Annotated in this window: 56 protein-coding genes and 1 riboswitch (2 of these 57 running past the window's edge); of the genes, 39 read left to right on the forward strand and 17 right to left on the reverse strand. The window is 52.9% G+C overall.

Annotation, left to right across the window (positions count from 1 at the left end; genetic code table 11):
* The 3 genes from ACFO4L_RS05125 to ACFO4L_RS05135 form a co-directional block, all read left to right on the forward strand.
* Positions 1-237: the final stretch of an endo-1,4-beta-xylanase gene (locus ACFO4L_RS05125; protein ID WP_377908626.1), read on the forward strand. Its footprint begins 972 nt before the window's first position; only the last 237 of its 1,209 coding nucleotides appear in the window; the start codon falls outside the window, past its left edge; its stop codon occupies positions 235-237.
* Between the two features lie 360 nt (positions 238-597).
* Positions 598-1,272: a thiaminase II gene (tenA, locus tag ACFO4L_RS05130; protein ID WP_377908627.1), complete on the forward strand. Its 675-nt coding sequence runs from the start codon at positions 598-600 to the stop codon at positions 1,270-1,272.
* Positions 1,273-1,350: 78 nt separating this feature from the next.
* On the forward strand, positions 1,351-1,545 hold the full coding sequence (locus ACFO4L_RS05135; protein WP_377908628.1) for a hypothetical protein: 195 nt from the start codon (positions 1,351-1,353) through the stop codon (positions 1,543-1,545).
* 124 nt (positions 1,546-1,669) lie between these two features.
* On the opposite strand, the gene ACFO4L_RS05140 is transcribed toward ACFO4L_RS05135, so the two are convergent.
* Positions 1,670-3,652, reverse strand: a complete 1,983-nt coding sequence (locus tag ACFO4L_RS05140) for a copper-translocating P-type ATPase (RefSeq protein WP_377908629.1) — start codon at positions 3,650-3,652, stop codon at positions 1,670-1,672.
* A 239-nt stretch (positions 3,653-3,891) separates the two neighbouring features.
* The gene (locus tag ACFO4L_RS05145) at positions 3,892-4,449 is read right to left on the reverse strand and encodes a hypothetical protein (protein ID WP_377908630.1); all 558 of its coding nucleotides are present in this window, start codon (positions 4,447-4,449) and stop codon (positions 3,892-3,894) included.
* A gap of 177 nt (positions 4,450-4,626) precedes the next feature.
* On the opposite strand from ACFO4L_RS05145, the gene ACFO4L_RS05150 reads away from it, so the two are divergent.
* Positions 4,627-6,225 (forward strand): aspartate:alanine exchanger family transporter, encoded by a 1,599-nt coding sequence (locus tag ACFO4L_RS05150; RefSeq protein ID WP_377908631.1) that lies wholly within the window; start codon positions 4,627-4,629, stop codon positions 6,223-6,225.
* A 60-nt stretch (positions 6,226-6,285) separates the two neighbouring features.
* Here the strand turns inward: ACFO4L_RS05150 and ACFO4L_RS05155 are convergent, their stop codons facing one another.
* Positions 6,286-9,426, reverse strand: a complete 3,141-nt coding sequence (locus tag ACFO4L_RS05155; protein WP_377908632.1) for a M14 family metallopeptidase — start codon at positions 9,424-9,426, stop codon at positions 6,286-6,288.
* A gap of 302 nt (positions 9,427-9,728) precedes the next feature.
* Between ACFO4L_RS05155 and ACFO4L_RS05160 the strand changes: the two genes are divergently transcribed.
* Positions 9,729-10,370 (forward strand): uracil-DNA glycosylase, encoded by a 642-nt coding sequence (locus tag ACFO4L_RS05160; protein ID WP_377908633.1) that lies wholly within the window; start codon positions 9,729-9,731, stop codon positions 10,368-10,370.
* 267 nt (positions 10,371-10,637) lie between these two features.
* Positions 10,638-11,762, forward strand: coding sequence for a S8 family peptidase (locus tag ACFO4L_RS05165; protein WP_377908634.1), 1,125 nt, complete (start codon positions 10,638-10,640; stop codon positions 11,760-11,762).
* Positions 11,763-12,358: 596 nt separating this feature from the next.
* Here the strand turns inward: ACFO4L_RS05165 and ACFO4L_RS05170 are convergent.
* A complete protein-coding gene (locus ACFO4L_RS05170) occupies positions 12,359-12,637 on the reverse strand; it encodes a hypothetical protein (RefSeq protein WP_377908635.1) in 279 nt (92 codons plus the stop codon).
* A 437-nt stretch (positions 12,638-13,074) separates the two neighbouring features.
* Complete coding sequence (gene metE / locus ACFO4L_RS05175; RefSeq protein WP_377908636.1) at positions 13,075-15,336, reverse strand: 5-methyltetrahydropteroyltriglutamate--homocysteine S-methyltransferase; 2,262 nt, start codon at positions 15,334-15,336, stop codon at positions 13,075-13,077.
* A 187-nt stretch (positions 15,337-15,523) separates the two neighbouring features.
* Positions 15,524-15,703, reverse strand: a riboswitch (cobalamin riboswitch).
* Positions 15,704-15,815: 112 nt separating this feature from the next.
* On the opposite strand from metE, the gene ACFO4L_RS05180 reads away from it, so the two are divergent.
* On the forward strand, positions 15,816-16,592 hold the full coding sequence (locus tag ACFO4L_RS05180) for a class I SAM-dependent methyltransferase (RefSeq protein WP_377908637.1): 777 nt from the start codon (positions 15,816-15,818) through the stop codon (positions 16,590-16,592).
* Here ACFO4L_RS05180 and ACFO4L_RS05185 read toward each other — a convergent pair.
* Complete coding sequence (locus ACFO4L_RS05185) at positions 16,585-17,805, reverse strand: Glu/Leu/Phe/Val family dehydrogenase (RefSeq protein WP_377908638.1); 1,221 nt, start codon at positions 17,803-17,805, stop codon at positions 16,585-16,587. The genes ACFO4L_RS05180 and ACFO4L_RS05185 overlap by 8 nt on opposite strands.
* Before the next feature lie 349 nt (positions 17,806-18,154).
* On the opposite strand from ACFO4L_RS05185, the gene ACFO4L_RS05190 reads away from it, so the two are divergent.
* The 3 genes from ACFO4L_RS05190 to ACFO4L_RS05200 are packed head-to-tail and all read left to right on the forward strand — an operon-like array spanning position 18,155 to position 19,779.
* Positions 18,155-18,724, forward strand: a complete 570-nt coding sequence (locus ACFO4L_RS05190) for a nitroreductase family protein (RefSeq protein ID WP_377908639.1) — start codon at positions 18,155-18,157, stop codon at positions 18,722-18,724.
* A 28-nt stretch (positions 18,725-18,752) separates the two neighbouring features.
* A complete protein-coding gene (locus ACFO4L_RS05195) occupies positions 18,753-19,274 on the forward strand; it encodes a hypothetical protein (protein WP_377908640.1) in 522 nt (173 codons plus the stop codon).
* Between the two features lies 1 nt (position 19,275).
* A complete protein-coding gene (locus tag ACFO4L_RS05200) occupies positions 19,276-19,779 on the forward strand; it encodes a ferritin (protein ID WP_377908641.1) in 504 nt (167 codons plus the stop codon).
* 812 nt (positions 19,780-20,591) lie between these two features.
* Here the strand turns inward: ACFO4L_RS05200 and ACFO4L_RS05205 are convergent.
* A complete protein-coding gene (locus ACFO4L_RS05205; protein WP_377908642.1) occupies positions 20,592-21,416 on the reverse strand; it encodes an ABC transporter ATP-binding protein in 825 nt (274 codons plus the stop codon).
* Between the two features lie 257 nt (positions 21,417-21,673).
* Between ACFO4L_RS05205 and ACFO4L_RS05210 the strand changes: the two genes are divergently transcribed.
* From ACFO4L_RS05210 to ACFO4L_RS05265, 12 genes are all read left to right on the forward strand, one after another.
* Entirely contained in the window at positions 21,674-22,090 is a 417-nt protein-coding gene (locus tag ACFO4L_RS05210) for a YhjD family protein (RefSeq protein WP_377908643.1), read from the forward strand.
* A gap of 403 nt (positions 22,091-22,493) precedes the next feature.
* Positions 22,494-23,564 (forward strand): LacI family DNA-binding transcriptional regulator, encoded by a 1,071-nt coding sequence (locus tag ACFO4L_RS05215; RefSeq protein WP_377908644.1) that lies wholly within the window; start codon positions 22,494-22,496, stop codon positions 23,562-23,564.
* Positions 23,561-24,784 carry an ABC transporter substrate-binding protein gene (locus tag ACFO4L_RS05220; protein ID WP_377908645.1) on the forward strand — a complete coding sequence of 408 codons (1,224 nt, stop codon included), beginning with the start codon at positions 23,561-23,563 and terminating at the stop codon, positions 24,782-24,784. Before ACFO4L_RS05215 ends, ACFO4L_RS05220 begins: the two co-directional genes overlap by 4 nt.
* Positions 24,785-24,830: 46 nt before the next feature.
* The gene (locus ACFO4L_RS05225; protein WP_377908857.1) at positions 24,831-25,691 is read left to right on the forward strand and encodes a carbohydrate ABC transporter permease; all 861 of its coding nucleotides are present in this window, start codon (positions 24,831-24,833) and stop codon (positions 25,689-25,691) included.
* Positions 25,691-26,515, forward strand: coding sequence for a carbohydrate ABC transporter permease (locus ACFO4L_RS05230; protein WP_377908646.1), 825 nt, complete (start codon positions 25,691-25,693; stop codon positions 26,513-26,515). The genes ACFO4L_RS05225 and ACFO4L_RS05230 overlap by 1 nt, the downstream gene beginning before the upstream one ends.
* Positions 26,515-28,731 (forward strand): alpha-galactosidase, encoded by a 2,217-nt coding sequence (locus ACFO4L_RS05235; protein WP_377908647.1) that lies wholly within the window; start codon positions 26,515-26,517, stop codon positions 28,729-28,731. The genes ACFO4L_RS05230 and ACFO4L_RS05235 overlap by 1 nt, the downstream gene beginning before the upstream one ends.
* 116 nt (positions 28,732-28,847) lie before the next feature.
* Positions 28,848-29,225 carry a potassium channel family protein gene (locus ACFO4L_RS05240; protein WP_377908648.1) on the forward strand — a complete coding sequence of 126 codons (378 nt, stop codon included), beginning with the start codon at positions 28,848-28,850 and terminating at the stop codon, positions 29,223-29,225.
* The gene (locus ACFO4L_RS05245) at positions 29,218-29,610 is read left to right on the forward strand and encodes a DUF3052 family protein (protein ID WP_377908649.1); all 393 of its coding nucleotides are present in this window, start codon (positions 29,218-29,220) and stop codon (positions 29,608-29,610) included. The genes ACFO4L_RS05240 and ACFO4L_RS05245 overlap by 8 nt, the downstream gene beginning before the upstream one ends.
* 51 nt (positions 29,611-29,661) lie before the next feature.
* Complete coding sequence (locus ACFO4L_RS05250; RefSeq protein ID WP_377908650.1) at positions 29,662-30,093, forward strand: RDD family protein; 432 nt, start codon at positions 29,662-29,664, stop codon at positions 30,091-30,093.
* 41 nt (positions 30,094-30,134) lie between these two features.
* A complete protein-coding gene (locus ACFO4L_RS05255; protein ID WP_377908651.1) occupies positions 30,135-32,330 on the forward strand; it encodes an EAL domain-containing protein in 2,196 nt (731 codons plus the stop codon).
* 110 nt (positions 32,331-32,440) lie between these two features.
* On the forward strand, positions 32,441-33,961 hold the full coding sequence (locus ACFO4L_RS05260) for an NAD(P)H-hydrate dehydratase (protein ID WP_377908652.1): 1,521 nt from the start codon (positions 32,441-32,443) through the stop codon (positions 33,959-33,961).
* A gap of 13 nt (positions 33,962-33,974) precedes the next feature.
* A complete protein-coding gene (locus tag ACFO4L_RS05265; RefSeq protein ID WP_377908653.1) occupies positions 33,975-34,640 on the forward strand; it encodes an SOS response-associated peptidase in 666 nt (221 codons plus the stop codon).
* Between the two features lie 4 nt (positions 34,641-34,644).
* On the opposite strand, the gene ACFO4L_RS05270 is transcribed toward ACFO4L_RS05265, so the two are convergent.
* Positions 34,645-35,823 carry a processed acidic surface protein gene (locus tag ACFO4L_RS05270; protein WP_377908654.1) on the reverse strand — a complete coding sequence of 393 codons (1,179 nt, stop codon included), beginning with the start codon at positions 35,821-35,823 and terminating at the stop codon, positions 34,645-34,647.
* Positions 35,824-35,975: 152 nt separating this feature from the next.
* On the opposite strand from ACFO4L_RS05270, the gene ACFO4L_RS05275 reads away from it, so the two are divergent.
* Genes ACFO4L_RS05275 through ACFO4L_RS05295 form a run of 5 tightly spaced genes read left to right on the forward strand, consistent with a single transcriptional unit; the run spans position 35,976 to position 39,720 of the window.
* Complete coding sequence (locus tag ACFO4L_RS05275) at positions 35,976-36,485, forward strand: DinB family protein (protein ID WP_377908655.1); 510 nt, start codon at positions 35,976-35,978, stop codon at positions 36,483-36,485.
* A gap of 18 nt (positions 36,486-36,503) precedes the next feature.
* Positions 36,504-37,427 carry a S16 family serine protease gene (locus ACFO4L_RS05280; RefSeq protein WP_377908656.1) on the forward strand — a complete coding sequence of 308 codons (924 nt, stop codon included), beginning with the start codon at positions 36,504-36,506 and terminating at the stop codon, positions 37,425-37,427.
* Positions 37,387-37,950, forward strand: a complete 564-nt coding sequence (locus ACFO4L_RS05285; protein WP_377908657.1) for a GNAT family N-acetyltransferase — start codon at positions 37,387-37,389, stop codon at positions 37,948-37,950. Before ACFO4L_RS05280 ends, ACFO4L_RS05285 begins: the two co-directional genes overlap by 41 nt.
* A gap of 19 nt (positions 37,951-37,969) precedes the next feature.
* Positions 37,970-38,908 carry a dimethylarginine dimethylaminohydrolase family protein gene (locus ACFO4L_RS05290; protein WP_377908658.1) on the forward strand — a complete coding sequence of 313 codons (939 nt, stop codon included), beginning with the start codon at positions 37,970-37,972 and terminating at the stop codon, positions 38,906-38,908.
* The gene (locus ACFO4L_RS05295) at positions 38,905-39,720 is read left to right on the forward strand and encodes a nucleotidyltransferase domain-containing protein (protein ID WP_377908659.1); all 816 of its coding nucleotides are present in this window, start codon (positions 38,905-38,907) and stop codon (positions 39,718-39,720) included. The genes ACFO4L_RS05290 and ACFO4L_RS05295 overlap by 4 nt, the downstream gene beginning before the upstream one ends.
* 268 nt (positions 39,721-39,988) lie before the next feature.
* Here ACFO4L_RS05295 and ACFO4L_RS05300 read toward each other — a convergent pair whose 3' ends face one another.
* The 3 genes from ACFO4L_RS05300 to ACFO4L_RS05310 form a co-directional block, all read right to left on the reverse strand.
* A complete protein-coding gene (locus tag ACFO4L_RS05300) occupies positions 39,989-40,210 on the reverse strand; it encodes a hypothetical protein (protein WP_377908660.1) in 222 nt (73 codons plus the stop codon).
* A gap of 90 nt (positions 40,211-40,300) precedes the next feature.
* Positions 40,301-41,245 (reverse strand): ABC transporter ATP-binding protein, encoded by a 945-nt coding sequence (locus tag ACFO4L_RS05305; RefSeq protein ID WP_377908661.1) that lies wholly within the window; start codon positions 41,243-41,245, stop codon positions 40,301-40,303.
* On the reverse strand, positions 41,242-41,925 hold the full coding sequence (locus tag ACFO4L_RS05310) for an ABC transporter permease subunit (protein ID WP_377908662.1): 684 nt from the start codon (positions 41,923-41,925) through the stop codon (positions 41,242-41,244). The genes ACFO4L_RS05305 and ACFO4L_RS05310 overlap by 4 nt, the downstream gene beginning before the upstream one ends.
* Positions 41,926-42,121: 196 nt before the next feature.
* On the opposite strand from ACFO4L_RS05310, the gene ACFO4L_RS05315 reads away from it, so the two are divergent.
* The gene (locus ACFO4L_RS05315) at positions 42,122-42,904 is read left to right on the forward strand and encodes a hypothetical protein (protein ID WP_377908663.1); all 783 of its coding nucleotides are present in this window, start codon (positions 42,122-42,124) and stop codon (positions 42,902-42,904) included.
* A 148-nt stretch (positions 42,905-43,052) separates the two neighbouring features.
* A complete protein-coding gene (locus ACFO4L_RS05320; RefSeq protein ID WP_377908664.1) occupies positions 43,053-43,793 on the forward strand; it encodes a class I SAM-dependent methyltransferase in 741 nt (246 codons plus the stop codon).
* Positions 43,794-43,940: 147 nt separating this feature from the next.
* Here ACFO4L_RS05320 and ACFO4L_RS05325 read toward each other — a convergent pair whose 3' ends face one another.
* The 4 genes from ACFO4L_RS05325 to ACFO4L_RS05340 form a co-directional block, all read right to left on the reverse strand.
* Positions 43,941-45,161: an MFS transporter gene (locus tag ACFO4L_RS05325; protein WP_377908665.1), complete on the reverse strand. Its 1,221-nt coding sequence runs from the start codon at positions 45,159-45,161 to the stop codon at positions 43,941-43,943.
* 12 nt (positions 45,162-45,173) lie between these two features.
* On the reverse strand, positions 45,174-45,611 hold the full coding sequence (locus ACFO4L_RS05330) for an Rrf2 family transcriptional regulator (RefSeq protein ID WP_377908666.1): 438 nt from the start codon (positions 45,609-45,611) through the stop codon (positions 45,174-45,176).
* Between the two features lie 113 nt (positions 45,612-45,724).
* Positions 45,725-46,468, reverse strand: coding sequence for an amidohydrolase family protein (locus tag ACFO4L_RS05335; protein WP_377908667.1), 744 nt, complete (start codon positions 46,466-46,468; stop codon positions 45,725-45,727).
* Between the two features lie 23 nt (positions 46,469-46,491).
* The gene (locus ACFO4L_RS05340; protein WP_377908668.1) at positions 46,492-47,034 is read right to left on the reverse strand and encodes a flavin reductase family protein; all 543 of its coding nucleotides are present in this window, start codon (positions 47,032-47,034) and stop codon (positions 46,492-46,494) included.
* A 120-nt stretch (positions 47,035-47,154) separates the two neighbouring features.
* On the opposite strand from ACFO4L_RS05340, the gene ACFO4L_RS05345 reads away from it, so the two are divergent.
* The 4 genes from ACFO4L_RS05345 to ACFO4L_RS05360 all read left to right on the forward strand — a co-directional run bounded on the left by ACFO4L_RS05345 (position 47,155) and on the right by ACFO4L_RS05360 (position 51,749).
* A complete protein-coding gene (locus ACFO4L_RS05345) occupies positions 47,155-47,766 on the forward strand; it encodes a histidine phosphatase family protein (RefSeq protein ID WP_377908669.1) in 612 nt (203 codons plus the stop codon).
* 21 nt (positions 47,767-47,787) lie between these two features.
* Positions 47,788-50,304 carry a penicillin acylase family protein gene (locus ACFO4L_RS05350; RefSeq protein ID WP_377908670.1) on the forward strand — a complete coding sequence of 839 codons (2,517 nt, stop codon included), beginning with the start codon at positions 47,788-47,790 and terminating at the stop codon, positions 50,302-50,304.
* Positions 50,301-50,927, forward strand: coding sequence for a pyridoxamine 5'-phosphate oxidase family protein (locus ACFO4L_RS05355; protein WP_377908671.1), 627 nt, complete (start codon positions 50,301-50,303; stop codon positions 50,925-50,927). Before ACFO4L_RS05350 ends, ACFO4L_RS05355 begins: the two co-directional genes overlap by 4 nt.
* 72 nt (positions 50,928-50,999) lie before the next feature.
* Complete coding sequence (locus ACFO4L_RS05360; RefSeq protein WP_377908672.1) at positions 51,000-51,749, forward strand: SDR family oxidoreductase; 750 nt, start codon at positions 51,000-51,002, stop codon at positions 51,747-51,749.
* A gap of 171 nt (positions 51,750-51,920) precedes the next feature.
* Here the strand turns inward: ACFO4L_RS05360 and hpt are convergent, their stop codons facing one another.
* Entirely contained in the window at positions 51,921-52,460 is a 540-nt protein-coding gene (gene hpt, locus ACFO4L_RS05365) for a hypoxanthine phosphoribosyltransferase (RefSeq protein ID WP_168006615.1), read from the reverse strand.
* Positions 52,461-52,602: 142 nt separating this feature from the next.
* Here hpt and ACFO4L_RS05370 point away from each other — a divergent pair, with 142 nt between their 5' ends.
* Together ACFO4L_RS05370 and ACFO4L_RS05375 are read left to right on the forward strand one after the other, a co-directional pair.
* A complete protein-coding gene (locus ACFO4L_RS05370; protein ID WP_377908673.1) occupies positions 52,603-53,025 on the forward strand; it encodes a VOC family protein in 423 nt (140 codons plus the stop codon).
* Positions 53,026-53,039: 14 nt separating this feature from the next.
* Positions 53,040-53,801, forward strand: coding sequence for a 3-oxoacyl-ACP reductase (locus ACFO4L_RS05375; RefSeq protein WP_377908674.1), 762 nt, complete (start codon positions 53,040-53,042; stop codon positions 53,799-53,801).
* Positions 53,802-53,819: 18 nt separating this feature from the next.
* On the opposite strand, the gene ACFO4L_RS05380 is transcribed toward ACFO4L_RS05375, so the two are convergent.
* Positions 53,820-53,981 (reverse strand): hypothetical protein, encoded by a 162-nt coding sequence (locus ACFO4L_RS05380; protein ID WP_377908675.1) that lies wholly within the window; start codon positions 53,979-53,981, stop codon positions 53,820-53,822.
* Positions 53,982-54,065: 84 nt separating this feature from the next.
* Here ACFO4L_RS05380 and ACFO4L_RS05385 point away from each other — a divergent pair, with 84 nt between their 5' ends.
* The 4 genes in view from ACFO4L_RS05385 to ACFO4L_RS05400 are tightly spaced (at most 2 nt apart) and all read left to right on the forward strand, a layout consistent with a single transcriptional unit that may run on beyond the window.
* Complete coding sequence (locus tag ACFO4L_RS05385) at positions 54,066-54,953, forward strand: phosphotransferase family protein (protein WP_377908676.1); 888 nt, start codon at positions 54,066-54,068, stop codon at positions 54,951-54,953.
* Entirely contained in the window at positions 54,941-55,543 is a 603-nt protein-coding gene (locus ACFO4L_RS05390; RefSeq protein ID WP_377908677.1) for an NUDIX hydrolase, read from the forward strand. Before ACFO4L_RS05385 ends, ACFO4L_RS05390 begins: the two co-directional genes overlap by 13 nt.
* A 2-nt stretch (positions 55,544-55,545) precedes the next feature.
* Positions 55,546-56,109 (forward strand): GNAT family N-acetyltransferase, encoded by a 564-nt coding sequence (locus tag ACFO4L_RS05395; RefSeq protein ID WP_377908678.1) that lies wholly within the window; start codon positions 55,546-55,548, stop codon positions 56,107-56,109.
* Positions 56,106-56,364 carry the 5' portion of a GNAT family N-acetyltransferase gene (locus tag ACFO4L_RS05400; RefSeq protein ID WP_377908679.1) on the forward strand. It continues 254 nt past the right edge of the window, so the window shows 259 of its 513 coding nt (coding positions 1-259); it begins with the start codon at positions 56,106-56,108; its stop codon lies off the right edge, out of view. Before ACFO4L_RS05395 ends, ACFO4L_RS05400 begins: the two co-directional genes overlap by 4 nt.

Here is a 56,364-nt window from a genome sequence, read left to right on the forward strand (position 1 = left end):
GAGATTCCGGACAGCCTTTACGACGAGCAGGCTGAACGCTTCGGAGAAATATTCTCCCTCTATGAAGAGCTCGACGCTGACATCAGCAGCGTGACATTCTGGGGCATCGCCGATAACCACACATGGCTCGATGATCGTGCCGAGCAGTACAGCGGCACCGGCGTCGACGCTCCATTCGTATTTGATGAAAACTACCGCGTTAAACCCGCCTTCTGGCGCATGATGGACGAACGGTAAACAACCAGCTCTCTCCAGGCTGCTTCACCCCCCCCCCTTTTGAGGCAGCCGGAGGGCTGTTTTTTTGTAGATCGGACCAGTTGCAAATGAGCATCCGCTATGGTAAAAAGAAGGAAATACGTAACGCACCGCTCTGGGGGAGCTGAACGCCGGCTGAGAGAGACGAGGTCTCGACCCTTAATTACCTGATCTAGTTCGTACTAGCGGAGGGAAGACGCGGCGTATAGAGAGAGTTCATTCTTCTCTTTTCATATGCTGAAACGCGCTTCTTTCCTGTTGGGAAGAAGTTTTTTTGTGCACCGGATCAGGTTCATAAAGCTCTCGGCAGCTGGTGATAAACGAATAAGGAGAGTGGTTGACATGAGATTCAGTGAAAGATTACACGAAAAGCTGCAGCCGATTTGGCGGGAAAACCACCAGCATCCGTTCGTGACAGAGATGGGAGAAGGGACGCTCGATCCAGAGAAATTCCGCTTTTTCATGGTACAGGACTATCTGTACTTAATTGAGTATGCCAAGCTGTTCGCGATTGGGGCGTCCAAGGCAACGAACGTGGAGACGATGGGACGATTTGCAAAGCTGCTCGATGTCACGATGAATGATGAAATGGAACTGCACCGCGAATACGCCAAGAAGTTCGGCATCACCGAGCAGGAGTTGGAGGAAGCATCGCCTTCACCGACGACGCTCGCCTATACGCACTATATGCTGCACGTCGGTCAAAACGGCTCGCTTAGTGATCTTGTCGCCGCCCTGCTTCCGTGCGCGTGGAGCTATTGGGAAATAGGGCGCGAACTGGCGGTTATACCAGGCGCTGCCGATCATCCGCTCTATGGAGAATGGATCCGTATGTACAGCTCAGAGGAGTTTGCACAAACCGCACAGTGGTGTATCGATCTTTTGGACGAGTTAACAGCGGACAGCTCCGAAGCCGAACTTCAGAAGCTGGAAACGATCTTTCTGAACACGACCCGGTTTGAGTATATGTTCTGGGATATGGCGTATCATCAGACGATGTGGCCGATGAAAGCCTGACGAACGAATGGTTATCCGGCGTGAGATGGACAGTCAATGGGGCGCGCGTGTATGATGTCTTCTGAAAGGAGGAATTTGATGCACCGTGTTCTCATTGCATTTATCGTGCTGCTTTTAATGGCGGTAATGATCAACGTCATTATCCCTCACACGGCGCTGCTGTTTTACAGTCCGGGCTTTTTTAACGGCATCGTGGAAGTGACGAAGCTGCTCATTCTGCTGTACATGTTGAAAATTGCCCTCGACGTCCGGGAACAGACGAGACATTCGTAAAAGGAGTACAACATACATACTGCTAGCCGCGGGATTGATCGTAGTCAAAAGCAGATGAAAAAGACCGGCTTGTTGAACTTATTCAACCGCCGGTTTCTTTATAGTAGAGGTGCACAGAGATCAATTATTCGGATTTTAACAGTTTGGCATTAATTGCAACGATTATAGTGCTGACTGACATTAACACAGCCCCCACCGCTGGAGTTAACAATATACCTGCTTGATAAAGTATGCCGGCAGCGAGAGGCAGGGCGATGATATTATATCCGGCTGCCCACCAAAGATTCTGAATCATTTTTCGGTAAGTAGAGCGGGAGAGTCTGATCAGCGCTGCAACGTCTAAAGGGTTGCTGCGGACAAGTACCACATCTGCTGATTCAACCGCGACATCTGTGCCTGCTCCAATGGCGATACCTAAATCAGCAACGGCTAGCGCAGGAGCATCGTTCACCCCGTCGCCTGTCATCGCGGTTTTCTTACCAGCTCTTTGAACTTGTTCCACAATTTCTGCTTTCTCATGAGGGAGAACTTCTGCATAGATCTGATCTAGTCCAAGTTCCTTGCCGACCCATTGAGCGACGGTTCGATTATCGCCTGTAACCATCATGGCTTCGATTCCCATTTGATGCAAGATCCGGACTGCTTCTTTGGAATCCTCGCGCACTTGATCAGCAAGTGCGATCATCCCGTATAACACATCATCAACAATGAGAAAAATGACCGTTTTCCCTTCAGAGGATAATTGCTGAAAAGTAGCCTCATGGAAAGAGACCTTATTTTCACGCATATAACCGGGGCTGACTGCAAGAACTTGTTTATCTTGAATCCGGCCGCTCAATCCTTTTCCCGTTAATGAATCGAACTCTGCAGGAGGGGAGTAATTGATTCCTTCTTCCTCCGCAGAACGCACAATTCCCTGGGCAATTGGATGAGCAGAGGAGGATTCCAGTGAGGCTGCGTAATACAAAATAGTTTTTCTGTCCGCATGTTCTTCTATGACATCCGTAATTCCAAATTCACCTTTTGTTAACGTGCCGGTTTTATCAAATAGCACGGCATTCAGATATCTTGCTTCTTCAAAGCTGGTCCGATTGCGAATCAAAAGTCCTTTTTTAGCAGAGAGGGAGGTAGAAACCGCCGTTACAAGCGGGGCAGCAAGTCCCAATGCGTGCGGACATGCAATAACCATAACGGTTACCATTCGTTCTATCGCAAAGTTAGTCGAAAACCCGGCAGCAAGCCATCCAGACAAGGTTAGTACTCCGGCGATAACGGCGACATAAAAAAGAAATTTAGCCGCTCTGTTTGCCAGATCCTGTGTCCGGGACTTCGATTCCTGTGCTTCCTGGACTAATTTAATTACCTGGGACAAATAGCTTTCCTGGCCGGTTTTTTCAACGACCACAGTTAACGCACCTTCACTGTTAATCGAGCCTCCGATTAAAGAATCCCCAGCCTCTTTGTAAACAGGAACCGATTCACCAGTGACTGCTGATTCATCCACGTCAGATCTGCCTTGTGCAACGGTTCCATCTACCGGAACTTTTTCTCCAGGTTTTACAAGGACACGCTGACCCGGAGTGAGAGTAGAAGCTTTCACTTCGACGGTTGTCCCGTCTTCTTGTAATAAATGGGCGCTGGAAGGCATGAAACGGACGAGTTCCTCTAAATCGCTGGAGGCGCCGGCAATCGATTTCATTTCAATCCAATGGCCAAGCAGCATGATTACGATTAAGGTAGAGAGTTCCCAGTACATTTCATGTCCCGGAACGCCAAATACAACGGCTGTGCTGTAAAAATAGGCGACAGAAATGGCCAGGGAAATCAGCGTCATCATTCCTGGATTCCGATCACGCATTTCACTTACTATTCCTTTTAAGAACGGCCAGCCCCCGTAGAAGTACACAAAACTAGATAGAAGAAAAAGAATATACATATCAAACGGGAAGCGCCAGTTTTGCCCTAAAAACTCCTGAATCATTGGAGAAAGGGCAAGGATTGGTACCATAACTGCAGCTGAGACATAAAATCGATGTTTAAAATCGTTCAGATGATTTGCGTGATTTGCTGGCTGGTGGTTATGCTCGTGTTCCTGATGATGCTCCATCTGGATCCCTCCCTCTTTTCGTTCCATAATAAGATGAAAATGTGAGGAAAGTGTGTATATTCAGAAAGTTTAGTGTTGATCGTTTTATGGAAAATAAAAATAAGAATAAAGTAATTCGCTGACTCATATAAGGAGTTTCGATCCTTGTTAACAGTAAAATCGGAATGAGAGCGATCGTGTTTAATCTGTAACCAGTAAAAAACCGCCTTCCTGAAAAATCCGGAAGGCGGTTCATTTTTTTATTCAGTGGCTGTCGTGCGGCGTCTCATGAGCATCATGCCGCCGGCACCTGCTGCAAGCAGCGCCATCAGCGCGATGGTTGGGTAGGAAGTAGCCGTTGCAGGCATTTCGTTTCCTTCATCGTCGTGATTGTTGTCATTATGGTTTGCGTTGTTATCCGCGTCGTTGTGGTCGTTGTTGTTGTTGTCATTGTTATGGTTTTCTTCGGCTTCTTCATTGTTGCCGTTGTTGTTCGTTTCTTCAGTTTCTTCGCCTTCGCCATTTCCATTTTCACCATTCTCGCCTGTCATAGCGGCGTCATGGTCAAGAAATGTTTGTTCGAGGCCGGCATCAAGCGTCAGGCTTTCACATGGAACGCCGTCACTGTCGCCGTCAAGGCCTTCCGGGTCATTCTCAGAGCTGTAGTCATGCGACTCCCAGAACTCCCAGACCTCTTGACCTGTTTCAAAATCCCCGCAGTTTACTGTACCTTCTTCGTGATCGGCGTGAGCCGCAGACATACCTCCAAAACCGATGAGAGCAGCGCTGGTGAACGTTACGAACCATTTCTTCATCACACATTCATCCTCCTTGTTTAGAAATATGTACCATAGTACAAGGTTCATTATGGCATAATCGACCTAAATTAGCAATAATATTCTAAAAATTCAAGTTAAGTTCCAGTACGATCCTACCGCTTGAAAGATGGTGCGAACGGGTACAGCACTGACAAACGGGAGTGGGAGGATGCGCTTATGACAGTCATTCAACATTTGCTGGAAGAACCGCTCGTTCTTCTGTTTACGATCTTATTTATCGGCTCTGTGCTCGGGAAAGCACATATAAAAGGAATCAGCCTGGGACTGAGCGCCGTTCTCTTTACGGCAATGTTTTTCGGTCACTATGGCTATCAAGTATCGGAAACCGTCCAAAACCTTGGGCTGACGTTGTTTATCGCAGCGGTCGGACTGGAGGCAGGCCCTCGCTTTTTCCGTATGATGCGAACATCCGGGATGCAGTACGGACTGATCGGGATGCTGATTATCGTAGTTGCGGCCACTGTAACGATTGCGGTAGCGGCGCTGTTTGATCTGCCGGAAGCGCTGGCTGTCGGCATGATGAGCGGAGCGCTCACGAGTACGCCGGGACTTGCTGCAGCGATCGACGCCACGGGTGATGGGGCAGCTTCGGTCGGCTACGGGATTGCGTACCCGGTAGGGGTGCTGGCGGTTGTCCTGTTCGTGCAGCTGTTTCCGAAGCTGTTTCGCATCAATTTGATGCAGGAGCTGGAGCAAAAGTCTGGCCCAAAACGGAGCAGACAGTCACCGGAAGTGATGATGATTGAGGTGACGAGTGATGCGGCGCACCGCAGAACGCTGAAGGAATTAAAAGCAGGGCGCGGTACGTCGGCCGTTGTCAGCCGGGTCATCCGCGGCACCCGGAACATTATCAGTCTGAGCGACACGGTGATTATGAAGGGAGACAGGCTCGTGACGGTTGGTCTGAAGGAAGATTTGGAGCAGGTAAGGGATGAACTCGGAAAAGAAAGCGATGATTCCTTTATCAGTGCCGACCGGGTTGAGCTGAGAAAAGTGACGGTCGGAGCGGAAGATTTAATCGGCAAAAGCCTGCGTGAGCTCGGTCTTCGCAGCCGCTACGGCGTGACCGTTACCCGCGTGGAACGGGGCGGCTTTGAATTCAATCAGCATCCGGGCTGGCGGTTGGAAGCAGGGGACGTGCTGACGGTTGTCAGCAGTGAGGACCGCGTGGAAGAAGTAGAAAAACTTTTCAGCAGGCGGAAGCTGCCGGTCACAAACGTGCACCTGCTTTCGCTCAGCTTAATTTTGTTGTTAGGCGTGCTGGCAGGCATGATCGAACTGCCGCTTCCGGGAGATCAGTCCGTGTCGTTCGGAGCAGCCGGCGGTCCGCTTCTCATTGCGCTTATCATCGGGCATTTTGGACGCCTCGGGCCGATAAGAGCCCGCTTCTTTCAGCCGTCTAATCAGGTTATCCGGGATTTAGGACTCGTTCTGTTTCTTGCAGGAGCAGGAACAACAGCAGGAGAAGGACTCGTCGCAACCGTTGCAGATCAAGGGCCCATCGTTATAGCGGCAGGCGCCCTGATCACGCTCGTTCCAATGCTGCTCGGCTTTTTCGCAGCTTGGCAGCTTTTCCGAATGAGTTCCGTGCATGCCCTCGGCACCTTGTGCGGCGGCATGACGAGCACTCCCGGTCTTGGCGTGCTGAATAAACTTGTCTCAACCGATGATGCCGCGGTCGCCTACGCGGCAGCCTATCCGTTTGCGCTCGTTTTCGTCACGCTGACGTCCCAGCTGCTGCCGTTGTTTTTATAAATTGCATATGTCTCCCGCAAATAAAGAGCGCCTCCCGCAATGGAAGGCGCTTTTCATTCTTTATTCGTCTGTGGAAAGAACCGGGTAGGAAAGGATATCCTCGTCGTCGGCTGAGACGGTAACCGTCGTAACGGTTTCGATTCGGTCCTCTTCTTCACGCTGGCTGATGGTTTCTGTTTCCACCGTCAGGTCAATCGTAATCGTGCCGGCACTGTCCAACTCTTCAAGCGGCAGCTCCTGAACTGATACAGCGTGGGACACGCCTTCTGCAGTCACGTCCAGCACGGCATCCGGGTTTGCATCTGCAAGCGCCTGAACGCCGGCTGTATCAAATGTGACAGAAGCCCCTTCTGAACCGAGACGTGTTTCTGCGGCTAGTCTGGAAACCGCAGATCCTTCAGCGGCCCGTTCAAGCGCCTGAGCAGATACATTGCCTTGAGGTTTGTTGGACTGAATCGCTGCGTCTGCTCCTTCCACCTCAACCTGAGCCGATTGTCCGCGTCCTGGATGCGTTCGCTCGGATTCCGTTGTACCTGACTGATAAATGCTGTTCGCAAGCATGCGGTAGCTATGCTCCGTATGAGCGCGGAAAGCAAGTGAATTGGCAAACAGGGTAAAGGATGTGTCATCCGTTTCAGCAGTGAAGGACATATATTGTCCCTGTGCACGGTCGTTCCCCGGCCACCATCCTGCCTGATAGAAGTCATCTGAGTCAGCGAAGGTAGCAAGCACGTCCGCTTCCTCCGGCACATCTGTAATCCAGCTACCTGTCGTCGTGTACATCAGCTCTTCTGATTCATATCCTGCGTTGACCGGGTGATCCGCAAGCTCTGCCTCAAACAAGCCTTCATGGTTGGCCTGCGTGAAGTCAAAGTTGAAGCCAGGGAGTCCTGCGTTGCTGCGGACGGAGTTCAGGGCGTTTACACCAATTCCGATAAAGGATTTCCCGGCGGCAAGTTCCGGATCGAAGCTGCCGGAATCACTTACAATGACATCTGCATTATCGGCATCCGTCAGCTCAAAGCCAAGCTGGCGGAGCGAGAAGTCAAGCTGATCGGAGCCCGTTGCCGCGACCTGCTGCTGGGAAAGCTCGATCATGCCAGCGTTGCGGCCGTTTCCGTAAGGTTCTGTGTTGAAATAATACTCATCTGCAAATTCCCGCAGATCCGCTGTTTCAACAAGGTAATCTCCTTCAGAAGCATTGCCGCGGGAGTCTGTAAACATTTCAACTGTTTTTCCGTCTGCAAGCAGTTCGTTCACGATGCGCACCGCGTCATTCGTATTGTTGTGCAGGATCTGACGAGGCGGGTTGCCGGTGATGCTTCCGTTTGGTACGGCTACTTCTTCCACTTGTTCCGTCAGGCCGTCCAGTGCCCCTTCATCACGGACTTCCGTCATATCAAAGCCGCGCAGTGCCGGGAAGTTAATCACAATCGGATCGTACATCGCATTCCAGTCCGATACGTTGTCGCCTTCATAGAGCATGGCGTTGGCAAGGCCGCGCTTTGCCTGATTCATCGGTACGACAAACGAGCCTTCCGGATACGTCACGCCATCAATCTCGGTATCCGCTGTAAGCTGTTCCACCTCAATGCTGTTACGGATCAAGTAGTCGGCCATGTTGTAAGCTTCCAGTACATTTTTCTGGGCACTTTCATCTGCCGGAATGACGTAGTAATCCGGGAAAAAGTTGTCGTTTCCATCACGTACACGTCCGATCGATTCACCGGCGGCGTTTACGAAATGTTCATCAACGGAGCGGTCATCTTCATTGTTCACTCCGCGCTCAAAGATAGAGAGCTGATCGGTATAGAGCTCATCCTTATTCTCCAGCACGTAATCGATAGCGCCAAGGCTGCTTCCGACCATCGCCCGGTAGGAATCCTGGCTCAGCGTCGGCGCTTCTACCGTATGGCTGTAGGCACCGTGCAGCATCCCGTACATCGCCGTGTAGGAAGGCGTCATATCATCCCAGCCATCCTCCCAGTCCAGCTTCGGGATGAAGTACGAGTCGAGATTGGAATTGCTGATTCCGCCGCGCCCAAGTGCATGCGCCTGCTCCAGCATGTTGTCGATTAAAAGGTCATATTCAAAGTTCGGATTGTGAGGCGGTGTCGCCGGCTCAATTAAAAATCCGTTAACATAGCCGTGAATATCAATAAAGGAAAGCGGAGTCCACTCGGAAACGAGCTCATTGACCGCTTGTGTTTCCACCTGTGTCTGATAGGCGTTGTCCCGGTTTAAGTCAAAGCCTTCCGCATTGCCACGGGTGTTATAGGCGCGGCCGTCCGGGTTGCTCGTAAACATATACAGCATAATGACGTCATCAAGCGCTTCGTCGACATTCATTGTCACTTCGAACTCTTCCGTGTCGTCCGTGTTCATAAATGTGATGTCTTCTTCGAGCGCAAAATCGCGAAACAGCTCAATCTGCGCATCGACGCCCTCTACTTCATCCGGATGAATATTATTGAACCAGACTGGAACCTGGTAATCGCCGGCTTCTCCGGATGCGATCGCGTCCTTCAGCGCAGCCGGATCGTTCAGCGCCTGCGGCAAGGTTTCGTCGAAATAGCGGTCCACCGCTGCTTCGTCTCTCGCTACAACCGCAAAGTGAATGTCACGGCCTTCTACAGATTCTCCGACCTTTTCATACTGTACGTAGCGGCCGGAATCTGACGCCTGATTCAGTACATCATCAATGGCTGGCTTCAGCTCATCATAGAACAAGAACTCATCATAGACGTTGTAACGAAGCGTCGTTTCCGCGGAAGCGCCGCTCTGTGTGTCGGTCATCGTCAGTTCATAATCGTTTATGAACTGCTGATACTGCGTGCGGATGTTACGGGGTGCCAGGTTGTCTGTGCCGTAAAGCAGCCCGAACTCAATTTCAGCACGTACGAGTCCGTCCTCATCCAGATACGGCCCTTCTGTCACCTGGATAAACGAGCTGCCGTTATAAGACGTGCCGCCCGTATGCTGACGCCATTCCTCGAGCGCCCGTCCGCCGAACGTAAATTCCACGTTTTCGAGGTCAACGTCGCTGCCCAAATCAGCGCTGACTTCCACCGTTCTCTCTTCGGTCAGTGACACGGTATCGATGTTCGTCTGCAGTTCTGTATCGGCACTGGCCTCATCCTGCTGGGCAAAAAAGATAGAGCCAAGCAATAGAACAGAAAGCAGTCCTGCTGTTTTCCTCATTATGTATTCCTCCCCATTTTCAGTTGAAAAACGTCTTTTTACCTTATCAAATATCGTTAGTCATTAGACTGAATAATCAAAAAAACGTTTTAATTCCTAGAACGAGATATATTTCGACAGGCGAAAAGTACCTGAGACCTATGTAAGAACCAGGATGAAAGTATGTATCCTGTCAGATGATCTTCTAAGACCTGTTAGCAAAACGAATCATAAAGGGAAGTTGGGTCACCATAGGAAAACGTCTGCAGGACTGTTTTTACTTCTCAAAAAGCGGGGATACTCAGAGCAGGAGGGATGCCCTTATGCGAATACCGAAATCGCTTGCTGAAGAAGTGATTGCTGCCAGCCGTGACTTTCCGCTGGAAGGCTTCGTCTATGGAAATGGACCTGTAAAGCCGGCGATGATGCTCGTCGGGGAAGCACCCGGCGAAACGGAAATTCATAACGGTGTTCCGTTCAGCGGACGAGCAGGCAAAGAGCTGATGGCCTTTCTGGAAGGCCTCGGACTTTCACGTGAAGAAGTATATATCACCAGTGCGGTCCGCAGCCGGCCGTATCGATGGGGGAAGAGGAACAACCGAGACGGAACGGTGACCGAGCGAAAGTACAATCGTCCACCGACCCAAAAAGAAATAACAGCTCATGCACCGATTCTCGATTATGAGCTCAGCCACGTTCAGGCTCCAGTGATTGTGACACTCGGCAACATTGGCCTGCGACGGCTGGCAGGAACGGACTATAAAGTAGGCGACTGCCACGGCCGGTTTATCCGAACGCCGGTACGCCGCCTTCAAGACGGTGCGTTTGTCTGGTCGGATCGCGATTACCTGCTGTTTCCGACCTTTCACCCGGCTGCCATCTTTTACAACCGCAGCCTGCAGGAGAAAATCGCCGAAGACCAAGAAAAGCTGCGTCATTTTCTGAAAACCGGAGTATCATCGTGAAGCCGCAGGAGGGCTGCCTGCGGCTTTTTTTGCGGTGTGAAGCGGATGTGCAGCACCGCTTTAAAGCCTAAGATTTAACATCCATTTATTGGATGTGTGCAGGTGCTTTCTTAGCTGCGTCATACGTCATCTTTACAAATACTTACAAACAAGCTTGTCTTTTTTCGAGTGGCGAATAATATAAAGAGGAGCCGACTTTTCGGAAAATTATGTGAAATGACGGCCGCTCACCGCCGCGGTGAAAAAAACTGCATAAGGAGTGTTTGGATGAAGCGTTTTATCTGGTTGTTTGCTGCTTTAATGATGATCACGGGGGGACTGTTTGCTTCCGCTGTATCAGCAGGGGAGCAGGACAAAGAAGACTATCTGGTCATGTTTTCCGGCAATGCTGAAAAAGGACTGCTGAACGCATTCGGCGTAGAGGATGAAGATGTTCTCCACGAATTCGAGCTGCTGCCGGTTTATCAGCTTTCCTTAACAGAAGGTCAGGCAAAAGGATTGTCTAACCATCCGCATGTAGAATATGTAGAAGAAGATGCAGAAGTGCAGGCAATGCAGACCGTTCCTTATGGCGTATCCCAAGTACAAGCTCCGGACGTACACCGTTTTGGCTATTTTGGACAGGGAGTTCGCGTGGCGATCCTCGATACTGGTATTGATGCAAACCATCAGGATTTGAACGTGTACGGCGGTCATTCCGTATTCTCAAGCTGGCCCGACAGCAATCCTTACATTGATAACGACGGCCACGGCACGCACGTAGCTGGTACAGTGGCAGCACTGAATAACAGCGTCGGTGTTCTCGGCGTAGCACCTCAGGCACGACTCTACGCGGTCAAAGTTCTTGACCAGAACGGAAGCGGCTCCAATGCCGGAATCGCGCAAGGCATTGAGTGGTCCATTTTGAACAATATGGACATTGTGAATATGTCTCTCGGCGGTCCGACAGATTCCTCTATTCTGCGCGCATACTCGGACTATGCCTACAATCAGGGACTGCTGCTCATCGCTGCGGCAGGTAACAGCGGCAATGCATCCGGCACAGGCGACTCTGTCGGTTACCCGGCTAAATATGATTCTGTCATGGCGGTCGGCGCTGTTGATGCAAACAATAACCGTGCGTCTTTCTCCAGCACAGGTCCGGCTGTTGAAATCGCAGCACCTGGCGTCAGCATTCAGAGCACGTATCCAAACAACGGCTACCGCAGCCTCAACGGAACGTCGATGGCAGCTCCGCACGTAGCCGGCGTTGCAGCCCTTCTGATGCACTACCGTCCAAACTATTCGGCTCAGCAAGTACGAAGCGTGCTGAATAACTCTGCACAGCCGCTCGGCAACTCCAACCACTTTGGAAACGGACTTGTCGGCGCCTACCGCGCATTTGTTTATTAGAATAAAAGAAAAGCTCCCGGAATGTTTAAGCATCCGGGAGCTTTTGATTTTCGACAACGCATTTATTGGTGAATCACCATGCATCGGCCCGTCTCTTTGGACACTCGCTTTCCGGAGGGAACGGGCTCAGCTAACCGCTTCCTTCTAGCGTCGGAATCGGTGGATCTTCGCCTCGTTCTGATCCTCCTGGAGTCGAGGTCCTCCGATTTGGCAGCTGGCAGTCCGGTTGAAACACTTTGTTACGGTGGGAACGAGTTTGGTCAATATGGATAAGTCCATTTTTTACGCGATATTTCTATAACGAGTAGGGGGTGCCAGTACTTCAACGTATTCATTATGAGAGCAAAAGAGCAGTCGCATATACTTATCGTGACGTCTTTCTCCATTAAGCAGCTCCGTTGCACCGAGGTATTCGGCATGGACGCCAGTGAACTCAGCGCAGTTTGAAGATTCCATGCCGTTCGATCTTGAACGGCATGACCACTGCAGGCTCGGTAAGCAGAGAGGAAATACAACCAAACGAATAAACGTGTAAGTAAATTGATTTTGTCAACAGCCTAAGCATCCGGGAGCTTATTGTTGTTTTATTGAAAGGATTACAGTCCGGTAAGAAACGGAACACATATAAGCAGCGGAAGTAGCAAGAACAGGCAGGCAAAGACCGTTCTTCCTTCATACGGGCTCTGCTTTTTCAATAACAGTATGATCGTAGTTAAAAAGAATGCTGGATAAACGATCGTAATCGTAAACAATAGCAGCAGCACAGTGCTTCTCGCGTCAAGAGGGCTTACTGCTGCAAGAGGAAATAAAAGCATCTGCACTGCCAGAAATCCTGTCAGGCTGCACCAGAACCAGCGTGGGAATGTGATGTTCATCGTCCATCTCCTTCTATCAGGGATTCTACGTCCTAGCATATAATGGAGGCAGAAATCTGGTAAACCTTTTTCTGTAAATTGAATGTTTGTTGAGTGTGGTAATTAGTTGTATTTAGATGAAAGAGAAGCTCCCGGGATCAGTATCCGGGAGCTTTTCTTTGTTCTGCTGGAGGAGAGGATGCTGAATAGGGTCTGAACGGCACGGTACATGCACGAACGTTTCATTTGACGTGCGCAACTTATCAACCGCTGCTCCAATCTTTTCATCATGCAGCCTAAACTTATCAAGCTCGCGCGTCAACTTATTATTGTTATTACCATGCGTTCGACATAACGAAAAAGTTTTCATTTCGCCTATGAAAGTTTTCATTCTGCACCCGCAACTTGTCAAACGCTGCCACCAATCAAAGAAGCCCCCGGCCGCAATCGTCTCCCACTTACACGCCGCTGGTCCGGCTTGTAAGAGCTTCCCGGACGGTTTCTGCCGCCTGCTGCATATTGCGAAGGGCAGCTTCTGTTTCCGATTCATTGCGGGTTTTTAAGCCACAGTCCGGATTCACCCAAAACTGGGAGGCCGGCAGAACGCTCAGGCAGCGCTCGATCATGTCGGTCATTTCTCGAACCGGGGGAATACGGGGGCTGTGAATGTCATAAACGCCGAGTCCGATGCCCTTGTCGTACGTGCTGTCCTCGAACGCCTGAATCAGGCCGCCGTGGCTTCTCGATGTTTCAATGGAAATGACGTCGGCGTCCATGGCACTGATCGCGTCGATCATATCGTGAAAGTCGCTGTAGCACATGTGCGTATGGATCTGAGTTTCCGGCTGCGCAACAGCGGACGCGGCACGAAACGAGTTGACAGCCCAGTCCAAGTAATGGGCGCGTTTCTCCCGTTTCAGTGGAAAGCCTTCCCGAAGAGCCGGTTCATCTATCTGGATCATACCAATGCCTGCTTCTTCAAGGGCTTCAACTTCTTGCTGCAACGCTTCCGCAAGCTGATAGGCCGTCACCGATTTAGGCACATCGCTCCGTTCAAATGACCACTTTAAAATAGTTACGGGCCCGGTGAGCATGCCTTTTACCGGGCGATCCGTCAGAGATTGAGCATAAGCGGTTTCAGAGACGGTCATCGAACCTGGAGCAGATACCGCGCCGTAAATGAGCGGCGGCTTGACGCAGCGGGAGCCGTACGACTGGACCCAGCCATTTTGTGTGACGGCCATACCGTCCAGCTTTTCCCCGAAAAATTCTACCATGTCGTTGCGTTCAAATTCACCGTGCACGAGGACATCGAGCCCGATATCTTCCTGAAGCTTAATCCAGCGCTGCATTTTTTCTTCCACCATTGCACGGTAGCGTTTAGCGGATAGTTCCCCGCGCCGATAGGCGGTTCTTGCTTTTCGCATATCGGTCGTCTGAGGCAGGCTGCCGATAGTCGTTGTCGGCAGGAGCGGCAGCTGCCACCTGGCCTGCTGCAGTTCAGCGCGGCGTGAGAAAACAGGCTCTCTCATAGCGAGCTTCTCGCTGCTGCTGTCTCCTGCTGCCGGATAGCTTTTTCGGAACCTGGAAAGAGACGCCTGATGACCGTCCAGCGTGTTCTCCGGAGAGCCCGTGCAGACCTGCTTCAGCAGCTGGAGCTCCTGCAGCTTTTCGTCAGCGAAAGCCATGCCCTGCTTCAAGTCCTCGACGAAGCGTTCCTCCTGCTTAAGGGAAACCGGTACGTGCAGGAGGCTGCAGCTTGTCTGCAGGATTAATGGGTTTTCCGGACAGAGCACTTCAACGCGTCGAACGAGCTTCTGTGCTTCGTGGAGGTCGCTTTTCCAGACGTTACGGCCATCAATTACGCCGATGGCGAGCGCCGCATTCTGGTGAGGTGGATGCTGCCGCAGCTGCTGGAGCGTATCGCCGTCGTCATACATCAGATCGAGTCCGAAGGCGTGAAACGGAAGAGTGGCGAATAAATCCCAGTGCGTCAGCGATTCAAAATACGTCTGCAGCTGCAGCGGTGCCTTCGGGACTAAGTCAAGCAGCTGCTGTAGCCACTTAGCGGCCTGTCCGGCTTCTTCACGGGTCAGGGATGTGACGAGTGCAGGCTCATCAAGCTGAATGAGCGGAGCGCCGGCCTCGTGCAGTTCGCCAATCACTTTTGCATACAGCGAAAGCAGGACGGACATGCAGCTGTCGCGGTGCTCAGCCTCCAGTCCTTTCGCAAGCGTCATAAACGTATAGGGTCCGACGAGCACCGGCTTTGTCTTTATACCCGCGGCTTCCGCTTCCCGATACTGTTCAAGGGGGTAGTTGCTCGTAACGTCAGGCACCCAGCTGTCCTCCAGCTCAGGCACGATATAGTGATAGTTCGTATCAAACCATTTCGTCATTTCCATCGCAGGCGCCTCGCGCGTCCCGCGTGCGGCTGCGAAATACTGATCGAGCTCATTTCCGGACAAGGAAGCGAAACGCTCCGGTACCAGATTAAACATGAACGCCATATCGAGCATATGGTCGTAATACGAAAAGTCACCGACCGGCACCAGATCCAGTCCGCTTGCTTCCAAGCGGGTGAGCCTTTCCAGCCGGATGGCTTTCATTTTTTCCTGCAGCTCAGCTGCGGTTATTTCTTCTTTCCAGTATGCTTCAAGTGCGCGCTTCCATTCCCGGTTTTCACCGATGCGCGGATAGCCTTGTACAGATGTTTTCATGCTTCATTCCTCCTTCAAATGTATGACGCCGAGACAAACAAAAAGCCGTGCCGAAAAGGGGGAAACCCTTCCGGCACGGCAGCAGGACAAAACAGGTGTCTTTCCAGCACGAACGAAGCTTTGGCCGCACGTGTTTTGCGGCAAAGCTGAACAAGCCTGTTTCCACCTCCCTATGACCCGTAGGGCTGATGGTAAAGAACGACAGGCAGGTCTCCTGACTCAAGGATGAACACAGCCGCACCTTCCCGGAAAAAATCCAGTGGCACAGCGGCTGCTAACCTTTTACAGTGGCGGGACCGTTCCGGAGTTGCACCGGATTCCCTTTTAAGATCTGGCGAAGCAGATCACCTGTTGTTCATTACGTTATCAAGTTTGTCGTCATCATACAGGAAAAGGGAGTAAGTTGTCAAAATCATCTAAAAGAAGCGCGGCTTCATTTTTCCCATAAAAAGGATATAATAGAAGGGAGGTGAGAACACATGAGCATCCATTTTCATGATGAACGGTTAAAAGGGAGCTATAACAGCAGGGACGCCGACGCTGACTGGGTAAAAACGATGCAGGAGCTGACAGCAGGAGAAGATATCAAGCATGCCGCAGACATTGGCTGCGGCGGGGGGATCTATACGAACGAGCTGCTGAAACTTGGGGCTGATAGAGCAGTCGGCATTGATTTTTCGGAAGTAAGCCTGCGCGATGCAAAAGAACGTCATCAGCACGAGAGACGGCTCTCATTTCAGCAGGGGACCGCGGAACGAACCGGTCTCGCACGGTGCGGCCAGGATCTGGTGCTTGCCCGGGCACTGATCCATCATCTGTCGGATACAGCCGCTTTTCTGAAAGAGGCAGCACGGGTGCTGTGTGCGAAAGGGCGGCTGATCATACAGGACCGGACCGTTTCAGACTGTCTGCTTCCCGGAAGCCACGTGCACATCCGGGGTTGGCTGCTTGATTATTTTCCGCACCTTGCCGAGGTCGAAAAAAAGAGGCGTCCGAATAAAATGGACGTCCTCGAGCAGATGAAAGCTGCCGGCTTTACCGGTGTGACAGTTTTTTCTATATGGGAGAAGCGAAAACAGTTTGCAACGAGGCAGCAGCTGCTGGATGATCTTCGCCAGCGAACGGGACGGAGTATTTTACACGAACTGACAGACAGCGAGCTGGAAGCGTTTCTCGATTTTCTGCAGACGAAGCTTTCGGAAGGGGCTGTAACAGAAGCCAACCGGTGGACGATCTGGACAGGACAGGCTACTTGATCAGCCCGCGTGCCTGCATCACATCAGCAAGACGCCTGCAGGCCGTGTAATAGGCAGCACGACGGTAGGAGACGCCGGAATCCTGCTTGGTCCGGTTCGTGCGGCTGAAGGCCTGGCGCATGTAGTGCTCCAGCTGACTCAGCGCATCGGCCTTGCTCCATTCTTCCTTGCGCTCGTTCATCCGCCACTCCAGGTAGGAAACGACGACACCGCCGGCATTGGTCAGAATATCCGGGAGTACCTCAATGCCGCGTTCTTCCAGCACCCGGTCTGCATCTGCTGTTACCGGACCGTTCGCGCCTTCTGCGATCAGGTCTGCCTGGATCAGCCGGGCGGTCTCCTCATCAATAGCGCCGCCCATGGCGGCCGGGATCAGCACGTCGCACGGCACTTCAAATACGGCCGCTGACTCATGGTCTCCGCCAAGGCTGCCCGTGTCGGTTTTTTTCTTCAATACTTTCTCCACGTTTAGTCCATTCTCATCAATGATAGTGGAAGAGGAATCTGAAATCGCCGTAATGATCGCTCCTTTATCAGCGAGAATGCGGGCGCAGAACGATCCGACGTTTCCGGCTCCCTGGATGGCGACTTTCAAATTATTCAGGCTGCGGTCCTGTTCCTTGAGCCAGCAGCGAATCGTATGAACGACGCCGGCTGCCGTGGCTTCCACCCGGCCCGGGATGCCTCCGATAACCGGATCTTTCCCAGTGAAGACGGCATTATATGGATCGTGCAGATGTTTTTCGTATTCATCCAGCATCCAGCCGATTTCCTGCTGGCCGATGTTGACGTCCGGAGCGGGAATGTCCTGGTCGCGGCCGATGTAAGGGGACAGCTTACGGATGTAGGAGCGGATCACGCGCTCGCGTTCGTTATCAGACAGCTGTTTTGGATCTGCAGCAATTCCGCCTTTTGCGCCGCCGAAGGGCAGGTGCATTAAGGCATTTTTCATCGTCATCCAGGAGGCGAGCAGCGACGTTTCGTCGATGTTTGTTTCCGGGTGGAGCCGGATGCCGCCTTTACCGGGACCCAGCAGGGAGGAGTGCAGTGTACGGAAACCCTCCACCACGCGCATGTTTCCTTCATCGGATTCATAAGGAACCGAAAAGGCGAGCTGCCTCTCCGGAATGCGGAGCAGCTGCTGAAAATCGTCATGCAGCTCCAGGTGTTCAGATGCTTCGTTGATCATGGCATAGAGTTCTTGCGTGTTCATCCAATCAGCTCCTTCACAGTGTCTACTCCGGTACCTTCCCCGTCCGGAGAGAAGCTAAGCGCGGGAACGTCATCTTCGCAGGCTTCAGCTGCCGGACACGTTATTTTTTTAGAAAATTTCTGCAGATAAGGCTTGACGGTTTTGAAAAGCTGCACTATGATAAAAGAGCACCGTTAATTGATAATCATTCTCACTTTCTCGCTTCCGAAAAAAAGTATTCCCCCCTCTCTTTTTTTTTCGACACCATTGAGAATGGTTATCATTTATCGGCGGTGCCGCTTAAGATGTTAACGGGGGTGCCCGTCTGATACAATAAAGGGAAAGACTGGCAATAGAAAGAGGGATACACATGACTGATTTATCTACGATTACGCCGCTGCAAAAAGCGATACGGGAGCGGCGTTCTATTAAAACCGGATACACCGATGAACCGGTAGAAAAAACGCTGGTGATGGATCTGCTTCGGGATGCCGTATGGGCCCCGAACCACGGGCTGCGGGAGCCGTGGCGCTTCGTGTATGTGAGTGCAGAAGAAAAGGAAGCATTTGTTGAAGGGCTGCTCGGGCACTATGCAAAACGGGAGCATGAAAACCGCCGCAAGTTGTTTATGGAGCCTGCTGCCTATTTAATTGTAATAATGAAAGAAGATCCGCGCCAGAAACAGCAGGATGAAAACATGGGCGCGATTGGCTCGATGATTCAAAATTTTCAGCTGCTTGCTGCAGAACGGCAGCTCGGAACCGTGTGGAAAACGAATCCGCACATTTACGAGCCGGACGTCCGTGGCATGCTTGGCGTAAAGGCTGGTGAACGGATCGCCGGCTTTCTGCACCTTGGCTATTATGAGGAAAAAAACAAGCCGAAACGGAAAGAACCAACTCCGCCGGAAGAGCTTACGACCGATTTCTCGTCGCTTTAAAAGGCATCTGTAAAGGGAGGTGGCTGCCATGCTGACAGCCGAAGAAATGCAGGCGATGCGCGCCATGATGGAAAAAATGATGATGGAGCGGCGGATTATGCGCTGCTTTAAGGACCGGGCTGTCGAGCCGTCCGCAGTGTCGGTCAGCTGGAAGAAAGCTTCCGTGGAAATGAGTCCGGAAGCACGTGCCGAGACGCGTCTGCTTCTGTTTCACGGACCTCAGAAGTGTCCGCTTGTCAAAGAAATCATACGCGGCATGTATGAGCGTGAAGACCGCTGGCACAACCGGATGCTGGAGCTGTACGAGCAGGTGCCGATGCATGTGCTTGTGCTGACGAAACCTCGCTACCGGGACGAGGCGCTTCGTGCGCTTGGTCGCATGCAGCTCTACAGTGCGAATCAGGGAATCGGCATGATTTTAAAAGAACGGGAATACACATTTTCAAAGCAGTGGCTCGACCGGGCCGGGCGTCTTTCCGGGGAAATTCCGGCAGCCGTCCTGCACGCCGGCTGGCTGCCGGATCATTTAATTGAGAGGAGCGCGATGTAACATGATCAGCACAACACTTGTGGACGCTTTGAACGAACAGATGAACTACGAATTTTACTCCGCTCACGTTTATACCGCTACTGCGGCTTACTGCTCTGGTGAAAGCCTGGACGGTTTTGCGCAGTTTTACCTGGCACAGGCAGAAGAGGAACGGTTCCATGCGATGAAGTTTTACCAGTTTATTAACGACATCGGCGGCCGAGCAGAGCTCACCGGCATGCCCGATCCGGACAATACGTTTGCTTCTGTGGAAGAAACGTTCACCAAATCACTTGAGCATGAAAAAGAAGTGACGAAGCGCATTTACAAGCTAGCTGATCTGGCGCTGGATGAGCGCGAACATGCGACGATGACGTTTCTGAACTGGTTTATTGAAGAACAGGTGGAAGAAGAGGCGGCGTTTGATACGCTCATCCACCGGCTGAAGCGCATGGATCAAGACAGCCAGGCGTTTGAGCTGCTCGATCAGGAGCTCGGAAAACGAACCTTCAAACCAGAGGAATAAAGCAAGAGAAGCAGCTTCGGCCGTAACGGCCGGAGCTGCCAGGCTGTTGACAAAGTCAATCAGCTTACATGATTATTCTATTGATTGTATTTCCCCTCTGTTTACCGGCGGAAGCTTGCCGTGGGCTTGTCTTCAGCTATTTCTCAGGGTGACCCCTGAGAAAGGATCTTCAGACTGCGCTGATTCCACAGGCGTCCCTGCCGGACACATCGGGGAAACGGCTCTGCTTGTTGGAGAACAACGTCACAACAGACAGACGCGACTGCTTTTTTTACGTTTATCATGAATTCGATGAAGGACTGGCGTCCCTATTTAACATCGAAACGTCTGATCTGGGGGGCTATCCATATGGAACCGGATCGTGCAGGCATAACCAGGCACGTGAAACGAACTGCCAGCTGCCGACATCGTAGGATCTCGACTCCGGGAGGATCAGAACGAGGCGAAGATCCAGCGCTTCCGACAGCAGGAGGAAGCGGTTAGCTGAGCCCGTTCCCTCCGGAAAGCGAGTGTCCGCAGGGACAGGCAGATGCAACGATATTCACTTAAAATAACTTTATCCACACTCTGGCAGCTCCGGCCTGATATGGCCGGAGCTGCTTTTTTCTGTTCTGCTGTACGGGACATTAGCGGCGTGAATGAGGATCTGTTGCTTTTGGTGATGCCTGTGTTTCGTTTCAGTGTTGTTCCAGCGGCGTTAAACCTGCTGTGCAGCTTGAATCCGGAGAACAGCTTGCAGCAGGGAGTTTGTACATTTATTCTCATAAGAAAAAAACGGGCAGGGGCCCGTTTTCAGGAAAGTGTGCATACGATTATCCATTTGCAGAAGAATGAAGGATGTGCTGGTCCTGCGGACAGGCAAGCTGGTAGCTCATGCACATCGGCGTTCCGGTTACGGGATCTTTTCCGATCACAGCCTCAATTGAAAAGACGTCGCGCAGCACGTGCGGCTGCATGATTTCCTGAGCGCTCCCGTGTGAGCGGACATCGCCGTCTTTCATCGCGATTAAGTAATCTGAAAAGCGGGCAGCCTGATTCAGGTCATGCAGCACCATGACGATCGTGCGGTTTTCAAGCCGGTTCAGGCGCTGAAGCAGTTCAAGCACCTCCAGCTGATGGGCCATGTCCAGATACGTTGTCGGTTCATCAAGAAAAATGAGCTCTGTATTCTGAGCGAGTGCCATTGCAATCCAGACCCGCTGCCGCTGCCCGCCGGACAATCCGTCAACCGGCTTGTCTGCGAAAGCACTTGTGCCGGTCATCTCCATCGCTTCGTCAATCATGCGTCGGTCTTCCCGGCTCAGGCGTCCGAAGCCGCGCTGATATGGAAAGCGGCCGTAGGAAACGAGTTCATAAACGGTGAGGCCAGCCGCGCTGTTCTGCGTCTGCGGCAGGATCGCCATTTTCCGAGCGAGCTCTTTCGTCGGGATTTTCGACACCGCGGCTCCGTCCAGATAAACAGAGCCAGATGACGCCGCAAGCAGCCGCGTACACGTTTTCAGAAACGTCGATTTTCCACAGCCGTTCGGTCCGATGATCGTCGTCACCTTGCCGGCTGGAATCGCCACCGTCAAATCCTGGATGATCGGCTTGTCGCCGTAGCCGACCCGTATATGTTCTGCATGCATGGAAGGCATGAATTTGTCAGTCCTTTCCGCTTTTCATTTATTTGAGAATGATTATCAGTTTCACAATAGCTTTATCATAGTATGCACGTTTGAAAAAGTCAATTGCCCATCCGAAAAATAAATCTGAAAAAAGCTGGAGCAGGTAGCACGAGCGGATTTAGCAGCTGTCTGTCCCTGTAAAACATCGAACGCCCGTCTTGTCAGGCTTCAAACAATCGTGCTATGGTAATGGGAACATATATTCTCATGTGCGAGGGTGAGCTGCGATGAAAGCACTCATGGACGATTATGAAAAAATTTTATTTTTCCGCTATGTCGACAGCGTCTGGGCAAAACGGGCGCTGGAGCACGACCGGGAGTACGTGCGGACATCTAAATTGAAGTTTGCCGACGTCTACGAAGACTGGTTTTTTAAGCTGGAAAGCCGCAACGGAGCCTTCCTGAACGAATTGCGGAAAGAGCTGCGCGGAGCAGATATGAAAATTTGGGAGAGCGCGAAACCGACGAAAAAAGAAGTGCGCTATAAAAGCCGGTGCCGGGGCTACGAATTCAGCCACTGCATTATGGCTCCGATTTTGAAGCGCCGCGTCGAAGCACATCTGCGCCGGCTTGCCTTCGATCCGGAGCAGGACTTTAAAACGCTGCTGCACGCAGAGGCACCGTGGAAAAGTCAGCCTATGTAAGTCAAAGCCGGGGCGTCATGCTCCCGTTTTGAAAATGACGGTATCGAATGAGATAGGAGCACAGGTATACTTGGCTTTCGGCGCAGGCCGGAAGCTTTTTTCGGGAATTCAAAAAAGGGCGTGTCCTGGTTCAGAGCTACTGTAGAGGGGAAGATCGACTGAATTATCGTGCAGCTATCCAAAAAGCGACAATTGTACAGATAAACGAAGCGGCTATTTTGGAAAAGATCAGTAAAATAGAATTTTTATCGGTAAAATAATAAGTAAAATAAAGCGGATATTTTCGTAAAAAACAATTATTTTACCGATGTTTTACCGAAATTGCACTTTTGGAAGCGAATACATGGTGCTAATCTACATATATCGCAAATGAAATTTTAGTGAAAGAGGAGGTGTTTTTTACTTGGCGACAATAAAAGAAGTAGCAAAAGAAGCACATGTTTCGATTGCCACCGTTTCTCGTATATTAAATAATGATCAATCGATTGTAGTACTGGATGAAACAAGGCAGCGGGTACTGGAGGTAGCGAAAAAGCTGGACTACAAACCTCTCCGACAGCGTAGTCGAAAGCAGTACGTTAAGAAAACAATCCGGACTTGGAAAATCGGCATTCTTACCTGGAATAACACAGAGGATGACAAAGAGGATCCGTATTTTAAAGAGATTATCGACGGGATTGAAGAGCAGGCCTACGAGCTGGACATGCGCATTGTCCAGACGGTGAGACTGCGGAGAAGAACGGGTGAGGAGAAGTTGCATGAGCTGGATGGAATTATTGTCATCGGAAAATCGGTGGCAGATGATATCGCTTCCTTGTATCCCGGTAAAAATATTGTGTTTGTTGATCAGAATCCCGACAAAGCCAGATTTGATTCTGTGACGTCTGACCTTGCGCAAGCCTCAGAAAATGTGTTGAATCACCTTCTTTCACTCGGTCACCGGCGAATCGGGTTTATTGGCGGAAGAGAATTCACCCAGCGCACAGATGGGAGCGAGAAGCAGGCAGTGGACCAAAGGCTTGCGCATTATATCCGCTACATGAAAGACAGGCAGCTTTATGAAGAAGGTCTGGTTTATTTAGGAAACGATGAAATAGGCGACTGGAATTCATACGCGGGCTACCAGTTGATGCGTGAAGCACTCCGGCAGGAAAATCTTCCAGAAGCATTTTTTATTGCCAGTGATCCAATGGCGCTGGGAGCGATCCGGGCGCTTCATGAGAAAGGGTTGAAAGTTCCGCAGCATACCGCGATTGTCAGTGTAGACGATATTGAGTACGCAAGCTATGTCACACCGCCGCTTACAACAACGAAGCTGCATAGTACACAAATGGGAAGAACGGCAGCGCACCTGCTTCGAAATCGGATCGAGGGGCGGGACGTTCCGCTGCAAGTTATTGTTCCGACAGAAATGGTGATTCGTGATTCGTGCGGTTGGCGCAAAAAACATACCGAAGGGGAGGATGTATCATGAAAAAAGCAGTGTGGGTAAGCAGTTTGGCAGGGGTCATGACGATGCTGGCAGCCTGCGGAGGCAATGCCGACGGAAGCGGCGATACAGTCGAGCTAGAGTTTTTCCAATTTAAAGGTGAGGCTGTCGGGGAGTTTGACCAGCTGATTGCCAAGTTTGAAGAAGAGAATCCAGGTATCACGATTGAACAAAATAACGTACCGGATGCCGATACAGTGCTGCTTTCACGCCTTACGCAAAATGATATTCCCGATGTGTTAACGATTAATGGAGGTGCAACGTTCGGAGACATTGGCGACTCAGGAATGTTTAAGGATATGACCGGTGATGCGAATACAGAGGGAATATTGGATGAATACGAAGATATGCTGAAGCGACTTACAGGTACTGATGAGCTTTATGCTCTGCCGCATACGGTTAATGCAAATGGAGTCATTTATAATAAGGAAAAGTTTGAGGAGCTAGGGCTTGAGGTTCCGGAAACGTGGGACGAATTTATTGCACTGGCAGAAGAGATTGAGTCTGCGGGAGAAACGCCGTTTTATTCTACTTACGGGGAATCCTGGACCATTTTACCTCCGCTGAACGCGCTGGCTTCCAATATACACGGAGAAGCATTTTTTGAAAGGCTGGAAACAGGAGAAACGTCCTTCAGCGAAGAGTACGGAGAAGTTGCAGAAAAGCTGGAAGAACTGCTTCAATACACGGATAACGATGTATTTGGCCATGATTACAACATAGGCAACACCGCATTTGCCAACGGGGAATCTGTTATGTACATGCAGGGGGTCTGGGCTATCGGTGAAATTCTTGAAGCCAATCCGGATATGGAGCTCGGAGTCTTCGGGCTGCCGGCTGCTAACGAGGAAGGAAGCAATGATGTTGTATCCGGGGTAGATGTGGCACTGATGATTGGAGAAGATACTGAACATCCTGAGGAAGCTCAGCAGTTTGTTGATTTTCTGCTCGATCCGGAAAATATTGAGATTTATTTAGATGGCCAGCGTATGTTCTCCGCTGTGGAGGGAGCAGAACAGCAGGACGCAGCTCTTCAGGAACTGCAAAGCTACTTTGACAACGAGCAGATTACCTCGTTTGCTGACCATTATTATCCGCAAGGCTTTGAAATAGATGTGATGTTCCAGGATTACTTGCTGGATGGCACGCTGGAGGACCTCCTGTCAGAATTGGATGCAGAATATGAACGACTATCAGACAACTAAGCGAAGAGGAGGAGGATCTTCCCTCTCTTCTTCCGGCAGATTGACGATGCGCAAGCCATCCGCCTATGCTGTCATGATCCTTCCGGCGCTGATTTTATTTTTCAGCTTTCATACGCTGCCGGTCCTCCAGGGGATCTTTTACAGCTTTACCGATTATCGCGGCTTTGGTGACTGGAATTTTGTCGGCTTTCAAAATTACATCAGCATCTTTAACGACAGCAGAGCATACAATGCGTATTTCTTTACGTTTCAGTTTGCCATCGTTTCTACCGTTCTTGTCAACATTATCAGCTTGATTATCGCGCTTGGATTAAATGCAAAGATAAAGTTTCATAAGACGCTGCGAGCGGTTTACTTCATGCCGAACATTCTCAGCATCCTGATCGTCGGGTTCATTTTTAATTTTATCTTTGCTGTATATATTCCGGGAATTGCAGACAGTCTGGGGATCACTGCTCTTACAACAAGCATTCTCGGGAGCCGTGACTATGCCTGGATTGCCATTGTCATTGTAGCAGTGTGGCAGGCTGCTGCATTTAATACTATTCTCTACCTGGCCGGACTTTCCACGATTTCGCAGGATTTGTACGAAGCGTCCAGTCTGGACGGTGCAAACAAATGGCAGGAGTTCTGGAAAATCACCTTTCCGCTTATTGCCCCTTTTTTTACGATCAACATGGTGTTAGCGATGAAAAACTTTCTGATGGTATTTGACCATATTGTCGCGATGACAGGCGGCGGACCGGGAAGAGCGACGCAGTCGATCTCTCTGCTTATCTATCAAGATGGTTTTGCCGGCGGTCAGTTTGCCCTGCAATCGGCTAACGCGGTTATTTATTTCATTATTATTGTGACAGTGTCCATCTTTCAAATTCGTATTCTGCAGAAGCGGGAGGTGCAGATGTAATGGAATCAAAGCGCTATAACTGGCCTGTCACCATTCTGTTAATTTTCGGCACGATCTTTATCCTGTTTCCTTTATACATTACGATTGTCAATGCATTTAAGACACCGCAGGAAACAGCCCAGTCTATTTTGGCTCTCCCGTCGTCTTTTAACGTGGATAACTTCTTGCGAGCTATTGAAATGACAAACTTTTTCAATGCGCTTGGGAACAGTCTGTATGTTACCTTACTCACTGTAGTTCTTACGGTACTGTCGAACTCGCTGGTCGCTTATGCCATCGCCCGAAACATGCATAAGAAAACGTACAGAGTTCTGTTTTATTATTTTGTGAGCGCGATGTTTGTGCCATTTCCAATTATCATGCTGCCGATCGTCAATCAAATGAGCGCAATTGGGCTCATGAATTTAAACGGTCTTGTACTTCTTTATATCGTTTATGGTTTGGCATTTAATGTTTTCCTGTATACTGGCTATATTAAAACGATCCCGAAAGAGCTGGAAGAGGCCGCTATCGTGGATGGCTGTTCCCGCTGGGGAGTATTCTGGCGTATTATTTTCCCGATTTTGGCTCCGATCAACGCTACTGTCGCAATATTAACAGCCTTATGGGCTTGGAACGACTTTCTACTTCCACTCGTTATTCTTGGGGACCGGGCAGATCATACGCTGCCGCTTGTACAGTATGTATTTCAATCTCAATTCGGAACAAACTATAACCTTGCCTTTTCTTCCTACCTTATGGCATTACTGCCAATGCTGCTGCTGTACATTTTCTTGCAGCGATGGATCATCAGCGGGGTTACACAAGGAGCGATTAAATCATAATGACATTCACTGCACATGATCAACAATCAGCGATTCTCGTTGATGAGGCTGCTCTTCGCTTTCACTTAAAAACGCCTTCTACAAGCTACGTGATGGGGGTTGTCAACGGCGGCTGGCTGGCACACTTGTACTGGGGAAAGGCGGTACGCCGCTGGAATGAAAGTGCACCGGTACGCTATGCGGACCGCGGCTTTTCAGGAAATACGGATAAGAATGACCGCACGTTTTCACTGGATACGGCACCGCTTGAGTATCCGTCCTACGGGAGCACAGATTTCCGCGATCCGGCCTTTCACTTCCGCTGGGAAGACGGGGCGTCGGTCTCGGAGTTCCGCTACAAAGGCTATGAGGTAAAGCAGGGACGCCGCACGCTGGAGGGGCTGCCGCACGTGTATACCGAGCAGGAGGCAGAAGCGGAAACGCTCACGATTCAGCTGTATGATGAGCTAAAGCAGGTGAGTCTTTACCTCGATTACGTCGTTTTTCCCGATTATGACGCGCTGACACGATCGGTGCGGGTTGTTAACGAAGGCGACGAAGCGTTTACCGTGGAAAAGCTGACGTCGGCCAACGTCGATTTCCGTTCGGGGGACTGGGAGCTGCTCTCCCTTTACGGAGCTCATAACCGGGAGCGTGACGTGGAGAGAGGCCCGATCCGGCACGGCAGCACCGTGCTGGAAAGCCGCCGCGGGGCCAGCAGCCATCAGCTCAATCCGTTTTTTGCGCTCGTCTCTCCGGACGCGACGGAGACGAACGGGGACGTTTACGGCTTCAGCTTCGTTTACAGCGGCAGCTGGCGCGGGGCAGTAGAGGTTGATCAGTTTTCCACCAGCCGTGTTCAGCTCGGGCTTGGAACGCTCGATTTCTCCTGGGAGGTCACACCGGGAAGCTCTTTTCAAACCCCGGAAGTCGTCATGGTCTACTCGAGTGCCGGCCTTGGACCAATGTCGCGCACGTACCACCGTCTTTACAACGAGCGGCTGATCCGCGGCAGCTGGAAAGGAAAAGAGCGGCCGATTCTGATCAACAACTGGGAAGCGACGTACTTTGATTTCGACGAACAGAAGCTCCTGGCGATCGCAGATGAGGCGGCGGATGCCGGAATTGAGCTGTTTGTACTTGATGACGGCTGGTTCGGCAGGCGAAATGATGATACGACGTCGCTCGGGGACTGGTATCCGGATACGAAAAAGCTGCCGAACGGCTTAAAAGGAGCTGCAGAAAAGATCACGTCGAAAGGACTTCGTTTCGGACTGTGGATGGAGCCGGAGATGGTGTCAACTGACAGCGAGCTGTACCGCAGCCACCCGGACTGGTGCCTGCACGTGCCCGGACGGCGCCGCTCCGAATCTCGCAACCAGCTTGTGCTGGACTACGGCAACCCGGACGTCCGCAGCTATATTGTGGAACGATTGACGACAGTGCTGGAGGAGAGTCCGGTCAGTTACGTCAAATGGGACATGAACCGCAACATGACCGAGGCTTCCTCCAGGCTGCTTCCGGCTCACCGGCAAAAGGAAACCGCGCACCGCTATATGCTCGGGGTGTACGAGGTGATGGAGACGATCACGACCCGGTTTCCGGAGATTCTGTTTGAAAGCTGTGCGGGCGGCGGCGGACGCTTTGATCCGGGAATGCTCTACTACATGCCGCAGGCGTGGACGAGTGACAATACGGACGCAGTGAGCCGCACGCGCATTCATTACGGAACAAGTCTCGTCTATCCGCCATCTGCGATGGGTTCTCACGTTTCTGCCGTGCCGAATCATCAGGTCGGGCGCATCACGCCGCTTCAGACGCGCGGGCATATGGCGATGGACATGAACCTCGGCTATGAGCTCGATCCGACGACATTCACCGCCGAGGAAAAAGCGGAAGTGAGCCGTCAGACGGCCCGCTATAAGGAGCTGCGCCCGCTGATGCAGTTCGGGGAGCTCTACCGGCTTGAGAGTCCGTATGAAGGAGAAAGCTACGCTGTGCTCCGGACCAATGCGGATAAATCGGAAGCGGTATTTCTTTACATGCACCGGCTCGCAGACGCCAATGCGCCTTTCATCCGTGTCCGCCTGGACGGGCTGGACCCGGATGCCGACTACCGTGTCGTTGATCTGGATCAGACGTTCGGCGGGGATGAGCTCATGTATACCGGGCTTGATATCCCGATGATCACAAGCGACTTTCAGAGCTTTCTCTGGAAGTTGGAAAAAATCACATAAGCTGCAGCAGACCGCATCCATACAAATGGGTGCGGTTTTTTATCGCCGCCGGGAAAGAAAGGAGTTTTACTCTCTGGCGGCGAAGCTTATGACGAGAAACGGGGGAGGTGCCGGAAATGATTGCATTTTTAGTGACGCTGCGGCGTATGGTAAAGGCTACTGTGCTAGGGCTGAAGGAACCGGAGTTTCAGGTGCTGCTGTCGCTTACAGTGGCGATGTTGATTTCCGGCACGATGTTTTACAGCAATGTAGAAGGCCTGTCGATACTCGATGCACTTTATTTCAGTGTGATCACGCTCGCGACCGTCGGCTATGGAGACTTCACCCCGCAGACCGACTTTGGAAAGATCTTTACGATTCTGTACATCCTGACAGGAGTCGGTCTGATCGTCGCCTTTGCGACGAAAATTTTATACTACATGGAGCTGCCGCGCCTGCAGCGGAAGGAAGCCAGGCGGGCGGAGCGCGAAGAGAAGGAGGAAGACGATGAGTGACGTATGGAAGAAACTGCAGGTAAAGGAACGGAAAAGCTGGCTCGTCATTAACGCACCGGAGGCGTTTCGCGAAGTGCTGAAAGAGACCCCGGCAGATACGCTGGATGACATGCCGGAAAAGCAAGCCTATGAGGTGATCTTGAGCTTTGTGAAAACGGAAGAAGAGATTGCCGAAGCAGCCTTGCTTGCAGAAGAAAGGCTGGCAGAGGGCGGCATCTTCTGGGTGATGTATCCGAAGAAATCCTCCAAAAAATACAGCACAGAGATCAGCCGCGATCAAGGCTGGAGCAGTATGGAGAAAAAGGAGTTTAAAGCAGTCCGGCAAATTGCTATCGACGAGGATTGGTCTGCGCTCCGCTTCCGGCCGGCGAGCGAATGGAAATGAGCTTGAACGGCGGAGGATCAGGGTAAAGAAGCAGCAGAAGGAGATGGTACTGTGACAGTTTCGAGACCAGCAGGATTTTTGTCGAGACTCGGAGCCAATATCGTTGACGGCTTGCTGATTACCGTGGTCTGGGTCATAATCAGCTATATCGTCTATCAGGAATTCACGGCGGGTGATCTGATCCAGAACATTTTACAGGCGGTTTATGCAGTGGTGGTACCGGCATTATGGTACGGCTATTCCGTCGGGAAATATGCGTTTGGCATCCGAATTGCGAGAATAGATGGGAAAAAGGTCGGGATTGGTACGATGCTGATGCGCGTCTTCGGAGCCGGGATTGTGTACGCTTTGACGCTCGGCATTGCGCTGCTTGCGAGTGTGATTATGGTACTCGTGCGTAAAGACCGGCGCGCGGTACACGATTTTATCGCGGGAACGTACGTGACGCATGAACCGCCGGAGATGAAGAAAAGCGCGGAATAGCCGATAAAAGCAAGAGAGGTTCCAGAGAGGATGAAAAACGCATGCTGGTGCACGCAGATCCACACTACTTATTTCAATTTTTCAGCAGGCTGTACCGAATGGTGTTTCTAATGAAAGTGGAGGGAGCTGATTATGTCTATGAAGCGGTGACGCCGGATGGCATCACGCTTGGCTCCCTTCCGGACAATTATCGGGGACAGACGATCAGAGGCATCTATCCGCCTGAAGTAGCCGGGCCGCTGCAGGATCAGTATGACCGGGCGCGGGAACAGAAGGAGCCGGTGTTTTATTCCGACAAAATGAATAAGGTAACAGATGTGGCTTCGTATGCTACCTCCATTCTGATGCCGATTGAGGATGAGTCGGGTAACGTCTGTTTTGTACTGAGCATGACAAGTGATTTGTCCGAGCGGTCTCATACGGAGCTGTTGTCCTCCATGGAGAACATTGATTACTTGACGAAGCTTCCGAACTTAATCCGGGTAAAGGGAGAGCTGCATCAGCGGATGGAACGTCTGGAGCGCGGAGAAGTCGTCGTCCTGTACATAAACTTGGACCGCTTCCGGCTGTTAAATGAGCTGCTCGGTATCGAAGAAGGCAACGAGATGCTCCAGAAGCTTGCTGCCGGCATCGGCCGGGTTCTGCCGGAAGGAACGGTGTTTGGGCGGGTTGATGGAGATGAGTTTATCGCTGTTCTTGCGCCGTCCAATCAGGAAGCGGCCGAAGCGGCAGCAAATGATGTGCTGCAGGTGATTGAGTCCCATACATATGAAGTGGACGGGATCGAAATCTCGCTTTCCGCATGCATCGGCGCTGCTTCCATGTCTGAAAATGCGAGCATGATGATTGCCAATGCCTGTACCGCGATGATGGATGCGAAACAGGCCGGACCTGGGGAGATCCGTTTCTACGGAGGAAATGCGGCAACAGAAAAACTGCTGGACGAGCTGTATGTGGAAGTGGAGCTGATTCGCGCAGTACGAAACGGGGATCTCGAAGTCTACTACCAGCCGAAGCTGCAGCCGGCTGCAGGCAAGATGCAGTTTGAAGCGCTGGCCCGCTGGCATTCCCCCAAGCTTGGCACCGTGCCGCCCTCGATCTTTATACCCGTGGCGGAAAAAAGCTCGCTTATTGAAGAAGTAACGAGCTTTGTTCTGGAGCGCGTCTGCCGTGATATGCATACGTATCCGGAGCTGTTTGCTGAAGGCCGTACGGCTGTCAATATCTCTACGAAGCTGTTTAACCGTCCAGCGATGCTTCGCTCTGTCATTGACGTGATCGAACGATGCGGGCAGCCTCCCGAACGGTTCGAGCTGGAGATGACCGAACAGACGCTGGTCGACGATGCGGAGCACGGCCGTAAAATTGTCCGTTATCTTCGCGAGCTCGGATTTCGTGTGGTGATCGATGACTTCGGCGTCAGCTATTCCTCGCTCAACTATTTAAAGGAGCTTGATCTCGACGGCATAAAAATCGATCAGTCATTCGTTCAGGAAATCGACGAGCAGATGGACCGGCGCGGCTATGACATCGTGATGTTTATCCTGTCTCTGGCTGAGCGGCTTCATCTGGATGTGACAGCCGAAGGCGTGGAAACCGAGATTCAGCTGCGCACGCTGGAGCGCCTGGGATGCGGTGAAATGCAGGGCTACTACTTATCACGCCCCGTCCCGGCAGCAGAGCTTGCTGTGGCAGTCCATCAAAGCCGCGAACGTCTGCACAAGCCCCCGGAACCGGTTCCGGGAACAGCGGAAGCAGAAACGGCCCGGCTGGAGGCCTATCGGGCTCTGAAAGTCAGCACGAGCAGCTTTGAGGAAAAGTATGACCGGATTGTGCGCGCCGTCCAGCGCGCGTTCCACATGCCGATCAGCTTTATCTCCCTCATCGATGAAAACAAGCAGTACGTCAAAGCGATTGAAGGCATGCCTCACGAGGATCCGGCAGTTCAGCATGGGACGCCCAAAGAAGAAACGCTCTGCGCCTTCGTCGTTGATTACAAAAAGCCGCTTGTGATTCCGGATACGAAAGAGGATGAAGCGTACTGCCTGCACCCGAATGTCGTCAACTATGGCGTACGGTTTTATGCCGGGGTTCCGCTGCTTACAGAAGGAGGTCAGGCTGTCGGCACACTCTGTGTCGTCGATGCCAGGCCGCACACGTTTACCGACAAGGATCTGCAGCTCCTTGAGGATTACAGCTGCTGGGTCATGGCGGAGATGGAAAAGACGCCGCAATGAAACCAAGCAAGGCCCGTCAGGCAGCTGGCGGGCTGTTTGCCGATCGGCGGCATGGAAAAAGCCGGAAGCGGGAATAGGCAGAGCAGAACAGCGTAAGGGAGGAATGCAGTATGTATGCAGTGACACGGGAAGAAATGCGCCGTATCGACCAGTATGCGATTGATACGATCAGAATTCCCGGGCTTGTGCTGATGGAAAACGCCGGCAGAAGCGCCGCCGGCCTGCTGATCAAGCAGGATGAAACACCAAAACGGTGGCTGATTATAGCCGGAAAAGGCAACAACGGCGGGGACGGAGTCGTGATGGCGAGGCATCTAGCCGAAGCGGGACATGAAGCGGATGTCGTCTATCCGGAAGGAGAAGGCGGCTTGACCGGGGACGGACAGACGCAGCGCACGATAGCGGACGCGTACCCAATCCGTTTTCTCGATGAAGAGGAGCCGGTAAACTGGCCGGCATATGACGGCATCATTGACGCCATGCTCGGCACGGGGGCCTCCGGAGACCCAAGAGAACCGTATGCTTCCTGGATTGAAGCAGCGAACGGCTCGGGTCTCCCGATTACAGCGCTTGATATTCCGAGCGGTCTGGATGCGGATACCGGGAGCGTTGGCACCCCTTGTATCGAAGCCGCGCAGACAGCTGCCCTTGCATACACGAAGCGGGGGCTGGAGCAGTATCCGGGAAAAGGCTGCGCCGGAAAGGTAAGCGTCTGTTCGATTGGGCTCCCGGAAGACGAGGCTGCGCGCCATGACGTGCGCACGTTCATCGGAACAAAAGCGGCAATTGAAGCCCTGTATGGCCGAAACAGTCTTTACCCGGCGCGGGATGCGGAGGCGAACAAAGGCAGCTACGGGCATGCATTGATTGCAGCTGGTACACGTCGGATGAACGGAGCCGGCCTGCTGACGGCAGCCGCGTGCCTGCGGATGGGCGCCGGACTGACGACATGGGCGATGCCGGATGCCCTGCTGCCGATTGCAGCTGGGAAGCAGCCCGAGCTCATGTATGCGCCGCTTGCAGACGACGGGACAGGAGACTGGACGAGGGTCACAGCAGGCGACGTCATTAGTCAGGCAGAAGGAAAAGCGGTGCTGGCCATCGGTCCAGGACTCGGGCGCTGGGACGGGGATACCGCATGGCTTGAGCAGATCTGGAAGGAAGCAGACTGTCCGCTCGTCGTCGATGCCGATGCGCTGAACATGCTCGCAGAGGGAAGAGGAGAACAGTTTCCGAAGCGGAACCGTCCTGTGATTCTCACGCCGCATCCGGGTGAAATGGCGCGGCTCACCGGGCAGTCGATCAAGAGCGTGCAGGCAGATCGGGTGGAAGCTGCAAAGCGCCTGGCCCGAGATCGCCACGCTACGATCGTATTAAAAGGAGCGGCGACGGTAACGGCGACGCCGGACGGCACGGCCGTGATCAATACGACCGGCAACCCGGGCATGGCGACCGGTGGAACCGGTGATGTGCTCGCCGGCATGACAGCGTCACTTGTCGCGCAGGGCTACGAACCGGAAGCAGCAGCGGTATGCGCCGTCTGGCTTCACGGAGAAGCAGGCGACCGCGCGGCTCACGATCATTCCCATCCCCGTTCGCTGACAGCCGGGGACATCATACAGGCATTGTAAGGAGGGAAAAGCCATGTGCGGCAGATTTACGTTTTTGATTGATGAAGACGAGCTGATGCGTCTGTATGGACTGGAGTACGTCCCCGAGCTTGAACAGAGCTACAATACGGCCCCGTCCCAGCAAATTACGGCGATCGTACACGATGGGGAAAAGAACCGGGCAGGCAAGCTTCGCTGGGGGCTGGTTCCGTCCTTTGCCAAGGATGAAAAAATCGGATGGAAGATGATCAACGCCCGCTCGGAAACGGTACATGAGAAACCATCCTTTAAAAAGCTGTTTTACAAGCGGCGCTGCATCATTCCGGCAGACAGCTTTTACGAATGGAAGCGGGAGAACAATGAAAAGCTCCCGTACCGGATCCGCCTGTCCGAAGAGCCGGTGATGTCGCTTGCCGGTCTTTGGGACAGGTGGGAAGCTCCGGACGGGAGCATCGTGCAGTCGTGCACCATTTTAACAACAGAAGCAAACAGCCTGATGGAAGACATTCACGACCGGATGCCGGTCATTCTGGATGAAGCCGCCCGAAGCATTTGGCTCGACCGCTCGGTTCAGGACACGGAGAAGCTGCGCGGGCTGTTAACGCCGTATCCGGCAGAGAAAATGGAAGCCTACCGGGTGCCGCAGATCGTGAATTCCCCTAAACATAACGGTCCGGAATGCATCGAGCCCGCCGGTTAATCGCTCAGGCAGCACGCTTTCGGAAAGCTGCACTACCCGCTCCGGCGAGGAGCAGGAAGAGAAGCATCGAAACGATATAGGAAGAAGCTGTGTTTGGAAGCCGGTCCCCTTCAGCGGGTTCGGCTTCTTTTTCTTTGACGTGAGAAGGAGGGGCCTCCTCAAGAGCCGGTGCTGCCGGCGCTGCTTCGCGTACCTCCTGCACGTCCTGCAGTCCGTTTAGCGTGCCGCCGGCCTGGCTGCCGAGCTCTTCATGAAACAGATCGGCCTTGAGCAGCAGGTCGGCGAGAAAAACGCCGTCAAGGTTATACAGCTCAATCAGCAGATCCGCTCCGCCGGTGGACGTCATCGAAAATAAGTCAGCCAGTGAATACGACACCTTTTCCCCGTCTTTTACGAGGTAAAAGGAGGCATCCAGCTCAAACAGCTGCAGCGCGCGCTGAAATAAGTCAAACAGCTCCAGCAGGTCGGAAGCGGTAAAGTCAGCCGGATCGTCACTCATCGGAAACTGTTCCAGTGCCGCTGCGATAGCATCAAGCTCTTCCCAGAACGCATCGTCATCAAGCGGAAGCGTCCAAAAATGCTCCAGCAGCGCATCGATTTCTTCAAGCGTTAGGCCGACTGCGTCAAACAGCGCGAGAGATTCGGCGTCCCAGAAATCTTCTGATTCGTCCCACTCCTCCCAGCCCTCGTAGAAGTCCACTGCCCATTCGAGGTCTTCGATGAACTCATAATAGGAAAGGGAATCGTCGTTTGCTTCCAGCAGCTCTTTTAACTCCTCGTACGTCATGCCGCGGGCGTCGAGAAACGCCTGCAGTGAAGTATCCGTGATCGGCGTGAGAGTGGCTTCATAAAGAGCATTGTAAAGGTCATCTGTAAAACGGTACGTGCCGAGCAGGCTCTCGACGCCAAGCAGCTTCAGCGCTTCTGCTTCGGTCAGTTCAAAATCAGCCAGGACCATCTCCAGCTCGCTTTCGGTTAAAACCGGGCCAAGAAAAGCCCGGAGCTCCTCCGCATCCTCAAAGTCCTCTAGTTCAAGCCCCCATGTCGGCAAATACTCGCGCATCTCCGACTCTGTCATCGAGACGTCCTGCAACAGCTTGTCAAAAGCAGGGCCGGATGGAGCAGCAAAAACAGCAGCAGGCAGCAGCAGTAAGCAAAACAGAAAAGCTATTCCTAGTTTCATCGTTCGTTCCTCCTGGTTATGTAATAAGAAGATCATATGCTTCTTTCTGGAAAAAAGGAAGCTTTTTCTTTTTATTTTTTTGTGTTCCGGCAGCAGGGTTTTCAGACGGAGCTGCAGAAACAGGTAAGTCAGGAAAAAAGAGGGGGAGACCGATGAAATTTAAGCTCGAACCACAGGCAGGCTACGATCCGAAAATCGGGGAGCTCGTCACGTTTATGGAAACGATGCGGGGCATGACACTTGCCGATCTGGAGGGGATTACACAGGAGGAGCTCGACCGGCGCCCGCCGGGAGGAAATGCAATCGGAGCTCTGCTGGAGCACCTGGCCGCAATTGAATACGTGCATCAAATCATCACGTTTGAAGAGCGAGATCCAAAGCCGGAGGATCTGAACGACTGGCAGACCGGTCTGATGCTTGGCGATGCGCAGGAGAAGCTTCGCGGCAAATCGCTGCAGGACTATCTGCAGCAGCTCGAGGATATGCGATCCGTGACGTTTCGGGAGCTGCAGCGTAAACGTGACAGCTGGCTGTATACAGAAGGCGAATGGGAGGTCGGCATTCCGTTTAATTATTATTACCTTTGGATGCACGTCGTGGAGGACGAAATCAGTCACCGCGGCCAGATTCGCATGATGCGAAGAGAACTGGCTCAGCGGTAGAGCCGGGGAGGCGGGCCGATGGCAGAGAGGCTGGAACAAACGCATAAAGCAACGCTTGCCGGCATGAGCCTGCTGCTGACGGGGGCCTTGTATATACCGCTCCTTATAGGCTATTTAAGCGGAGCCGTTGGCGCGTTCTTTTTGAACGGCGGGCTTCTGGCCGGCACAGTCGTCTGGCTGCTCGTCCTCATCGCCTTCAGGCATCGTACGCCCGTCGTGTTTCTCGCTGGGTTCGCGATTGGCTGGACCGCGCTCCTGCTCGTGTATGAGATGCCGCTCGTGCAATACGAAAGCCACACGTACATGGTGACGACCTACCGGGAGCCGGAGGACGTGACCGGCAGCTCCAACATTTACGTTATGGCGGTCGGTACAACAGACGTGTTTATTCTGGATGAAGAGGCTGCCGTGGAAAGCGTCGAAGCATCGGGAAGCGACGTGTTTGACACGTATGAAACGACGAACCGTACCCGCTACGGTAGTAAAAACCGGAACCTGATGGAGTTGTTCGGACCCGGGCCGGGGAGCCAGTTTGCCGACATGCAGGAAGCCGTTCAAACGTTTCCGGAGTCAGACGTGACCGAGATTAACGCCTTTTTTGAACGAGATTCCTACGTCGGCAACAGCGCCGGACTCGCCTTAGTGCTGACCGGTATGAGCGAGCAGGGAGTCCTGCAAGTGGAGGAACCGGTCAGCGTCACCGGCGCGATTGAACCAGACGGCACCGTCACCCCCGTCAGTATGATCGAAGAAAAGCTGCTCATCGCCGAGCGCGAGCAGGTCCCGCTCTTCATCGTACCCTCAGAAAACAAAGCAGAAGCACAGCAGGCAAAAGTAAAGTACGGCGCAAGCGTTGCAGTCGAAGGCGCCGCGACACTGGAAGAGGCGGTGAACGTTATCAATGGAGACGGAAAAAACGGACAGACGAACGGATCACCGTAGGGGCGGCTTGACGCTGAGGCCGCTTTTGCAGAGGGATTTTTCTGCCTGGTACAAAAGCTACAGCAGCCGGCATCCGTCGCAGCACCGGCATGATGAAGGACAGCTGGATATGTCCGTCTGCACAGAGGAATGGTTTGCGGGCATTCTCGCTCGGCACCGACAGCTCGCGGAAGAGGACCGCACCTACGTGTACGGTGTCTTTCATGAGAACGGCCGGCATCTGGGGGCGGTCGACTTTTCAACATTGGACCGCGACTACCAGTGGGGCCGGATCGGCTACCAGATTCACAACCAGTACTGGGGCAGAGGCTTCGGCTTCCAAGCCCTGCAGCATGCGCTGCACATCGGCTTCACAGAGCTTGACTATCACCGGATCGAAGCGCATATTAATTTGGATAACGACGCCTCGATCCGCACGGCGGAGAAAGCCGGGATGCAGTACGAATGCACGCGTGAACGCTTCATTTACGAGTTTGGGGAATGGACCGACAACCTGGTTTATTATTTGAACCGGGTTTACTGACAAGGAGGAGGCGGAAGCGATGGTAAAGGTACAAGGGGAGCGCTGGTTCCCGTCCGAAAAGACGTTTTCAGAGGAGATGACAGAGCTTTGGGGTGACTGGTACTGTGATTCGGAGGTTGGCAAGCTGCGGTCTGTGCTGATGCACCGGCCGGGCCCGGAAATCGACGGCATCACCGATGAAATCGCAGCAGATGTCCGCTTTCGCGGGGCGATCAACGCGGAAAAAGCCCGTGCGGAGCATGATGCGATGGCGGATGTTTACCGGGATCACGGTGTGGAAGTGCACTACGTCTGCCATCAGCGGACCGATCGGCCGAATGCCATGTTTATGCGTGATTTAATGCTGATGACACCGGAGGGAGCGATTGTTTCCCGGCCTGCTGTTCCATCGCGCCGCGGAGAAGAAAAGGCTGTAGCACGAACACTGGCGGATCTCGGTGTGCCGATCATCAAAACGATCAACAGCAGCGGTTTTTTTGAAGGGGCGTGTGCGATGTGGATCGACCGGGAAACGGTCGTGCTCGGCAGCGGAAGCCGTGCGAATAAAGAGGGGATCCGGCAGGTGGAAACGGAGCTTAAGAACATGGGCGTAGAGATGATTTTGCATACCCAGATTCCGTACGGCTCGATTCATCTGGACGGGTACATGAATATGGTCGATCGTCACAAGCTGGCCGTCTTTCCGTGGCACCTCGCCTACGATACCGCCCAGGAGCTGCAGGAGCTCGGGATCGAACTGATTGAAGTCACAGACATCGACGAAATCAAGCAGGGGATGGCATTAAACGTCGTGGCACTGGAGCCGGGTCATATCCTCATGCCCGCGGGCTGTCCGAATACGAGACAGGTGTATGAGAACGCCGGCATCACCGTTACAGAAGTGGAGCTTGGAGAGCTGATGAAGGGCTGGGGCGCCGTCCACTGTACGACCGCCTTTCTGAAAAGGGATCCGCTATGATCGATCAGCGGCAGACGGTCCGGGAGCGGTTGTGTCGGGCACTTGAAGTCGATTTGATGCAGGTGGAAGCTGTCCGCGGTGTTTTTTACGGAGGCTCGGTTGCCACCGGGGAAACCGATACGTGGTCTGATATTGACGTGCGAATCGTAGTGGACGATGCGTCTTTTTCAGCATTTATTGCCGAAAAACAAGTACGTCCGGAGCGGTGGGGAAATGTCTTGTTTTATGAAGATCCGGGAACGCAGTTGCCCTATACGATTATTCATTACCGCTCCTTCGTGAAAATCGACTGCTTTTATTACCGGCAGTCCGAGCTGAAGCCAGATCCGTTTTTCCGGTTAATCTGGATTGTGTATGATCCGGACGAAACACTTGCAGCGCTCAAACAGCAGTCGGCCGGGACGACGCGGAAGCCCTCCGCAGAAGAGGTAGAGCGTTGGCGTGGAAAAGTGTTTGCGTATCTGCATGAAATCCGCCGCCGCACTGAACGGGACGAGCAGCATTACGCCCGGCAGTGTGCAGACATGCTGAGCTGGTCACTGGCAGCCGGATGGCTCATGGCCCGCGGTGACATGCCGGATGGATTCGGCAGTTGGAGCAAACTCGAAGGACCTAGATCACGTCTTATGGAGGCGGAACAAAAGCAGCTGCAGGCCCTCAGCCGAGTGACAGAACCGATCGACCGGGCGAGATTGTTTATTCCAATGTTTCTAAACGCGCACAGCCGGGTCTGCGCTTCTCTGGATATGCCGGAAAAGCGGAACTGGGTCGAGGAAATCTGCAGGATGATCGACCGGCCATTTGAATCGTAAACGCACAGCAGAGTCGTCCGGTTCAATGCGGCTGGCGTGGGATAAGCATGCAAAAGCGGCACGATGTGAGGTAATTGTTACTTAGCTTCATTCAATACGCAAGAAACATCACGGTGACTAAATGTGATTCATGCAACGTAACGGAGCGTTAGAACGATTAAAGGAACACGAGGCCACGTAATGACACCGCAGACTCGTGCAAACTAACAGTCGTGCTGGACCGGTCGCAACAAAACAGAAAGAGCTGCACAGGAAAAAGAGACGGAGGTTAATCCGTCTCTTTCAGCGTATTCTGACGTTTTTTGACTGGGGGTTCGCTGCGTTCCTTGTCAATTTTGACGATCAGAAGCCGGCCGACTGTCACGGCCACTAACGTGAGTATGAACAAGTCGAACAACGTCTGCACAACGCCGCCGAACGGATAGTCACGGACGAAGAGGTGCAGGGTCGCTGCAATACCGACCAGAATTACCATTAATTTTGCGCTCATAGCTGGTCACCGCCTTTCGCACGAGCGTGTAATCAGTCTATTCCCGATTTACAGAACGGCAACCTTGTATAATGATTTTTGAGTAAATGGTCATGTTTTGTACAGGTCATCGGATACCTGCTCCGGCTCATGCAGGAAGATATCTTCCAGCGAAGGCTGTTCCACGCTGACGCCGTAAATCGGGACATGCAGCTGAACGAGCTGCTGGACGAGCAAAGGAATGGCATCCTCGGACGCTGTTTCCACGCGCAGAAGTCCGTCTTCCCACGAGCCGTCCCGTTTTTTATCGGCCAGCCCGCGGCTGATGCGTGCTTTATCATCGTCCGCGAGCGTAGTGCCTGTATCAATTGTCACCATGAAGGTTGCCTGGAACTGCTGCTGCAGCTCCTTCAACGAGCCTTCGAGCGCAATCGTACCTTCCTTCATGATGGCAATGCGCGAACAGATTTTTTCTACTTCCGGCAGGTTATGGGACGTCATAAAAATCGTTTTTCCTTCACGGTTGAGCTCCTGTACAAGCTTTTGCATATGAATCACGGACTCAGCGTCAAGCCCGGACGTCGGTTCATCGAGAATGAGGAGCTCCGGATCATGAATCAGCGCCTGAGCAACGCCGAGCTTCTTTTTCATCCCGAAGGAATAGGTTCCGACCTTCCAACGGGCTGCCTCCTCCAGTCCAACCTGCGCCAGCACCTCGAATGATCGTTTTTTCGACGCGGGCTTTCCGCTCAAACGGCTGAAAAACTGCAGGTGCTTCAATCCGGTGAGCTGATCGTAAAAGGAGGAATAATCCGGGAGGACCCCGATGCGGTCTTTTACTGCATCAACTCCGAAATTTTCTTCAAACAAGTAGACGTCTCCACTGTCCGGCTTCATGATATCAGTGATGAGATTGATAAAGGTCGATTTCCCGGCACCATTCCGACCGAGGAAGCCGAAGAGTTCTCCTTGATAGACGTCGAGCGAAATGCCGTTCACAACGCGTTCACGGCCAAATGATTTAACCAGGTTCTCTGTGCGAATGATCCGCATCATACGTCCCTCCTCTGAAACAGCCGGTCTGCTGCTGAATAAAATAATAGACCGATTACGAATGGTACAGCCATATAGAACAAGTCGAACTGAAAGTAGTAGTAAGGCGTCACGAATTTCACCCACGTGATGTACCATTCTTCACTGAGCATGGACCAGAACGATAGCGCCGGGAGGGCAAAGGCTGCAATCACGCCGAAAAACATCGTATAGGCTGAACGCGGAATGAGGATGGAAAGAAGCACCGCTGCGCTCACGCCGTAAAAGATAAAAATGAGAAACTCCAGATAGTCGATCAAATAAAACGTGCCGGCTGTATAGCTGATCAGAATCGTATTCAACAGAAGCAGCAGCGCCCAGAATAAAAAGGTACCGAGCGTCTTTCCATAAATGATCGCCGAGCGCGATGCTTTCGTCACAAGAAAGCGGATCGTGCGTGCTTCGAGCTCTTTATTGACGACGTTGTGCGAGAGTGTAAAAACGAATAAATACCCGAATACATAGAGCGCCGCGCGCATCCCTGCCACGTACGCCTCCTCCTGGGACAAGTTGCCCATCCCATCCGGAATCAGCTCAGCAGCCTGTGCGGTATAGTAGGACACCACAAACAGCACCGCCGCAATCAGCAGCGGCCGGAAACCGGACATCAGCTCTCTAAACTCTCGGAAACAAATCGTCCACATGCAAACCTCTCCTGTCTAAAGCTGGTATTGCCTATGATAGCAGACTGGGGAAGGCATGTCTTTTTTGAACGAGGAAAGCGTTGCGGTTATAATGAATTTTTAAAAGAAAAGTCATAGGCATATAGAATTATGATGCGGTATAATAAAAGAAACACCATGAGCAGTCACCTTTGATATCAATAAAAGGGGTGGTAGCATGCGTTTCTTTCGTTCCAAATGGGGTAAACGATCGGCAGCCGCATTGCTTTTGATTGCAGTCTGGGTTGGAGGCAGCGTGTTTGGAGCGATGACAGCTGAAGAAGAGTTTGGCACGCAGATGATCGCCTACACAGACATCACTGATTTCATACAGGAAATGGAAGGCGAAGCTGCTGCTGCAGAGGATCAGACGCTGTCGCTTCAGGAACAGCTGCAGGAGCATGAAGCGCTGCTTGAGGAGCTGGGAGAGGAAACGACGGTTTCAGAGGAAAAGCTGGAAGCCATGCAGGAGGACATTGACCGGGCTGAAGCGCTGCTGGAACGGGAAGAAGAGCTGCGGGAAGATATCGCGGGTCTGGAAGAAGACTATGAAGCACAGAAAGCCGATCAGGAAGAAACGATAGCTGCAGAGCTGGCTGAACTTGAACAGGAGCTGGAAGCGAAATCGGACGAACTAGAGAATCTGCTTGCAGATATGGAATCAAAGGAAGAAGAGCTTGATGCGATCGGCAGCTCCATCACAGCCAAACAGGCAGAGCCGGTCAGTTACCCGGCGGGCACAGCGATCGTCGGGATTGATATGGAGCCCGGCAGATACATGGCTGAACCTATCGGGAGTGGAAGTAACTTTGCAGTCTACAGCGGTTCCGGATCACTTGAATATAACCTGATTTTAAGTACACGGCCGGACCATGGTGTGGAGGAAGTAGCTATTTTTCTATTTGAAGACTACATGATTGATGCACGAACGCCATATACCCTGACGCCGATCGATGAATAACACAAATCACATTACGGCCGCTGCTGCGGTCGTTTTTGTTTATTAATCAGGCAAAACTTCTCACACCATTCTTTATCTAATAAATTCCTGCGAAGAATAAAGGATTCTCCTCTTTTCTGTCGTATAAATTCCAGTGGAGGTGAGGCGGATGTATGGAACGCTGTCATCGCGGGTGTACGTGCTGGATAAGCCGGCCGGTCATTCGTTTGGAGATGTGGAATATTATAAAGAACGGCTTCAGGATGTGAAGGGACCGGTGCTGGAACCGGCCTGTGGAAGCGGGCGGATGATGATTCCTCTTCTGGAAGCAGGCATAGACGTAGAAGGATTCGATCCGTCAGCTCCAATGCTGGACCTGTGCCGGAAAGAGGCGGAGGCGAGAGGACTTGATCCGGTGCTGTTTGAGGGCACGATGGAATCTGCGGAGCTCTCGTGTAAGTACGAAGCGGCAATCATTCCGGCCGGTACGCTGCAGCTGCTGCATGAGCCGGGGATGATCCAGCGTGCGTTTCAGCAGCTTTCCGGGTGTCTGCTGCCAGGTGGAAAGCTGATTGCGGATTTCTATCTCTTCACAGGAGCAGAGCCGGGACTCCGCTTTCGGGAATGGGAAGATGGAGAAGACCGCATTACGCTTGAGTCTGTGACGGTCGAAGTTGATTATCTGAACCAGAAAACGATTGACCGCAACCGCTACGAACGCTGGCGGAAAGGGAAGCTCGTCGAAACGGAGCTTGAACTGTTTCCGCTGCGCTGGCTCGGAATTGAAGAAGCAGCGCTGATGCTGCGCGAAGCTGGCTTTTCAGAGATTACCTTTTCAGGAGGGTATGAATATGGCAAAGCGCCAGTCGATGCTGCAGAGGTTATTACCGTCGAAGCGGTAAAGGCATAAGTTCACCTGGTTAAAACAAAGCGGGCCGGTTATTGCAGACGATGACCGGCCTTATTGTGTACATAGTATCCATTCGACGTCCGCGAGTTACAGTTGTGGCACTAATGATCACCTCAGAAAAAAGGCTGTCTTCTAAGACACAGCCTTTTATGATTGCACTGGCAGAATTCGTTTTTTCGGAAAAACGAGCGGCAGCAGAAGCAGCGACAGCAGTCCGCCGGCTGCTGCGAGAAACGGAAAGCTTGTTCCGGCGACGACCATGCCGGAAAGGGCACCGCCGGAGGCGCCGGAGAGGGCGACGAAAATATCGGCCCGGCCTTGTACAGCAGCTCTTTCTTTTGGCGGAGCAGAGTCAACTATCACCGTCGTACCGCTGATCAGCCCGATGTTCCAGCCGATCCCAAGTAGAATCAGCGCGGTCGTTATCAAAAAGAAGGAAGGGCCTGCCAAAGCAGCCATGACGCCGGAGATGAGCAGAATGACGCCGGCAGCTGCGGTCATCACCCTTCGTCCGAGCCGGTCGATCAGGCGGCCGGTAACGAGGGAAGGCAGGTACATCGCCCCGATATGCAGCCCGATCACGAGTCCGACGGCCTGCAGATGATGGCCGTGTCCTTCCATGTGAATCGGCGTCATCGTCATAATCGCCACCATAATAAAATGGGAGAGCACCATGATAAAGACACCCGCAAAGAGGCCGGTTCTAACAGCAGGGGCGGAGACGGTTTCCTCCACGGCCGGAGTGGACAGCTTGCGGGCAAGCTCCATCGGTTCCGGACGCAGAAACACGGTTAAAATAAGTCCCGCGCCAGCATATGCAAACGCAGCAAAGAGAAAGGGGCCGCTCAGCGGAGGCAGGCCGATGAAGGCTGCTGCGTTCCCTGTCACATCGACAAGAAACGGACCGGCGACAGCACCGAATGTCGTCGCAACGAGAACAAGGCTGATCGCAGTCGCACGCTGATTTTCCGCAGCAAGATCGGTCCCGGCAAAGCGCGCCTGCAGGTTCGTCGCCATTCCCGCACCGTAAATAAACAACGCCGGCAGAAGCAAAAGAAAATGACCGGAAGCGGCAGCGGCTACGACAGCGAGAGAGCCGATGGCTCCGGTGTAAAAGCCGGCAGACAGCCCTTTCCGCCGTCCATATTTCTGACTTGCTTTCCCGACGAGCCAGGCAGCGAGCGCCGATCCCAGCGTAAACACTGCAATCGGCAGTCCGCCGGCGGTAGCGGTTCCGGTCATGTCGCGGGCGAGCAGGGAACCGACGGTGATTCCGGCTGCGAGCCCGCCGCCAGCGAGTACCTGTGCCAGAGCAGTGACAAGAAGCGTACGCCGGAACCAGTATTCTCTTGATTTTCCGTTATACATCGCTTCTTCCTCCTAACGCTGGTGCTTCAGCAGAAATGATTTCACACTCTCATCCAGCTCCTCTACAATTTCCAGAATCGTAATGCCTGCTAGATAGGACTTCAGCTGTTGTTCCCCGATTTCCATCTTCTGCTGAATGACGCACGCCTCTTCTTTTTCGACCCCGGCAAGCTGGCACGTTAAAATCGCCTGCCTTCCTTCGACGGCTTCAATGATGTCGAGAAACGTGATCGAATCGGCGGAACGGGCAAGCCGGTAGCCTCCGTTGACACCGGGGCTGGAGGAGACAAGGTCTTCTTTGGCAAGCTTCGTCAATATTTTGGACAAGTACGTGGTTGAGACGCTTTGCAGCTCTGCAAGCGGCCGGACGCCGACGAGCGAATCGGGAGAAATGCTCGCTAAATAGACCATTGTGTGAAGGGCATAGTTCGTAGCCTGCGCGTATTTCATCTGCAGCGCTCCTTTTTAACGTAATTAAAGAGTCTTAATATCTATAATTAGTATAGCATAGCAAAAAGGCGCGGAATAAAGAAGAAGATCTTTGCTCCGCGCCTTTCGGTGAATCAGTCAGTCAGGCGGTACCAGCGTCGTGCATTGTGATGGAAAATACGTTCGCTATTGGAGAAAGCATGCTGCACGCGTTCAATATCCTTATCGGAAAAAGGAACGGGCGCTCTTGTTGAAGGAAGGTCAGTACCGAACATAAGCGCTTCGGGGTTTTCCTCGTTAATCTGCACCATTGCCTCGATCGGGTTTCCCTGATAGCGTCCGAAGCCGGTCGCTTTCACTGCAGCTCCATTTGAAACGAGGTCGAGCAGAGCGGGCAGTCCGTCTGGGTGCAGACCAAGGTGATCGATGGATATCCGCTCCGGGCGGGTGATGGACGGACGGATATCGGCGAGTGTACGGGCATCGGCGTACAGCTCGACATGCCAGCCGGCGGTCTCGTAAACGAGATCAGCGAGCCTCTCGAGATCGTTCAGCTCCGCAGAGCCGCCGCGGTACAAGTTTAGCCGCAGGGCGCGGATGCCTTGCTGATGCAGCGCCGTTACTTCCTCTGCTGTCACCGTTGCAGGCAGCTGGGTGACGCCGACATAGCCGCTGCCAAGCTGCCTGAGCGCATCGGTTACATACGTTTGGTCGAAGCCTTGAAACGATCCGGAAACGACAGCTCCGCCGCCATTATGCCATGCGCGCTGTTTTTCGTAGTCAGAAACGGTAAATACCGGCGGTTCATAGCCGTTGTTCATCTGCAGCGGATAAGCTGGATCGATGATATGCAAATGAGCATCAAACAGATTGATCATGGACGCTGCCTCCTCCTGTCCGGCTACTTTTTCAAATTAAATCCGTCAAACGGAAGTGTCAGCGGTCCGGTCATGTAATCGTCGTTGCGCTCGGCGGAAAGGTATTCGACGTTCAACGTTTTTTTATCAGGGTGAAGCGCCGCTCCTTCGACAATATAACCGATGGCAATCACAAAATCGCCGCTGTCGATCAGCTCGCGCACCTCCATATCAAAATAGGCCACGGCATCCTTTAAAATCGGCGTACCGTTTTTCGTGTAGAAAAACTGGTCCTCGCCAAGTGCCTCGATCGACTGGCTGCCTGAGAAAAACGTATCGTGGAGCTGCTCCTGATCGGCTGCAGCCATGCTGAGTCCCCACCGTTTAGAGGTTTTAAGCAGCTTTGTCCCTTCGAACTCTTTCGGAAAGCACGTGATCATCTGCGGTGGCTCATGTGAGCACTGAGTGCTCCAGCAGCCGAAATGAAAGTGGCCCCGGTCCCCGTCCCGGACAGAGACGAAAAAGACACCCCGTGAGCGCAGATCGTAAATGGAGCTGTAGCGGTCTTTCGCTTGTTTGGAATCCATTTTTTCCTCCTCCTTTCGTCGTCCGTTTACTCATACCCGCTCAGCCGGAAAGCTAACAGCAGGCAGGAAAATGCACGGCCAGCAGGGAAGTAAAGAGAAGCATAGAAAGGGAGGATGCCGATGAAACTGTATATCGTGAGGCACGGACAGACAGAATGGAACGTGGAAAAGCGGATGCAGGGATGGGGCGATTCGCCGCTCACCCAGACGGGAATCCGCGATGCCGGGCTGCTTCGGGAGAGGATCAAAGAGGTTCCCTTTGATGAAGCATGGGCCAGTCCGCTCAAGCGGGCAGAGCAGACAGCTGACATTCTTGTGCCTGATCAGCAGATTCACGTGCACGAGGGCTTAAAGGAGATGCGCCTCGGTTCGATGGAAGGAAAGCGTCAGGAAGACCTGCACCCTTCCGAAAAAAAGACGTGGCAGACGTTTTGGGAGGATCCGGAGCGCTTTCAGCCGAACGGCGGCGAAACGTACGGCGAAGTGGAGAAGCGCGTGAATGGCTTTTTGGAGGACATCAGCCGGACCTCGAGCGGGAACGTTCTGCTCGTTACGCACACCGTTGTGATCAAGCTTTTGATTAACCGATTTGAAGATCGTCCGCTCCGTCGTATTTGGGAACCGCCATATGTGCATGAAACGTGTTTGACGATCGTAGACTGGGACGGAACGAACGGAAAGATCGAGGTAAGCTGCAGCATCGACCACACGAAAGCCGGCAGAGGCTGGTAACAAAAGCAGGGGGAATCAACGATGCAGGACCGAGGCTACATAGAGAAAAAACCATTTTTTCAGCGCCGTTACGTGCGTGTCGGAATTATCATGCTGCTCACGATGTGCAGTTTGCTGCTGGCAGGACTGCTGTTTATCTGGTGGTTTTCAGCCCAGAGCCATCCGCAGCTCGACGGGGAGACGATCGAGGCGCCTCTCACGGCAGAAGTGGAAGTGATCCGGGACAGCCGCGGCGTCGCAAAGATTCAGGCGGACGAGCTGGAAGATTTGTTTTATACGCAAGGATACGTGATGGCTCAGGACAGGCTGTTTCAAATGGACATGACCCGCAGGCTAGCCGGCGGGCGCCTGGCAGAGGTGATCGGCGAGGATGCACTGGAAAGCGATAAGTATTTCCGTTCCTATGGGATGCACCGCGCAGTCGATGGGATCATCGAGCAGTTTGATGAGGAAACGGCCCGGATGGTGGATGCCTTTGCGGCCGGGGTCACAGGTTACATTGATGATGCGTTTGAGGCGGGTGAACAGCCGCTGGAATTTCGCATTCTCGGCTACCGGCCGGATGAATGGACAGCAGAAGATACGGCCATTGCCGTTAAGTACATGGGCTACACGCTTACAGGGAATTTCCGGGATGAGCTGACTCACTATGAACTCGTGCGCCGCTTCGGGGCAGAAGCGGAAGCGATGTTTCCCGACTATGCCGAAGTAGACGAATTTCCGGTGATAGGAGACGGTCTGCCGGAAGCTTCAGAAAGCACGGCTGTCGCAGCCTATGAGGAGCTGACGAAGGAGCAGGCGGGGATCGTGGAGCCGGACCTGGAGGAGCTGTCGGAGCTGCTGCCGGAGCCGTGGAACGGGAGCAACAACTGGGTCATCGGCGGGGAATGGACAGAGTCAGGTGCTCCAATGATCGGGGACGATCCGCACCTGGATCTTGCTGTGCCGAGCGTCTGGTATCAGACACACCTGGAGCTCACCGGCGATTTTCATTCGATTGGCGTGACGGTCCCCGGTATCCCAGGCGTCGTGCTCGGTCATAACGGAGAGGTTGCCTGGGGTGTCACGTCACTGAGCGCGGACTACGAGGATGTGTTTCTGGAGCAGGTGAATCCGGAAAATCCGAATGAATACTTATACGACGGTGAATGGGAAGAAGCAGAGCGTCATTATGAGGAAATACACATTGACGATGAACCGGAGCCGTATGTTCACTACGTGGACGAAACGAGAAATGGCCCGGTCATGAACCGTGTGATCGACGAAGGACCGTATCAGGCATATTCTTTGCGCTGGAGCGGGCTGGAGCCCGGTGAAGAACTCGACGGCATTCTCCGTGTCAATCGGGCGGAAACCGCTGAAGAATTCGCAGCTGGACTGGAAGGGTTTGTCACTCCGGGGCTTGGCTGGGTTTTTGCAGATACAGACGGCAGTTTCGGCTGGCAGGGACAGGCGCTTCTGCCTGTGCGCCAGAACGGTGACGGCATGTTTCCGGTTCCGGGGTGGGATCCGGACTTTCAGTGGGATGGGTTTCTGGAGCCGGATGAACTTCCGGGCGAGATGAACCCGGAGCAGGGCTATGTGATGACGGCAAACCACATGCCGGTTGATGAGGACTTTGACTATGAAATCGGACGCAGCTACTTTCCCTACCGCGGTCTCCGGCTGGAGGAGATGATTGCTGAACAGCAGGCATCCGGCGATCCATTTACGCTGGAAACGATGCGGGAGATGCAGACCGATGTCGTCAATACGCAGGCAGAAATGCTCGTTCCGCTCATGACAGAAGCGGTCCGTGACTGGGATGCAGAACTGCACGGCGGAACGGATCTGGAAGGGGAGATACTGGGCGAGCTGTCCGATCTAGAGGAAGAGGCACTGGAGCAGCTCGAACAGTGGGATTATCTCGAAGATGTCGACAGCAGCGGAGCGCTCATCTGGCACCTTTGGTACGAAGGGCTGCCGCAGACCTTGTTTGAGCGCTATCTGCAGGTAGAGGTGACGAATCACGTATCGAGACACCGGGTCATAGCCGATGCTGCGGAAACGGATGTCGTTTTTGCGTATCTCGATGAGCGGTATCAAGTCCCGTTTGCCAAAGCCGCTCGGGAAACATTTTTTGAAGCCGTCCAGCAGGCGGAGGAGCTGCAGGGCGGCAGTGCCTCAACCTGGCGTTGGGGAGACTGGCACCAGGTGGAAATTGCGCATCCACTCGGAGCGGTCTGGCCGTTAAATCATCTGCTGAACGTAAACGGCGGGGAGATGGGCGGAAGCGGATTTACGCCGGGAGCGTCGAGCTTTGATGAGGAAACCGGGATCGCCAATCACGGTGCGGGCTGGCGTTTTATCGGAGATTTAGCCTCCACAGACCGGTTTTACGACGTGAACATTCCAGGACAGTCCGGTCAGTGGCGCTCGCCGCACTATGAAGATCAGATGACCATCTGGACGGAAGGAGAATTTGAAGAGATGATTTACAATAAAGAAGAGGCAGAAGACATGAACCGGGTGCGGTTCGTGCCGGAGGGCGCATCATGACGGACTGGAAAGACATGATCACCTCAGAGGCTGCGCTGCGGGAAAAGCTGGGAGCCCCGAGTGAACTTGCCGTTAAAAAAGAAATTCAGCTGATTGACCATCATGCGGCTTCGTTTATCGCGCGCTCCCCATTTCTGGTCATGGCCACGGCGGACGCGTCAGGGAAGTGCCAGGCTTCACCGCGCGGCGATCAGCCCGGCTTTGTCCGCGTGCTGGACGATCAGCGGCTCGTCATTCCGGAGCGGCCGGGTAATAAACGATTCGACTCTCTCCTTAATCTGATCGAAAATCCGCACGTCGGACTGGAATTTTTCATCCCGGGGATGGGTGAAACGCTCCGCGTCAATGGGACAGCCGTATTAACAGAAGAGGAAGACCTGCTAGCAAGCATGGCGGTGAAGGAAAAGAAGCCGTGGCTTGCGATCGGGGTGACAGTGGAGAGCTGTTTCGTCCATTGTGCCAAGGCGTTGAGGCGTTCTGAGCTTTGGAAGCCGGACACGTGGCCGAAGGTCGAAAGCCTGCCGCGTGCTGCAGAAATGATGAAGGCACACGCCGCTTCCGAGCAGTCGGAAGCAGAGCTTGAAGAACGTCTTCAGACCGGATACCGGGAGCGGCTGTACTAAGCCGCGTTTTTAATCAGACAATTGCGGGTAGACAAACCGTGCACGCAAAAATGACGAAAAGGTGGTTCGACCATGTCTGATATGAACGGAAAAACGATTGTTATCACCGGCGCAAGCAGCGGAATCGGAGAAGCAACAGCTGCAAAGTTTGCAGACGAAGGAGCGAACGTCGTGCTTGCTGCGCGTCGAAAAGAACGGCTTGAAGAGCTTCAGCACAGCCTGCAGGACAAGCCAGGTAAAGTAGAGATCAAGCAGACGGATGTGACGTCAAAGGATGAAGTCCACGAGCTGATCCAATTTACGGTCGACACGTTCGGCGGCGTCGATGTGCTTTTCAACAACGCCGGCTTGATGCCGCTCAGCTTCATGGAAAAAGGCAAGGTCGATGAGTGGGAAAAGATGGTCGACGTTAACATCAAGGGCGTCTTGTATGGTATTCACGCTGTGCTGCCGCATATGCAGGAGCAGAACAGCGGACACATTATTACAACGTCCTCGATTGCGGGCCATGAAATCATGCCTTCCGGAGCCGTTTACTGCGGCACGAAGTTTGCAGCACGCGTGATCATGGAAGGTCTCGGCAAAGAGCTCGCCGGCACTGATATCCGTACGACATCCATTTCACCGGGTGTCGTGGATACGGAGCTGACAGAAACGATCACAGACGAAGACGTGCTGGAAATGTTCGAAAAGAATTTCGGCAAAGGCAAAATGACGCCGCTTGACAGCAAGGACATCGCTGAAGCTGTCTATTACACGGTTCAGCAGCCTAAAAACGTCGATGTGAACGAAATTATTGTCCGCCCGAACAATCAGGGCTGATAACAGTAAACGAGAAAGAAGCGGCCGCGCGCCGCTTCTTTTTTGTGCAGGCACAGTAAGACCGGCACCGTTCCTCGGTCGTTGCACAGAAACAGCTTCACGCCTTTGCACGGCTTTCCGGATCGAATGATCAGCAAAAAAGCCGCCCCCTGAGGACGGCTTACGTATCGCTTATTCAGCTGTCTGACGTACGCTTGCGATATACGGAAGGTTGCGGAACTGCTGGGCGTAATCAATGCCGTAGCCGACGATAAATTCATCGGGAATCACGAAGCCGACGTAATCGATCGGCAGTTCCACGCGGCGGCGCTCCGGTTTGTCGAGCAGCGTGCAGACAGCCATCTTTTTGGGACGGTGCATGCGCAGGTGATCGACGAGAAAATCAAGCGTCAAGCCGCTGTCGACGATGTCTTCCACGACGACGACGTTTTCACCGGTGATATTGCTGTCGAGATCCTTTAAAAGCTTGACCTTGCCGGTCGTTTCTGTCTGATTGCCGTAGCTGGAAACCGAGATGAAGTCGACCTGAACATTGACCGTTGACTTAAACGCCCGCATCAGATCAGCTGCAAAGACGAACGAGCCTTTCAATACTGCAATCAACGTGACGGGCTCATCGTGAAAATCCTTCTGAATCTCATCCGCAAGCTCCTGAACACGTCGTTGAATCGTTTCCTCGGAAAGCATCGTATCATGGATTTCGTATGCCATAACGTCTCCCTCTTTTCACATAAATATCGAGAAGAATATCCCTACGTATCATAACGCCGCAAGCTGAAAATGTAAAACGCCTGCAGGAAAATAGAGGAATCCTTGAATCAGAATCGAATAAAAGAGCGGAGGAGGGATTTACGTGAACAGCATTCATCTCATTACGCTTGGGTGCAGCAGCCTGAAGCGCTCGCTTGCCTTTTACCGGGACGGGCTCGGCATGCAAACGAGCGGCAGCCCGGAGGACGGGATTATCTTTTTTCAAAACGCAGGCACCCGGCTTGCTTTGTTTCCAAAAGACCAGCTTGCTGAAGATATTGGCGCAGCACCTTCTGAAGGGTTTACCGGCATGACGCTTGCCTACAACACAAAATCGGAACAGGAAGTGCGGGACGTGCTGCAAGCTGCTCACAACGCTGGCGGAACGATCGTTAAAGAGGCGCAGCGCGTCTTTTGGGGAGGGTACAGCGGCTATTTCCGCGACCCGGACGGCTACTATTGGGAAGCCGCCTATTCAGAAGACTGTGAATTTAACGATCACGACATGCTCATTATAAACGAATAAGGGGAGAAGCAGATATGAATATTCGGGACCAGGTTGTTCTGATCACCGGTGCAGGGCGCGGACTCGGTGCCGCATGCGCCAAGGCATTTGCAGCCGAGGGAGCGCGGGTAATCATTAATTATTATCAAAGCCAGGAAAAAGCAGAGGCGCTGGCCCGTGAAATTGGGGAACCGGCAGTGGCACTTCAGGCCGATGTCAGAAAGAAAGAAGAACTAGCGCGTCTCGTTCAGGAAGGAGAGCGTCATTTTGGAGCGCCGGTGTCCACCGCCGTTCATAATGCGCTCGTCGATTTCCGCTTTGACCCGGAGGCGCAGGAGGATCTGGAGCACGTCTCTTGGGAATCGTTTGAAACACAGATGGAGGGAAGTGTGAAGGGGGCGTTAAACGTCGTGCAAGCCGTGCTTCCGTCGATGAAGAAACAGGAATTCGGCCGCCTCATCATGATCGGCACGAACCTCGTTCAACATCCGGTCGTTCCGTACCATGAATATACGTCCGGAAAGGCGGCGCTGCTCGGCTTTACCCGCAATGCAGCGAAGGAGCTCGGTCCGTCCGGCATCACCGTCAATATGGTATCAGGCGGCCTGCTGGAAAAGACGGATGCGAGCAGCGTAACGACACCGGAGGTATTCGATATCATTCGGCAGACGACGCCGCTTCAGCGGGTAACGACACCAGAGGAAATGGCGGATGCCGTGCTGTTTTTCAGCTCGCCGTGGTCGCGGGCAGTGACCGGCCAGAACTTGGTCGTTGACGGCGGACTTGTTATGCATTAATCAGTCGGGGCGCCGCGGTTAACGCTTCGGATAGCCGCGGCGCTCCGCGTACGGTACACATTGAAAGCAGACATGGATCGGTCTGCCTGATTCATCTTCATAGCGCTGTGCTTCGCTGGAAGCTTTGCCGCAGAACTCGCAGCGTCGTCCTCCAAACAGGGAGCGGAGTTTTCGAAACATGCGTATCGCCTCCTTCGTAAAGACAGTGTACATAACGAGAGGCCTGGATGTCTTCTAACATGCACAGCTTCAAGGAGAAAGAGTATGGACTTATTTGCAGGCAAACGAGTAAAGCAGTTAAAAGGATTTTCGCAACATCCGTGCTACTTGGCAGAGGACGGGACAGGAAGGTCGGTCATAAAACGGTTTCCGCTTGCAGAGCAGGCAAAGCGTCGGGAACAGCTCCGTGTGATGGAGCGGCTGTTTATGAAGGGGCTGCCTGTGCAGGAAGTAATGTGTGTGCAGGAAGAGGCCCCGTATCTCTGGGTGCAGCTGAGCTGGATCGAAGGAGAAGATCTGCGAAGCTGCAAAGCGTCGAAGACAGAAGCAGACATGTACAGGCTGGGCCGAGAAGCAGGCGCTATGCTGCGGAAGCTTCATGACGTAAAAGCGCCTGCAGAAAAAATCGGCTGGGCCGATCGTGCGTGGGAAAAGCACCTCCGCTACGAAGCGGTGTGTAAAGAGAAAAAGCTGACGTTTTCGGGAATACATAAGGTTTCAGAATGGGTGAAGCGGCACCGGCATTGGATGAATCGTGTGCCGGAGCGGCTGCAGCACGATGATTTTCATCTTGGAAATCTTCTTGTATCCGGCGGCCGGCTGACAGGTGTAATTGATTTTGACAATATGGATTGGGGCGACCCTTATCACGATTTTGTCAAAACAGCGCTCTTTCAGCTCGATGACAGCAGAGCCTTTGCCTGCGGACAGATTCACAGGTACTTTCACGATCAGGTACCGTCTGCTTTTTGGGAACGGTACAGCTTATATACTGCGATGGTGCTGTTCTCGTCGCTTGCCTGGGGTCAGATGTTTGCTCCGAAAGAAGAGGAGATGACGAGACGACGAATCGACCGGGCTTTACGCGATCATCATCACTTTAAGCAATTAAAGCCGGCATGGTATGAGGAGGAAGATGTGTGGAGCACGTAACTACTTTCACAAGGGACTACGAGAAAAGAGGAACGATGAGCCGGGATGAGGTGCACCGCGAAGGAGAATGGCACGAAACGTTTCAGTGCTGGGTCACGTTTGATGACGAGGAAGACCGCTATGTGGTGCTTCAGCGTCGAAGCAGCGTAAAGCGTGACTTCCCCGCGCTCTATGATATTACAGCTGCCGGTCACCTGACGGCGGGTGAACAGGCGGCAGACGGTGTCAGAGAAATGGAGGAGGAAATCGGTCTGCAGGTGACGATGGCGGACCTGCGTCCGCTCGGGCGACTGCAAGACGAGATTGAAATCGGTGCTTTTTTAGATCGGGAGCACTGCCACGTGTTCCAGCTGCATACCGATCGCGATGTCGTCAACCGGCTTCAGTTTCGCGATGGCGAAGCCGACGGGGCCTGCAGCGTGAAGCTGGAGGAGTTTCAGGAGCTTATTGCGGGTGTGCGTTCTGCCTGCAGCGGGATTTCGGACACAGGCAGGCGACTCGTACTGGCCAAGGAGGACCTTGTGCCGCACAGCAGCCAATACTGGGAGCAAGTAATGCCGGCGTTAAAAGAGGTTAACGAGGAGGAGTAGAGATGGAGGATATATTACGAACGGTGCCGGAGCAGTTTGAAACAGAGCGGCTGATTATCCGTATGCCGATGCCGGGCGACGGCCAAGCCGTCTGGGAAGCGAAGCAGGCGACTCGTTCGTCACTAGCAGAATGGCTGCCGTTTATCCCGCTGGATGACACGGTGGAAGAAACAGAAGCCGAGCTGCGCAGGGCAGCACTCCGCTACTTGGAACGAAGCGATTTCCGGCTGTTTTTGTTCCGTAAAACAGATGGCGCCTACGTCGGCTCAAGCGGACTGCACAGGGTGGACTGGACCGTCCCGAAAGTGGAAATCGGCTACTGGGTGGATGCGCGCTACAGCGGACAGGGGTACATAACAGAGGCGGTTGCCGGGGTCGCGCGCTTCGCTGAATGTGAAATGGGCGCGCGCCGGATTGAAATTCGCTGCGACACGAAAAATGAAAAAAGCAGGGCGGTGGCGGAGCGGCTCGGTTTTACGCTGGAAGGAATTTTGCGTCAGGATACGCGCTATGAACGCGGAGGTCTGCGCGATACGTGTATTTTTGCAAAGGTGGTGACGGAATGATGAACGTCGAACGGCTGGAGGAATGGGATGCGGCAGCTTATTTTCAGCTTCGCCTGCAGGCGCTTCAGATGCACCCCGAGGCATTTGCGACAAGCCTGGATGAGGAAGCGAAGCACGGGGTAGAGAAATTTAAGAAACGATTTCAGGAAAGCAAAGCCTGGACCTACGGCGCCTTCGACGGAGAAAGACTGTGCGGCGTGATTACACTGTTCCCGCAGCAGCTGAAGAAGGTGCAGCATCGGGCAGAGATAACCG

The sequence above is a fragment of the Bacillus daqingensis genome, from assembly GCF_042654445.1.
GTDB lineage: Bacteria > Bacillota > Bacilli > Bacillales > Salisediminibacteriaceae > Alkalicoccus > Alkalicoccus luteus.

Bases quoted from the DNA above. Each gene is read 5' to 3' on its own strand.
- tenA (WP_377908627.1), top strand. From the start codon at position 598: ATGAGATTCAGTGAAAGATTACACGAAAAGCTGCAGCCGATTTGGCGG.
- ACFO4L_RS05135 (WP_377908628.1), top strand. From the start codon at position 1,351: ATGCACCGTGTTCTCATTGCATTTATCGTGCTGCTTTTAATGGCGGTA.
- ACFO4L_RS05140 (WP_377908629.1), bottom strand. From the start codon at position 3,652: ATGGAGCATCATCAGGAACACGAGCATAACCACCAGCCAGCAAATCAC.
- ACFO4L_RS05150 (WP_377908631.1), top strand. From the start codon at position 4,627: ATGACAGTCATTCAACATTTGCTGGAAGAACCGCTCGTTCTTCTGTTT.
- ACFO4L_RS05155 (WP_377908632.1), bottom strand. From the start codon at position 9,426: ATGAGGAAAACAGCAGGACTGCTTTCTGTTCTATTGCTTGGCTCTATC.
- ACFO4L_RS05160 (WP_377908633.1), top strand. From the start codon at position 9,729: ATGCGAATACCGAAATCGCTTGCTGAAGAAGTGATTGCTGCCAGCCGT.
- ACFO4L_RS05165 (WP_377908634.1), top strand. From the start codon at position 10,638: ATGAAGCGTTTTATCTGGTTGTTTGCTGCTTTAATGATGATCACGGGG.
- ACFO4L_RS05170 (WP_377908635.1), bottom strand. From the start codon at position 12,637: ATGAACATCACATTCCCACGCTGGTTCTGGTGCAGCCTGACAGGATTT.
- metE (WP_377908636.1), bottom strand. From the start codon at position 15,336: ATGAAAACATCTGTACAAGGCTATCCGCGCATCGGTGAAAACCGGGAA.
- ACFO4L_RS05180 (WP_377908637.1), top strand. From the start codon at position 15,816: ATGAGCATCCATTTTCATGATGAACGGTTAAAAGGGAGCTATAACAGC.
- ACFO4L_RS05185 (WP_377908638.1), bottom strand. From the start codon at position 17,805: ATGAACACGCAAGAACTCTATGCCATGATCAACGAAGCATCTGAACAC.
- ACFO4L_RS05190 (WP_377908639.1), top strand. From the start codon at position 18,155: ATGACTGATTTATCTACGATTACGCCGCTGCAAAAAGCGATACGGGAG.
- ACFO4L_RS05195 (WP_377908640.1), top strand. From the start codon at position 18,753: ATGCTGACAGCCGAAGAAATGCAGGCGATGCGCGCCATGATGGAAAAA.
- ACFO4L_RS05200 (WP_377908641.1), top strand. From the start codon at position 19,276: ATGATCAGCACAACACTTGTGGACGCTTTGAACGAACAGATGAACTAC.
- ACFO4L_RS05205 (WP_377908642.1), bottom strand. From the start codon at position 21,416: ATGCCTTCCATGCATGCAGAACATATACGGGTCGGCTACGGCGACAAG.
- ACFO4L_RS05210 (WP_377908643.1), top strand. From the start codon at position 21,674: ATGAAAGCACTCATGGACGATTATGAAAAAATTTTATTTTTCCGCTAT.
- ACFO4L_RS05220 (WP_377908645.1), top strand. From the start codon at position 23,561: ATGAAAAAAGCAGTGTGGGTAAGCAGTTTGGCAGGGGTCATGACGATG.
- ACFO4L_RS05225 (WP_377908857.1), top strand. From the start codon at position 24,831: ATGCGCAAGCCATCCGCCTATGCTGTCATGATCCTTCCGGCGCTGATT.
- ACFO4L_RS05230 (WP_377908646.1), top strand. From the start codon at position 25,691: ATGGAATCAAAGCGCTATAACTGGCCTGTCACCATTCTGTTAATTTTC.
- ACFO4L_RS05235 (WP_377908647.1), top strand. From the start codon at position 26,515: ATGACATTCACTGCACATGATCAACAATCAGCGATTCTCGTTGATGAG.
- ACFO4L_RS05240 (WP_377908648.1), top strand. From the start codon at position 28,848: ATGATTGCATTTTTAGTGACGCTGCGGCGTATGGTAAAGGCTACTGTG.
- ACFO4L_RS05245 (WP_377908649.1), top strand. From the start codon at position 29,218: ATGAGTGACGTATGGAAGAAACTGCAGGTAAAGGAACGGAAAAGCTGG.
- ACFO4L_RS05255 (WP_377908651.1), top strand. From the start codon at position 30,135: ATGCTGGTGCACGCAGATCCACACTACTTATTTCAATTTTTCAGCAGG.
- ACFO4L_RS05260 (WP_377908652.1), top strand. From the start codon at position 32,441: ATGTATGCAGTGACACGGGAAGAAATGCGCCGTATCGACCAGTATGCG.
- ACFO4L_RS05265 (WP_377908653.1), top strand. From the start codon at position 33,975: ATGTGCGGCAGATTTACGTTTTTGATTGATGAAGACGAGCTGATGCGT.
- ACFO4L_RS05270 (WP_377908654.1), bottom strand. From the start codon at position 35,823: ATGAAACTAGGAATAGCTTTTCTGTTTTGCTTACTGCTGCTGCCTGCT.
- ACFO4L_RS05275 (WP_377908655.1), top strand. From the start codon at position 35,976: ATGAAATTTAAGCTCGAACCACAGGCAGGCTACGATCCGAAAATCGGG.
- ACFO4L_RS05280 (WP_377908656.1), top strand. From the start codon at position 36,504: ATGGCAGAGAGGCTGGAACAAACGCATAAAGCAACGCTTGCCGGCATG.
- ACFO4L_RS05285 (WP_377908657.1), top strand. From the start codon at position 37,387: ATGGAGACGGAAAAAACGGACAGACGAACGGATCACCGTAGGGGCGGC.
- ACFO4L_RS05290 (WP_377908658.1), top strand. From the start codon at position 37,970: ATGGTAAAGGTACAAGGGGAGCGCTGGTTCCCGTCCGAAAAGACGTTT.
- ACFO4L_RS05295 (WP_377908659.1), top strand. From the start codon at position 38,905: ATGATCGATCAGCGGCAGACGGTCCGGGAGCGGTTGTGTCGGGCACTT.
- ACFO4L_RS05300 (WP_377908660.1), bottom strand. From the start codon at position 40,210: ATGAGCGCAAAATTAATGGTAATTCTGGTCGGTATTGCAGCGACCCTG.
- ACFO4L_RS05305 (WP_377908661.1), bottom strand. From the start codon at position 41,245: ATGATGCGGATCATTCGCACAGAGAACCTGGTTAAATCATTTGGCCGT.
- ACFO4L_RS05310 (WP_377908662.1), bottom strand. From the start codon at position 41,925: ATGTGGACGATTTGTTTCCGAGAGTTTAGAGAGCTGATGTCCGGTTTC.
- ACFO4L_RS05315 (WP_377908663.1), top strand. From the start codon at position 42,122: ATGCGTTTCTTTCGTTCCAAATGGGGTAAACGATCGGCAGCCGCATTG.
- ACFO4L_RS05320 (WP_377908664.1), top strand. From the start codon at position 43,053: ATGTATGGAACGCTGTCATCGCGGGTGTACGTGCTGGATAAGCCGGCC.
- ACFO4L_RS05325 (WP_377908665.1), bottom strand. From the start codon at position 45,161: ATGTATAACGGAAAATCAAGAGAATACTGGTTCCGGCGTACGCTTCTT.
- ACFO4L_RS05330 (WP_377908666.1), bottom strand. From the start codon at position 45,611: ATGAAATACGCGCAGGCTACGAACTATGCCCTTCACACAATGGTCTAT.
- ACFO4L_RS05335 (WP_377908667.1), bottom strand. From the start codon at position 46,468: ATGATCAATCTGTTTGATGCTCATTTGCATATCATCGATCCAGCTTAT.
- ACFO4L_RS05340 (WP_377908668.1), bottom strand. From the start codon at position 47,034: ATGGATTCCAAACAAGCGAAAGACCGCTACAGCTCCATTTACGATCTG.
- ACFO4L_RS05345 (WP_377908669.1), top strand. From the start codon at position 47,155: ATGAAACTGTATATCGTGAGGCACGGACAGACAGAATGGAACGTGGAA.
- ACFO4L_RS05350 (WP_377908670.1), top strand. From the start codon at position 47,788: ATGCAGGACCGAGGCTACATAGAGAAAAAACCATTTTTTCAGCGCCGT.
- ACFO4L_RS05355 (WP_377908671.1), top strand. From the start codon at position 50,301: ATGACGGACTGGAAAGACATGATCACCTCAGAGGCTGCGCTGCGGGAA.
- ACFO4L_RS05360 (WP_377908672.1), top strand. From the start codon at position 51,000: ATGTCTGATATGAACGGAAAAACGATTGTTATCACCGGCGCAAGCAGC.
- hpt (WP_168006615.1), bottom strand. From the start codon at position 52,460: ATGGCATACGAAATCCATGATACGATGCTTTCCGAGGAAACGATTCAA.
- ACFO4L_RS05375 (WP_377908674.1), top strand. From the start codon at position 53,040: ATGAATATTCGGGACCAGGTTGTTCTGATCACCGGTGCAGGGCGCGGA.
- ACFO4L_RS05380 (WP_377908675.1), bottom strand. From the start codon at position 53,981: ATGTTTCGAAAACTCCGCTCCCTGTTTGGAGGACGACGCTGCGAGTTC.
- ACFO4L_RS05385 (WP_377908676.1), top strand. From the start codon at position 54,066: ATGGACTTATTTGCAGGCAAACGAGTAAAGCAGTTAAAAGGATTTTCG.
- ACFO4L_RS05395 (WP_377908678.1), top strand. From the start codon at position 55,546: ATGGAGGATATATTACGAACGGTGCCGGAGCAGTTTGAAACAGAGCGG.